Annotated in this window: 51 protein-coding genes (1 of these 51 only partly in view); 25 read left to right on the top strand and 26 right to left on the bottom strand. The window is 67.5% G+C overall.

All coding sequences use genetic code 11. From position 1 onward, the window contains the following. Positions 1 to 101: 101 nt before the first annotated feature. Together ACVOJ1_RS15390 and ACVOJ1_RS15385 are read left to right on the top strand one after the other, a co-directional pair. Entirely contained in the window at positions 102 to 875 is a 774-nt protein-coding gene (locus tag ACVOJ1_RS15390; protein WP_053515423.1) for an NAD kinase, read from the top strand. A 46-nt stretch (positions 876 to 921) separates the two neighbouring features. Continuing rightward, complete coding sequence (locus ACVOJ1_RS15385) at positions 922 to 1,866, top strand: 5'-nucleotidase (protein WP_053515425.1); 945 nt, start codon at positions 922 to 924, stop codon at positions 1,864 to 1,866. A 34-nt stretch (positions 1,867 to 1,900) separates the two neighbouring features. On the opposite strand, the gene ACVOJ1_RS15380 is transcribed toward ACVOJ1_RS15385, so the two are convergent. The 12 genes from ACVOJ1_RS15380 to asnS all read right to left on the bottom strand — a co-directional run bounded on the left by ACVOJ1_RS15380 (position 1,901) and on the right by asnS (position 12,457). After that, positions 1,901 to 2,452: a DUF2939 domain-containing protein gene (locus ACVOJ1_RS15380; protein ID WP_346480610.1), complete on the bottom strand. Its 552-nt coding sequence runs from the start codon at positions 2,450 to 2,452 to the stop codon at positions 1,901 to 1,903. Positions 2,453 to 2,493: 41 nt separating this feature from the next. After that, positions 2,494 to 3,474, bottom strand: coding sequence for an aldo/keto reductase (locus ACVOJ1_RS15375; protein ID WP_053515428.1), 981 nt, complete (start codon positions 3,472 to 3,474; stop codon positions 2,494 to 2,496). Further along, positions 3,474 to 4,160 (bottom strand): DUF2461 domain-containing protein, encoded by a 687-nt coding sequence (locus ACVOJ1_RS15370; protein WP_053515430.1) that lies wholly within the window; start codon positions 4,158 to 4,160, stop codon positions 3,474 to 3,476. Before ACVOJ1_RS15370 ends, ACVOJ1_RS15375 begins: the two co-directional genes overlap by 1 nt. Then, positions 4,157 to 5,596, bottom strand: coding sequence for an exodeoxyribonuclease I (gene sbcB, locus ACVOJ1_RS15365; RefSeq protein WP_065176050.1), 1,440 nt, complete (start codon positions 5,594 to 5,596; stop codon positions 4,157 to 4,159). Before sbcB ends, ACVOJ1_RS15370 begins: the two co-directional genes overlap by 4 nt. Next, entirely contained in the window at positions 5,596 to 6,963 is a 1,368-nt protein-coding gene (locus ACVOJ1_RS15360; RefSeq protein ID WP_065176049.1) for an FAD-dependent oxidoreductase, read from the bottom strand. Before ACVOJ1_RS15360 ends, sbcB begins: the two co-directional genes overlap by 1 nt. A gap of 31 nt (positions 6,964 to 6,994) precedes the next feature. Further along, entirely contained in the window at positions 6,995 to 8,269 is a 1,275-nt protein-coding gene (kynU, locus tag ACVOJ1_RS15355) for a kynureninase (RefSeq protein WP_053515435.1), read from the bottom strand. A 216-nt stretch (positions 8,270 to 8,485) separates the two neighbouring features. Next, positions 8,486 to 9,007 carry a 3-hydroxyanthranilate 3,4-dioxygenase gene (locus ACVOJ1_RS15350; protein ID WP_053515437.1) on the bottom strand — a complete coding sequence of 174 codons (522 nt, stop codon included), beginning with the start codon at positions 9,005 to 9,007 and terminating at the stop codon, positions 8,486 to 8,488. 19 nt (positions 9,008 to 9,026) lie between these two features. Beyond that, a complete protein-coding gene (can, locus tag ACVOJ1_RS15345; protein ID WP_053515439.1) occupies positions 9,027 to 9,689 on the bottom strand; it encodes a carbonate dehydratase in 663 nt (220 codons plus the stop codon). Between the two features lie 70 nt (positions 9,690 to 9,759). Then, positions 9,760 to 10,398 (bottom strand): FMN-binding negative transcriptional regulator, encoded by a 639-nt coding sequence (locus ACVOJ1_RS15340; RefSeq protein ID WP_053515441.1) that lies wholly within the window; start codon positions 10,396 to 10,398, stop codon positions 9,760 to 9,762. Between the two features lie 10 nt (positions 10,399 to 10,408). Next, complete coding sequence (locus tag ACVOJ1_RS15335) at positions 10,409 to 10,723, bottom strand: hypothetical protein (RefSeq protein ID WP_053515443.1); 315 nt, start codon at positions 10,721 to 10,723, stop codon at positions 10,409 to 10,411. Between the two features lie 7 nt (positions 10,724 to 10,730). After that, on the bottom strand, positions 10,731 to 11,030 hold the full coding sequence (locus ACVOJ1_RS15330; RefSeq protein WP_053515445.1) for a hypothetical protein: 300 nt from the start codon (positions 11,028 to 11,030) through the stop codon (positions 10,731 to 10,733). 32 nt (positions 11,031 to 11,062) lie between these two features. Further along, entirely contained in the window at positions 11,063 to 12,457 is a 1,395-nt protein-coding gene (asnS, locus tag ACVOJ1_RS15325) for an asparagine--tRNA ligase (RefSeq protein WP_346480609.1), read from the bottom strand. A 127-nt stretch (positions 12,458 to 12,584) separates the two neighbouring features. Between asnS and ACVOJ1_RS15320 the strand changes: the two genes are divergently transcribed. From ACVOJ1_RS15320 to zipA, 6 genes are all read left to right on the top strand, one after another. Continuing rightward, a complete protein-coding gene (locus tag ACVOJ1_RS15320; protein ID WP_053515449.1) occupies positions 12,585 to 12,923 on the top strand; it encodes a HesB/IscA family protein in 339 nt (112 codons plus the stop codon). A 205-nt stretch (positions 12,924 to 13,128) separates the two neighbouring features. Continuing rightward, complete coding sequence (gene rpsF / locus ACVOJ1_RS15315; protein ID WP_053515451.1) at positions 13,129 to 13,566, top strand: 30S ribosomal protein S6; 438 nt, start codon at positions 13,129 to 13,131, stop codon at positions 13,564 to 13,566. Between the two features lie 11 nt (positions 13,567 to 13,577). Further along, positions 13,578 to 13,808, top strand: coding sequence for a 30S ribosomal protein S18 (rpsR, locus tag ACVOJ1_RS15310; RefSeq protein ID WP_002804494.1), 231 nt, complete (start codon positions 13,578 to 13,580; stop codon positions 13,806 to 13,808). A gap of 104 nt (positions 13,809 to 13,912) precedes the next feature. Next, on the top strand, positions 13,913 to 14,362 hold the full coding sequence (rplI, locus tag ACVOJ1_RS15305; protein WP_053515452.1) for a 50S ribosomal protein L9: 450 nt from the start codon (positions 13,913 to 13,915) through the stop codon (positions 14,360 to 14,362). Positions 14,363 to 14,597: 235 nt separating this feature from the next. Then, complete coding sequence (gene smc / locus ACVOJ1_RS15300; RefSeq protein ID WP_346480608.1) at positions 14,598 to 18,101, top strand: chromosome segregation protein SMC; 3,504 nt, start codon at positions 14,598 to 14,600, stop codon at positions 18,099 to 18,101. 46 nt (positions 18,102 to 18,147) lie between these two features. After that, positions 18,148 to 18,888 (top strand): cell division protein ZipA, encoded by a 741-nt coding sequence (gene zipA, locus ACVOJ1_RS15295; RefSeq protein ID WP_053515456.1) that lies wholly within the window; start codon positions 18,148 to 18,150, stop codon positions 18,886 to 18,888. Between the two features lie 76 nt (positions 18,889 to 18,964). On the opposite strand, the gene ACVOJ1_RS15290 is transcribed toward zipA, so the two are convergent. Beyond that, the gene (locus tag ACVOJ1_RS15290) at positions 18,965 to 20,095 is read right to left on the bottom strand and encodes a pyridoxal phosphate-dependent aminotransferase (protein WP_346480607.1); all 1,131 of its coding nucleotides are present in this window, start codon (positions 20,093 to 20,095) and stop codon (positions 18,965 to 18,967) included. Between the two features lie 158 nt (positions 20,096 to 20,253). Here ACVOJ1_RS15290 and ligA point away from each other — a divergent pair, with 158 nt between their 5' ends. The 8 genes from ligA to ACVOJ1_RS15250 all read left to right on the top strand — a co-directional run bounded on the left by ligA (position 20,254) and on the right by ACVOJ1_RS15250 (position 32,399). Continuing rightward, positions 20,254 to 22,725, top strand: coding sequence for an NAD-dependent DNA ligase LigA (ligA, locus tag ACVOJ1_RS15285; protein WP_346480611.1), 2,472 nt, complete (start codon positions 20,254 to 20,256; stop codon positions 22,723 to 22,725). 52 nt (positions 22,726 to 22,777) lie between these two features. Beyond that, a complete protein-coding gene (locus ACVOJ1_RS15280; RefSeq protein WP_053515463.1) occupies positions 22,778 to 23,263 on the top strand; it encodes a GNAT family N-acetyltransferase in 486 nt (161 codons plus the stop codon). Then, positions 23,260 to 24,216: an EF-P lysine aminoacylase EpmA gene (gene epmA / locus ACVOJ1_RS15275; protein WP_065176043.1), complete on the top strand. Its 957-nt coding sequence runs from the start codon at positions 23,260 to 23,262 to the stop codon at positions 24,214 to 24,216. Before ACVOJ1_RS15280 ends, epmA begins: the two co-directional genes overlap by 4 nt. A 139-nt stretch (positions 24,217 to 24,355) precedes the next feature. Continuing rightward, positions 24,356 to 25,084, top strand: a complete 729-nt coding sequence (locus ACVOJ1_RS15270) for a DUF3011 domain-containing protein (protein ID WP_080375199.1) — start codon at positions 24,356 to 24,358, stop codon at positions 25,082 to 25,084. A gap of 47 nt (positions 25,085 to 25,131) precedes the next feature. Beyond that, positions 25,132 to 26,196 (top strand): S-methyl-5-thioribose-1-phosphate isomerase, encoded by a 1,065-nt coding sequence (gene mtnA / locus ACVOJ1_RS15265; RefSeq protein ID WP_065176042.1) that lies wholly within the window; start codon positions 25,132 to 25,134, stop codon positions 26,194 to 26,196. 247 nt (positions 26,197 to 26,443) lie between these two features. Then, positions 26,444 to 29,158, top strand: a complete 2,715-nt coding sequence (gene gyrA, locus ACVOJ1_RS15260) for a DNA gyrase subunit A (protein ID WP_065182897.1) — start codon at positions 26,444 to 26,446, stop codon at positions 29,156 to 29,158. 132 nt (positions 29,159 to 29,290) lie between these two features. Next, complete coding sequence (locus ACVOJ1_RS15255; protein ID WP_346480606.1) at positions 29,291 to 31,816, top strand: membrane-bound PQQ-dependent dehydrogenase, glucose/quinate/shikimate family; 2,526 nt, start codon at positions 29,291 to 29,293, stop codon at positions 31,814 to 31,816. Positions 31,817 to 31,928: 112 nt separating this feature from the next. Then, positions 31,929 to 32,399, top strand: coding sequence for an REP-associated tyrosine transposase (locus ACVOJ1_RS15250; RefSeq protein ID WP_346480605.1), 471 nt, complete (start codon positions 31,929 to 31,931; stop codon positions 32,397 to 32,399). A 15-nt stretch (positions 32,400 to 32,414) separates the two neighbouring features. Here the strand turns inward: ACVOJ1_RS15250 and ACVOJ1_RS15245 are convergent, their stop codons facing one another. Next, complete coding sequence (locus ACVOJ1_RS15245) at positions 32,415 to 32,807, bottom strand: DUF3037 domain-containing protein (protein ID WP_065176040.1); 393 nt, start codon at positions 32,805 to 32,807, stop codon at positions 32,415 to 32,417. After that, positions 32,785 to 33,561 carry a HipA family kinase gene (locus ACVOJ1_RS15240; RefSeq protein WP_053515477.1) on the bottom strand — a complete coding sequence of 259 codons (777 nt, stop codon included), beginning with the start codon at positions 33,559 to 33,561 and terminating at the stop codon, positions 32,785 to 32,787. The genes ACVOJ1_RS15245 and ACVOJ1_RS15240 overlap by 23 nt, the downstream gene beginning before the upstream one ends. A 221-nt stretch (positions 33,562 to 33,782) precedes the next feature. Between ACVOJ1_RS15240 and ACVOJ1_RS15235 the strand changes: the two genes are divergently transcribed. The 3 genes from ACVOJ1_RS15235 to ACVOJ1_RS15225 all read left to right on the top strand — a co-directional run bounded on the left by ACVOJ1_RS15235 (position 33,783) and on the right by ACVOJ1_RS15225 (position 37,558). Continuing rightward, positions 33,783 to 34,112 (top strand): hypothetical protein, encoded by a 330-nt coding sequence (locus tag ACVOJ1_RS15235; RefSeq protein ID WP_065176039.1) that lies wholly within the window; start codon positions 33,783 to 33,785, stop codon positions 34,110 to 34,112. Positions 34,113 to 34,237: 125 nt separating this feature from the next. Next, complete coding sequence (locus tag ACVOJ1_RS15230; RefSeq protein WP_111186139.1) at positions 34,238 to 36,700, top strand: S9 family peptidase; 2,463 nt, start codon at positions 34,238 to 34,240, stop codon at positions 36,698 to 36,700. A gap of 102 nt (positions 36,701 to 36,802) precedes the next feature. After that, positions 36,803 to 37,558 (top strand): hypothetical protein, encoded by a 756-nt coding sequence (locus ACVOJ1_RS15225; RefSeq protein ID WP_346480604.1) that lies wholly within the window; start codon positions 36,803 to 36,805, stop codon positions 37,556 to 37,558. A gap of 123 nt (positions 37,559 to 37,681) precedes the next feature. On the opposite strand, the gene ACVOJ1_RS15220 is transcribed toward ACVOJ1_RS15225, so the two are convergent. Beyond that, a complete protein-coding gene (locus ACVOJ1_RS15220; RefSeq protein ID WP_346480603.1) occupies positions 37,682 to 38,665 on the bottom strand; it encodes a hypothetical protein in 984 nt (327 codons plus the stop codon). Between the two features lie 138 nt (positions 38,666 to 38,803). Between ACVOJ1_RS15220 and ACVOJ1_RS15215 the strand changes: the two genes are divergently transcribed. Together ACVOJ1_RS15215 and ACVOJ1_RS15210 are read left to right on the top strand one after the other, a co-directional pair. After that, positions 38,804 to 39,766: a DUF2268 domain-containing putative Zn-dependent protease gene (locus tag ACVOJ1_RS15215; protein ID WP_322523144.1), complete on the top strand. Its 963-nt coding sequence runs from the start codon at positions 38,804 to 38,806 to the stop codon at positions 39,764 to 39,766. Positions 39,767 to 39,796: 30 nt separating this feature from the next. Next, entirely contained in the window at positions 39,797 to 40,588 is a 792-nt protein-coding gene (locus ACVOJ1_RS15210; RefSeq protein ID WP_346480602.1) for an SGNH/GDSL hydrolase family protein, read from the top strand. 45 nt (positions 40,589 to 40,633) lie between these two features. On the opposite strand, the gene ACVOJ1_RS15205 is transcribed toward ACVOJ1_RS15210, so the two are convergent. Then, a complete protein-coding gene (locus ACVOJ1_RS15205) occupies positions 40,634 to 41,179 on the bottom strand; it encodes a thioesterase family protein (protein WP_197571571.1) in 546 nt (181 codons plus the stop codon). Positions 41,180 to 41,247: 68 nt separating this feature from the next. Between ACVOJ1_RS15205 and ACVOJ1_RS15200 the strand changes: the two genes are divergently transcribed. Beyond that, positions 41,248 to 41,829 (top strand): TetR/AcrR family transcriptional regulator, encoded by a 582-nt coding sequence (locus ACVOJ1_RS15200; protein ID WP_128987783.1) that lies wholly within the window; start codon positions 41,248 to 41,250, stop codon positions 41,827 to 41,829. 44 nt (positions 41,830 to 41,873) lie between these two features. Then, on the top strand, positions 41,874 to 42,254 hold the full coding sequence (locus ACVOJ1_RS15195) for a VOC family protein (protein WP_065182888.1): 381 nt from the start codon (positions 41,874 to 41,876) through the stop codon (positions 42,252 to 42,254). 154 nt (positions 42,255 to 42,408) lie between these two features. On the opposite strand, the gene ACVOJ1_RS15190 is transcribed toward ACVOJ1_RS15195, so the two are convergent. The 6 genes from ACVOJ1_RS15190 to hutI form a co-directional block, all read right to left on the bottom strand. Continuing rightward, positions 42,409 to 44,517 (bottom strand): TonB-dependent receptor family protein, encoded by a 2,109-nt coding sequence (locus tag ACVOJ1_RS15190; protein ID WP_346480601.1) that lies wholly within the window; start codon positions 44,515 to 44,517, stop codon positions 42,409 to 42,411. Positions 44,518 to 44,666: 149 nt separating this feature from the next. Continuing rightward, positions 44,667 to 46,100, bottom strand: a complete 1,434-nt coding sequence (locus ACVOJ1_RS15185) for a serine hydrolase domain-containing protein (RefSeq protein ID WP_346480600.1) — start codon at positions 46,098 to 46,100, stop codon at positions 44,667 to 44,669. Positions 46,101 to 46,239: 139 nt separating this feature from the next. Then, positions 46,240 to 47,907, bottom strand: a complete 1,668-nt coding sequence (gene hutU / locus ACVOJ1_RS15180; protein WP_111186130.1) for a urocanate hydratase — start codon at positions 47,905 to 47,907, stop codon at positions 46,240 to 46,242. Next, complete coding sequence (hutG, locus tag ACVOJ1_RS15175; protein WP_346480599.1) at positions 47,904 to 48,758, bottom strand: N-formylglutamate deformylase; 855 nt, start codon at positions 48,756 to 48,758, stop codon at positions 47,904 to 47,906. Before hutG ends, hutU begins: the two co-directional genes overlap by 4 nt. Further along, complete coding sequence (hutH, locus tag ACVOJ1_RS15170; protein WP_053515500.1) at positions 48,755 to 50,296, bottom strand: histidine ammonia-lyase; 1,542 nt, start codon at positions 50,294 to 50,296, stop codon at positions 48,755 to 48,757. Before hutH ends, hutG begins: the two co-directional genes overlap by 4 nt. Next, positions 50,293 to 51,516, bottom strand: coding sequence for an imidazolonepropionase (hutI, locus tag ACVOJ1_RS15165; protein WP_053515535.1), 1,224 nt, complete (start codon positions 51,514 to 51,516; stop codon positions 50,293 to 50,295). Before hutI ends, hutH begins: the two co-directional genes overlap by 4 nt. 67 nt (positions 51,517 to 51,583) lie before the next feature. Here hutI and ACVOJ1_RS15160 point away from each other — a divergent pair, with 67 nt between their 5' ends. Further along, entirely contained in the window at positions 51,584 to 52,954 is a 1,371-nt protein-coding gene (locus ACVOJ1_RS15160) for a formimidoylglutamate deiminase (RefSeq protein ID WP_065176026.1), read from the top strand. 27 nt (positions 52,955 to 52,981) lie between these two features. After that, complete coding sequence (gene hutC, locus ACVOJ1_RS15155; protein WP_053515504.1) at positions 52,982 to 53,710, top strand: histidine utilization repressor; 729 nt, start codon at positions 52,982 to 52,984, stop codon at positions 53,708 to 53,710. Between the two features lie 24 nt (positions 53,711 to 53,734). Here the strand turns inward: hutC and ACVOJ1_RS15150 are convergent, their stop codons facing one another. The 3 genes from ACVOJ1_RS15150 to ACVOJ1_RS15140 form a co-directional block, all read right to left on the bottom strand. Next, complete coding sequence (locus tag ACVOJ1_RS15150; RefSeq protein WP_053515506.1) at positions 53,735 to 54,739, bottom strand: restriction endonuclease; 1,005 nt, start codon at positions 54,737 to 54,739, stop codon at positions 53,735 to 53,737. Positions 54,740 to 54,976: 237 nt separating this feature from the next. Continuing rightward, positions 54,977 to 55,468, bottom strand: coding sequence for a phasin family protein (locus tag ACVOJ1_RS15145; protein WP_053515508.1), 492 nt, complete (start codon positions 55,466 to 55,468; stop codon positions 54,977 to 54,979). A gap of 80 nt (positions 55,469 to 55,548) precedes the next feature. Further along, on the bottom strand, positions 55,549 to 55,594 hold the final stretch of the coding sequence (locus ACVOJ1_RS15140; protein ID WP_053515509.1) for a polyhydroxyalkanoic acid system family protein. The gene runs 230 nt beyond the window's last position; only the last 46 of its 276 coding nucleotides appear in the window; its start codon lies beyond the right edge, outside the window; its stop codon occupies positions 55,549 to 55,551.

Raw genomic sequence — 55,594 nt, 5'->3', positions numbered from 1 at the left:
GCGCTACCGGGGGCGCGGAACTGGGTAGCGCCGGGCCATGCCCGGCGAGCGTAGCGGCGCTCGGTTATGCTCTCCCTCACGCCTTCCCCCCGGATCCACCGATGAGCGACACCCCCCGCATCGCTTTCCTGGCAAGCACCACCGAAGCTGCGCAGATGGCCCGCGCGGCCATGGTCGCGCGCTTTGGCGACCATGCCCCCGAGCAGGCCGACGTGCTCTGCCCGCTGGGCGGTGATGGCTTCATGCTGCAGACGCTGCATCGTCATGGCCACCTGGGAAAACCGGTGTTCGGCATGAAGCTGGGCACCGTAGGTTTCCTGATGAACCAGTACCGGGGCGACGACGACGTCAATGCACGCATCGCCCGCGCGGAACCGGCCAACCTGCGTCCGCTGGAGATGGTGGCGCTGACCGAATCGGGCACCAGCACCGGTTCGCTGGCGTACAACGACGTGTCCCTGCTGCGGCAGACCCGCCAGGCTGCGCACATCGGCATCGACCTCAATGGACAGGAGCGGGTGGCCGAACTGATCGGCGACGGCGTGCTGGTTGCCACGCCCGCAGGCAGCACCGCCTACAACTATTCGGCCCACGGACCCGTGCTGCCCTTGGGCTCGCACACCATCGCGCTGACGCCATTGGCACCGTATCGCCCGCGACGCTGGCGTGGTGCCATTCTCAAGGCGGATACGGAGGTGCGCTTCCGCGTGCTGGACCCCTACAAGCGACCGGTCAGCGTGACCGCCGATTCGCACGAGACGCGCGACGTGGTCGAGGTGACCATCCGCGAGTCGCGCGACCGCCGGGTGACATTGCTGTTCGACCCGGAACACAATCTGGAAGACCGGATCCTGAGCGAACAGTTCGTTTTTTGAGGACAATAGGTTGCCGGTCGCGTCGACCGCCAGAAGGACCCCACCGATGGGTGACAACTCCCCCCGTTTGCTGACCGTCGCGGTGACCTCGCGTGCCCTGTTCGATCTCGAGGAAAGCCACGCGCTGTTCGAGACCGATGGCGTGGCGGCCTATGCGGAGTACCAGCGCCAGCACGAGGACGACATCCTCGGTCCCGGCGTGGCCTTCCCGGTGGTGCGCAAACTGTTGGCGCTGAACCAGGGCGCCAGCCCGGAGAACCCGCGCGTCGAGGTGATCCTGCTGTCGCGCAATTCGGCCGATACCGGCCTGCGCATCTTCAATTCGATCCAGCACTACGGCCTGGGCATCATCCGTGCCACCTTCACCGCCGGTGAGCCGACCTGGCCCTACGTGAAACCGTTCGGCACCGATCTGTTCCTGTCGGCCAATCCGGAGTCGGTCCGCAGTGCGCTGCGCCACGGAATCGCCGCTGCGACGATCCTGCCCAAGCCACCCGGCGAGACCGCTGCGGCCGCCGCGGACCAGATCGACACCGGCCGACCGTCCGGCCAGCTGCGCATTGCCTTTGACGGTGATGCGGTGATCTTCGGTGATGAAAGCGAGCGCATCTCGCGTGAACAGGGGGTCGAGGCATTCGGCCGCCACGAGCGCGAACGTGCGCGCGAACCGCTCAGCGGTGGCCCGTTCCGCGGCTTCCTGTCCGCGCTGCACACGCTGCAGGAGGTGTTCCCGGCCGGTGACAGTGCGCCGATCCGCACGGCGCTGGTCACCGCCCGTTCTGCGCCCGCGCACGAGCGGGTGATCCGCACGCTGCGCGAATGGGGCGTGCGCCTGGACGAGGCGCTGTTCCTGGGCGGCCGCCACAAGGGGCCGTTCCTGCAGGCCTTCGGTGCCGACATCTTCTTCGATGATTCGCAGCACAACATCGACAGTGCCCGCGAACACGTTGCCGCGGGCCATGTGCCGCACGGTGTCGCCAACGAGGGATGACGCGGTAGCGCCGGGCCACGCCCGGCGTTCTGCATCATGGGATGCCGGCCATTCCCAACTGCAGGTCAACCACTTTCCAGCGCAGCCCCTGCGGTTCCAGCACGACCTTCAACGGTGGTTGGCCCGGGCCGCGATCAACGTCGACGACGAAGCGGTCGAACGCTTCGAAACGGTGGCGGGCGTTCTTCAAAGGCCGTGCCGGTTCGGTCGCCGCGAAGGCATCTCCGCCCTGCAGCTCGTTGCGCCCACGCTTCCACAGCACATGGCCCTGCAGCATCGCACCGATGCCGGTCGGGGTCATCAGGGTGTCCACCGCTGCGCCCCCAAGCTGGTCGCCCAGGCCGTAGAGCAGGGCGCCGAACGGACTGCTGGCCACATCGGGGCCGGCCTGGCGCACGAGGTAATCATTGAGTTGCGCACGCAGGCTGACGCGCACGCGCGGAAAGTCGACGTAGCGTTCCAGTGCGGCGGTATCGCGCTGTTCGATGGCCTTGGACAGACCGTGTATGGCCAGGTAGGGGCCGCCGAACCACACGCCGGCCAGGGCAATCACCAACAGGACCACGATCGCAGTGAGCTTCTTCATGCCGCCAGACTGCCGCAAGTGCGGCCGGGCGGGGTGAAGACTCAATGACTGGGCGAACCGCTGCCGTCGCCATAGGCCGCGACCAGGCGTTGCCGGTCGGCGGGGCGCAGTGCTTCGGGTCGCGTGGCTAGCACCTCCTCCAGACTGCCGACGCGGGTAGTGCCCAGGATGCCGGCGGCCACGCCGGGGTGGCCCAGAACGTAGGCAAACGCAGTCTGGGCCGGACGCTGGCTGTCGATCGCCGCAATGGCCCGGCGCATCGCACGTGCGCTGCGCATCAGACGGCGGCTGCTGGGCTTGAGCCACGCGCGCGCCAGGTACCAGGCATCGGCCAATCTCGGCCGGCGAGGCTGGCTGGGCAGCAGGTGGCCCTGTGCGAGCACGGTGCCTGCCAGTACGCCGATTCCGGCCGCATGCAGCTGGTCGATCAGCGGCGCACGATCCTGCTGCAGCGCGTTGTAGTCCAGCAGGACCACGTCGAATGCCTGTGGATGCGCAAGCATCCAGTGCAGCGTCGAGGCTGAGTGGGTGTTGATGCCGGTGGCGCGGATCAGGCCACGTTCGCGCAGGCGCTGCAGCGCATCGAGCAGATCGTCGTTGATGTCGTGCGCGGTGGCGCCATGCAGCTGGTAGATGTCCAGGTAATCCAGGCCAAGGTTGCGCAGCGAGGCTTCGCAGCTGGCGGTGATGGCCGCAGGCGAGAAATCGCGCTGTTCTGCGCCACTGATGCCGGCCTGTCCGGTCAGTGTGCCGCCCTTGCTGGAGATGACCAGTGACTCACGCGGGTAGCGGGCCAGCAGCGGCCGCAGGATGCGGCCCAGGCGCGGTTCGGCATGGAAGCCGGAGTAGTTGTGGCCGGTGTCGAACAGGTTCACGCCCTGGGCCAGCGCGTGCTCGACGATCGCTGCGGCGGCATGCTCGGCAAAGCGGCGATGGCCCCAGAAGCCCGAGCAGCCCAGCCCGACCGGCGATACGGACAGGCCGGTGCGGCCGAGCGGGCGGCGTTGCCGGGCCAGTGGCATCAGAACTCCAGATCCAGTGCTGCGCACAGATAGTCGACGAAGGGGCCGAGCGCGGCCAGGTCCTTGCCGAGCGTGGACAGCAGGCGCGGCCCGGTCATCGTCTCATCGTCCAGCGAGCGCCACATCACCCAGTTGCGATGCTTGAGATCGTCGATGAACTCGAAATCGGCGGGGAAGCCACGCGGCGGCCTGACCAGCTTCTCGCTCTGCTCGAAATCGAAACGCCGGCGCAGGGCGGGTGCATGCGCTGCGGCCTTCCAGCTGCCGGGGTTGTCCAGGATGAAATGGCGCACGCGGCGCTGGGTGTCCGGTTCGGGGTGCCACAGGCCGGCACCGACGAAGCTCTCGCCCGGCTGCAGATGCACGTAGAACGACGGAGCGGCCACTTCGCGGCGGCGTTCATGGAACAGGCGTGCGCCCTGCCAGGTCTTGTACGGCGATTTGTCGTTTGAAAAGCGCGCATCGCGATGGATGCGGAACAGCGAACCACCGACGCCACGGGTATCGGCACGGAAATGCGCGCTGACCTCGGCCAGCGCGGGCTGCAGGTCGCCCAGCAGGCGCAGGAACGGCTGCCGTACATGGTCTTCGTACTGCTGGCGATGGTCGTTGAACCAGGCCTTTTCATTGTGCCGCGCAAGGCTGCGCAGGAACCTGAAACTGGCGTCGCTGAAATAGGTGCTCACAAGCTCTCCTGCAGATGCTGGCCCCAGTCGCGCAGCGATTGCAGCAGGGCCAGGCGGCGATCGTCGTCCGGCGCCTCGGCGGCCAGTGCATCGAGCTGCTGCTGGTACTGGGGCAGGTTGAGTTCGCCCAGGCGGCCGTCACCGAGCAGGCGTTGGCGGCGGTAGTCCTGCCAGCGCTGGCGCTCGGCCGGTGCCAGGGTGTCGGGATGGTTGCGGGCGCGATAGCGGAACAGCAGTTCGGGCAGGCGCGGATCGCGGAAGCGGCCTTCCAGCGCAGCCAGCTCTGCGGGCGGCGTGGTCCGCGCCAGGGCCAGCAGTGGCTTGTCGCCATTGCCGAGGAAGCCGTCGTACAGCGAAGCATCGACGTCGGCCACGACGGCGTCCCGTGGTTGGTTGTACACCTGCCGTGCCTTCTCGGCCAGTTGCGGCGCGAATGCACGCAGCCGCTCGACCTTGGCTTCGATGGCGGCGACATCCAGGCCCAGGCGGGCGTGATCGTCGGGCCGCAGGTGGTTCCAGGCGACCAGCGCCGGGACCTTGTTCAGATGTACTTCCTTCAGCGGCACCCGGGCGACGCCTTCGGGCAGTTCGCTGGCGCGCAGGTAGAGCCGCTCGGCGATCGTTTCGGCTGGCAGCTGCAGCAGGTCGTCGATGTCACCTTCCAGATCGAACACGATCACCCGGTTGTTGATCGTCGGGTGCACCGCCAGCGGTAGCACCGGAGCCGCGCACAGCCGGCTGGCCGGGTATCGCATGGAAATGTGCAGCACCGGCTTCAGCGCGCCCACGTCCAGCAGGCTGCCGACGAAACGCTTGTCGCGCAGTTTCAATGCGTACTCCCACAACCGCGGCTGCGACTGCTTGAACAGGCGGGCCATGCCGATCGTGGCGCGCACGTCCGACAGCGCCTCGTGCGCATCGCCATCGCGCACATTGTTGGCTTCGGCCAGGTGCTCGAGCTTGAACGACGTGGCGCCGTCCTCCCGCAGCGGCCAGTGAATGCCTTCGGGACGCAGGGCGCGCATCAGCCGCAGCATGTCCAGCAGGTCCCAGCGCGAGTTGCCGTTGCGCCACTCGCGCTCGTAGGGGTCATGGAAGTTGCGGAACAGACCGTAGCGGATGAATTCGTCGTCGAAGCGCAGGGTGTTGTAGCCCAGGGCACAGGTACCCGGGCGCGACAGCTGTTCGTTGATGCGGTCGAACGCTTCGGCTTCGCTGATGCCTTCAGCCAGTGCCCGCTGCGGCGTGATGCCGGTGACCAGGGTGGCCATCGGCGAGGGCAGCAGATCGTCGGCGGGGCGCACGAAGAAACTCACCGGCGTGTCGATCTCGTTCAGATCGGCATCGGTGCGGATCGCCGCGAACTGCGAGATGCGCGTTCGCCGTGGGTCCTGGCCGAAGGTTTCCAGGTCGTAGAACAGGAAGCTGTCAGCCATCAGTGTGCGCCCTCCAGAACCGGCAGCCGGGCATGGATCTGTGCCTCCAGAGCTGCCCAGTCGATGTTCTCCAGCGACGTATGGCCGATCGTGGCGGCCACCAGCATGTCGCGCTGGATGTCGGTCCGGCGCAGTGCCTCGGCGTAGGGCGTGTGCAGGAACGTGACCATGGTGTAGTGCGGTACGAAGCGGGTCGGCCAGCGATGCTGAAGCGCCTGCTCCAGCTCGCGCTGCAGCAGGAAGGCCGGGTCGGCGACGCGATCACGCATCTCCAGGTAGTTCTCCAGGGCCATCTGCTGGATCGCATGCGCGTTCGGCTTGCGTTCTTTCTCGAAGGCGGCGAACGCGCTCTGCAGGTCGTCGGCTTCCATCAGGTGGCGGGCCAGTGCCACGCAGTCCTCGAACGCGCAGTTCATGCCCTGCCCGTGGAAGGGCACCATCGCATGCGCGGCATCGCCGATCAGCACGGCCTGGCCCTGCTGGTGCCAGCGCTCCAGCGTCAGCGTGCCGAGCAGGCCGGGCGGATGCTGCTCCCAGTCCGTGCGCAGGTCGGGGATCAGCGGCAACGCATCGGCGAACTCGCGCGCGAACAGGGCTTCGGCCTGGGCGCCGGTATTGACGGTGGCGAAGCTGGGCTCGCCCTGGTTGGGCAGGAACAGGGTGACCGTGAACGTGCCTTCGTGATTGGGCAGGGCGATGCACATGAAGTGGCCCCGTGGCCAGATGTGCAATGCGTTGCGTTCGATGCGGAAGCCGCCATCACGGTCCGGTGGAATCTCCAGTTCCTTGTAGGAGTGATCGAGGAAGGCGATGTCCTCGCCCAGCGGCGCTCGCCGGTTCATCGCCGCGCGCAGCGCCGAGCCGGCGCCGTCAGCGCCGATCAGGCTGTCGAAGTGGATATCGTGCGGGCTGTCGTCGCGATCGTCGATGAAGCGCGCATGGCCGGCATCGAAATCGACGGTATGCAGCCGGCGGTGGAAATGTACGGTGGCACCTGCCTGCTCGGCCAGTGTCAGCAGCGTGGTGTTCAGGTCCCTGCGATGGATCGACCAGATCACTTCGCTGTCGTCGCGGCCATAGCGCTGCAGCTGCGCGGCGCCTTCGCGCGGATGCACCATGCGTCCACGCATCATCACCGCGCGGGCCATCACCTCGTCCTCCACGCCGGCCTGCCGCAGCGCGTTGCGCCCGCGCTCGGCCAGCGCCAGGTTGATCGAGCGGCCGCTTTCGTAGTCGGCCACGCGTGGGTCGCCACGGCGTTCGTACAGGGTGATCCGCCAGCCCTGCCGCGACAGCAGGATGGCGAGCAGGGATCCGGCCAGGCCGGCACCAATGATGCTCAACGAGCGGGAGGCATGTGCGATCAACGAACTGTCCAGCAGGAGGGGAGGTGCCGGCTCAGAGGCCGGCCCAGGCTTCCACTTCCTCGACGAAATGGTGGACGTCCAGGTAGCGGTTGTAGAGCGGGGTGGGGGAGATGCGGATCACGTCCGGCTCGCGCCAGTCACCGAGCACGCCGACCGAGCGCAGGTGCTCGAACAGGGCGCGGCCACGCTCGCGGCCGGCGATCACCCGCAGCGAGAGCTGGCAGCCGCGCCGGTCCGGCTCGGCCGGGGTGACGATGTCGAGCACGTTGGCCAGGCGCGCGCGCACCAGGGCTTCGAGCATGCCGGTCAGTGCCAGCGACTTGCTGCGCAGGGCGTCCATGCCGGCCCGTTCGAACAGGTCCAGTGAAGCGCGCAGCGGCGCCAGGCCGAGGATCGGCGGATTGCTCAGCTGCCAGCCTTCCGCGCCGGTGGCGGGCGTGAACTGCGGGGACATCTGGAAGCGGGTGGCTTCGTCATGGCCCCACCAGCCGGCGAAGCGTGGCAGGGTGCTGTCACGGTGGTGACGCTCGTGCACGAACGCCCCGGCGACGGCCCCCGGGCCGCTGTTGAGGTACTTGTAATGGCACCACACGGCAAAGTCCGGCGCCACATCGTGCAGGCGCAGGGGCAGGTTGCCGACCGAATGCGCCAGGTCGAAGCCGATGCGCGCGCCCTGCAGGCGTGCGGCGCGGGTGATCGCATCGAGGTCGAAGGCCTGGCCGGTGCGGTACTGCACGCCTGGCCACAGCACCAGAGCCAGGCGAGGGCCATGCGTGGCGATCGCGCGTTCGATCGCGGTCATCGAGATCGTGCCGCTGGCTTCGTCCGGCTGCACCTCCACCAGGCAGTCGGCCGGGTCGAAGCCATGGAAACGGATCTGCGCTTCCACCGCGTGACGGTCCGTCGGGAAGGCGCCGGCTTCCATCAGGATCACCGGTCGTTCCCGGGTTGGCCGGTAGAAGCTGACCATCATCAGGTGCAGGTTCACGCTCAGCGTGTTCATCGCCACCACTTCGCTGGGCAGCGCACCGACCACCCGCGCCAGCTGCGTGCTGACCAGGCGGTGGTAGGACAGCCATTGGGTGGGGCCGGTGAAGTGGCCTTCCACTGCCAGTTCAGCCCATTGCTTCATCACTTCCTGCACCGCCGCCTGTGCGCCGCGCGGCTGCAGTCCCAGCGAGTTGCCCACGAAGTAGGTCTGCTCGCCGCCGCCGTGGCGCGGAATCAGGAATTCACTGCGCAGCGGCCGCAACGGATCCGCGGCGTCGAGAGCGATGGCATGGGTGCGGTTCAGCAGGTCGGACATGGTCGGGCAACAGGCTGCAACGGGGCTGCCAGTGTAGCGCCTGGGGCCTGCGTGATGCCGCGCAGTACGCTCGCCGGGCATGGCCCGGCGCTACCCGGAGATCACGCGCATCGGCCATGCCGGGCCATGCCCGGCGGGGGCATCAGCAATCGCAACACCGGTAGCGCCGGGCCATGCCCGGCGGATGCATCAGCAATCGCCATGCCCGGCGATCGATCAGTCCGCCGCCGGTGCCGGCAACGGGTCGATGTGGCCGCATTTGCCGCAGGTACGCAGTTCCAGGCTGGCGTGGTAACGCGCGAAGACCTTGGGCAGGTCGGTTTCGATGTTCTGCAGCGCGAAGAACTCCTCATGCAGCTTGTGGTTGCAGCGCTCGCAATGCCAGATCACACCGTCCATCTCGTGCGGCAGCCGCCTGCGCTCCACGACCAGCCCGACGCCGCCCGGTGGCCGGCGCGGCGAGTGCGGCACCTTCGCCGGCAGCAGGAAGATCTCGCCGGCACGGATCGGGATGTCGCGGACCGCGCCATTCTCCTGGACCTTCAGCACCATCTCGCCTTCGAGCTGGTAGAACCACTCGGGCCCTTCGTCGTAGTGATAATCGGTCCGCGAGTTCGGCCCGCCGACCACCATGACGATGAAGTCGCCGTTGTCGATCATCTTGTTGCCCACCGGCGGTTTCAGCAGGTGACGATGTTCTTCGATCCAGGCGTGCAGGTTGATCGGTGAGGCGAGCATGGTCGGGCTCCGTGGGGGATCAGTCGCGCTTGCCCTTGCGGGGGACATAGGAAAGCGCTTTCTCGTAAGCCGGCTGCAGATCTTCCGGCGAGCCGACATCGATGCCCATTTCGCGCACGCGGCCATCCTTCAAGCTGTAGACCCAGCCATGCACCATCAGCTTCTGGCCGCGTGCCCAGGCGTCCTGCACGATGGTCGAGCGGCACAGGTTGGCGACCTGCTCGATGACATTCAGCTCGCACAGGCGGGCATGACGCAGCTCGTCGGTCTCCAGCGCATCGATGATCGCCGCGTGCTTCTGCATCACGTCGCCGACGTGGCGCAGCCAGTTGTCCGCCAGGCCGACGCGGGTGTTGTGCAGGCAGGCATGCACGCCGCCGCAACCGTAGTGGCCCACGATGAGGATGTGCTTCACCTTCAGCTGGTCCACCGCGTACTGCACCACGCTCAGGCAGTTCAGGTCGGTGTGGGCGACCACGTTGGCGACGTTGCGATGCACGAACACTTCGCCCGGTGCCATGCCGATGATCTGGTTGGCCGGCACGCGCGAATCGGAGCAGCCGATCCACAGGTATTCCGGGTGCTGCTGCTTGGCCAGCTGATGGAAGAACTCGGGATCTTCCTTCTCGATGCGGTCGGCCCAGTCGCGGTTGTTCTGCAGCAGCTTGTGGATGTCTTTCATGTTCGGGTCCCTGACCTCGGTGGGGGCAAGTCGCGGCTGTCCGGCCGCGTCGTCGCGGGAGTCGGTGCGTTCAGCCGCTGCTGGCGGCCTCATCGCGGAACCAGCGCATCCACTGCGCCAGTTCGGTGGAAGGTGGGGCGTGCAGGCGATCCAACGCGTCGATCACCGCCTGCTGGTTGGCATCGGGATGGTTCTGGCTGAGCTTCAGTTTCAGCTGTACCTGTTCGACGTGGAAGTGGAACCCGACGATGGCGCGCAGCTCCGGGCCGTGCTCGGGACGATCAGCCTCGAACCGCCACTGCTGGCCGACGCTGGCTTCAAAGCGGTCGCTGATGTCGCCGACCAGCTGGGCCAGCGCATCGGTGCCGTCGAACGGCTGCAGCTGTCCGCGCAGCTCGGCAGCGGCATAGTTCCAGGTCGGAACGCGTGCCGCCGGTTCCTTGTCCGGATACCAGCTGGCCGAGACGTAGCCATGGGGGCCATCGACCAGCACCTTGGCGGTGCCTTCGCGACGCGACTGCGGGTTGGCCCGCGCCCAGTGGCCGCGCAGTTCGATGCGCTGGCCATCACGCCGGTACAGCACCGGCACGCGGGTCAGCTCGGGCAGGCCGTCGTCACCGGTGGTGAGCACGGTGACGAACGGATCGCGCGCCAGCAGGCGGTCCAGCCAGATCAGATCGGTCTCGGCGAAGGCGCGCGGAGTGAACATCGGCCTGGGCTCAGGCGCGCCCGCCCAGCGATTGCACCATGCGCCCACGCAGGCCCTCGTCGCTGTCGGCGTGCGGTGGCTGCACCTCATGCAGGCTGAAGCCGCGCACCAGCGCATCTTCTTCGTCCAGGCCGTCGAATTCGACGAAATCGGCGTCGAACAGCTGCGCGCGGGCAGTGTCCTCGCTGTCGTAGCTGAGGGTGTTGCCATCACTGTCGAGCACTTCGGCCGTGCCGGCCGGGCGCACGCGCAGGCGGGCCCAGATCAGGGTGTTGCCGAGGCTGGCCAGCCACCAGCTGTCGTGCGGGGCGGAGAGATCGTTCATGTAGGCGTTACCAGAGCGAAGCCAGCCAGAGCAGGGCGGCCATGCCCAGTCCGGCCAGCAGGGTCAGCAGCGAAACCCAGGCCGGCGTGGCCAAACCGGACAGCGAGCGATCCGGCTGCTGCCGGTAGTCGCGGCGCAGCAGCCAGGCCAGGGCATCGGGCTTGAGGAAGGCGCCGCTGCCGAAGCGCTGTGCCAGCGCCGGATGGCGGTCACGCACGTGCACCAGGGTCAGCGGCCAGAAGATCACGAAGGCACTGAACCCGGCCACTGCGACGCCGACAAAGCAGAGGGCGAAGAACAGGGTCATGCGGGCAGTACCTCCGTGGTCGGTGGTGGGGCTTAGAAGTCCGCGCTGCCGGGAGCGCGCGGGTAAGGAATCGCATCGCGGATGTTGGACAGGCCGCAGACGTACACCACCAGGCGCTCGAAGCCCAGACCGAAGCCGGCGTGCGGCACCGAGCCGTAGCGACGGAAATCGCGGTACCAGCTGTAATGCTCACGGTCCAGGCCGAACTGGGCCATGCGCGCGTCCAGCACGTCCAGGCGCTCTTCGCGCTGGCTGCCACCGATGATCTCGCCGATGCCCGGCGCCAGCACGTCCATCGCGGCGACGGTCCTGCCGTCGTCGTTCAGGCGCATGTAGAACGCCTTGATGTGCTCGGGGTAGTTGGTCACCACCACCGGGCGGCCGACGTGTTCCTCGGTCAGCCAGCGCTCGTGTTCGGTCTGCAGGTCCAGGCCCCATTCGACCGGGAAGTCGAACTTCCGGCCAGACTTCTGCAGCAGGCTGACCGCATCGGTGTAGTCGATGCGCTCGAACGGCGCGTTGATGAAGTCTTCCAGTTTGGTGATCGCGTTCTTGTCCACGCGCTCGGCGATGAAGGCCAGATCATCGCTGCGCTCGTTCAGCACCGCGCGGAACAGGTACTTGAGGAACTCCTCGGCCAGGCGCGCATCTTCGGCCAGGTCGGCGAAGGCGATCTCCGGCTCGATCATCCAGAACTCCGCCAGATGGCGGGTGGTGTGGCTGTTCTCGGCGCGGAAGGTCGGGCCGAAGGTATACACCTTGCTAAGGGCCAGGCAGTAGGCCTCGACGTTCAGCTGGCCGGACACGGTCAGGAACGTCTCCTTGCCGAAGAAGTCGCGGCTGAAATCGATCGCGCCCTTCTCATCGCGCGGCAGGTTCACCATGTCCAGCGTGGACACGCGGAACATCTGGCCGGCGCCTTCGGCGTCGGAGGTGGTGATGATCGGGGTGCTGATCCAGTTGAAACCGTTCTCGTAGAAGAAGCGGTGCACGGCCTGGGCCAGGCAGTTGCGGATGCGGGTGACCGCGCCGAACAGGTTGGTGCGCGGGCGCAGGTGCGCCACTTCACGCAGGAACTCCGGCGTCATCGGCTTGGGCTGGATCGGGTAGGTGAGCGGGTCTTCGACCCAGCCGACCACTTCGACCGCACTGGCCTGGATCTCGAACGACTGGCCCTTGCCCTGCGATTTCACCAGGATGCCGGTGGCCACCAGCGAGCAGCCGGTGGTGAGACGCTTGATCTCGTCGAAGTTGACCAGGGTGTCGTTGGCTACGACCTGGATCGGGGCGAAGCAGGAGCCGTCGGTCACATTCACGAAGGCCAGATTCGCTGAACCGCGCACCGTGCGCACCCATCCGCGTACCGTGACTTCGCCGCCTTCCGGGATCTTCCCGGCAAGCGCATGTTCAACGCTGACCACCGTCATGACTTGAATCCTCTGCTGATCGACTCGATCTGTGAACACGGGAGTTTACCGGTTGCAGCGTTCTGCTTGCGAGGCATTTCTGCGGCCCAACCTCCCTATAATGTCCCTGTTCCTCTGGAGTAGTCCCATGGCTGTCAGCCTGACCCCCATTGCCTTCGAGCGCGTGCAGCGCTTCGTCGCCCAGACCCCGGGCGCGCTGGGCCTGCGCTTCGGCGTGACCAAGACCGGCTGCTCCGGCTGGGGCCACGTGACCGACCTGGCCCGTGACGAGCGCGAGGGCGATACGGTGTTCGACCAGGACGGCGTGAAGATCTACGTCGATGCACAGAGCCTGGCCCTGGTCGACGGCACCGTGATCGACTTCGGCAAGCACGGCCTGAGCGAGACCTTCACGTTCAGCAACCCGAACGCGACCGCCGAGTGCGGCTGCGGCGAGAGCTTCACCACCGACGCCGACAAGGCCTGAGGGCCGCTTCCCCGGGGTCGTGCCGGCCGGTCCTCGGGCAGGTCCCGGTGCTGCCGGGTTCAGGTTCGGCCACGGTTGCCCGGTTGCCCCATCTGCGCCATAATGCGCGGCTTCCTGCCTTCCTGGCGGGAACCCTTGCCCCACCGCGGTCTCAACGGCGGGGGGCTGTCCGGCCGCAAGGCCACATCCGAAAGGTAGAAAAAACATGAGTCGTCATTACGAAATCGTGTTCATGGTCCACCCGGACCAGAGCGAGCAGGTCCCGGCCATGATCGAGCGCTACAAGTCGCTGGTCGAGAACGGCAACGGCACCATCCACCGTCTGGAAGACTGGGGCCGCCGCCAGCTGGCATACCCGATCCAGAACCTGGTGAAGGCGCACTACGTGCTGCTGAACATCGAAGCCGACCAGGCCGTGCTGAACGAGCTGACCGAAAGCTTCCGCTTCAACGACGCCGTGCTGCGCAACCTGGTCATCAAGCGTGACGAGGCTGACACCGAGCAGTCGCTGATCATGAAGAGCAAGGACGAGAAGGGTGACAAGCCGGAGCGCGGTGAGCGCCGTCGTCGTGACGACGAAGAAGGCGAGTCCACCACCACCGCTGACAACGAAGCCGGCGAAGACGCCGCTTCCGCCGCCTAAGGAGCCTTCCCATGTCCAAGTTCTTCCGTCGCCGCAAGTTCTGCAAGTTCACGGCTGAAGGTGTCAAGGAGATCGACTACAAGGATCTCAACACCCTGCGCCAGTACCTGACCGAGAACGGCAAGATCGTGCCGAGCCGCGTCACCGGTACCAAGTCGAAGTACCAGCGTCAGCTGGCGACCGCCGTCAAGCGCGCTCGCTTCCTGGCCCTGATTCCGTACACCGACAACCACGACGTCTGATGCCCGGCGGGGTGGCCGCGTGCCGCCCCGTTGTGCCAGCTATTCGGACAGCCTTTGTTGCGGGGCATCGCCTCGCTAACGAATAACTTATCTGGAGTAAAACCATGCAGCTGATCCTCCTGCAGAAGGTCACCAACCTCGGCAACCTGGGTGACCTGGTCACCGTCAAGCCGGGCTACGGCCGCAACTTCCTCGTGCCGCAGGGCAAGGCCGTGCCGGCCACCGAGAGCAACAAGGCAGAGTTCGAAGCCAAGCGCGCCGAGTACGAAGCCAAGGCCCAGTCCATCCACGCCGAGGCTGAAGCCCGCAAGGCGAAGCTGGAAGGCGCGAGCGTCACCATCGCCGCCAATGCTTCGACCGAAGGCAAGCTGTACGGCTCGGTCGGCCCGCGCGACATCGCCGAGGCCTTCACCGCCGCCGGCCTGCCGCTGGAAAAGAGCGAAGTCATCCTGGGCGAAGGCGCGTTCCGCAACATCGGCGAGTACGACGTGCTGATCCACCTGCACGCCGACGTCGAGACCACCGTCAAGGTCGTCGTCGAAGCCGAAGCCTGATCCCACGCCGCAAGGCCTGGCATCACCGCAGAACGGGCGCCCGCGAGGGTGCCCGTTTTGTTTTGTCGGCCCGCCCGGCAGGCGCGCGGGCCCCGATGTTCCACGCCCATTCGTAGAACACGGCCACATCGGTATACTCAGGGCGTCACACCCGTTCCACGGTCGGCGATCCCAGCAGGATCAATGACTTGGAGGGTAAACGCAGGCCGCTTGCCGGCCCCAGTCCGGAACCCCTATGCGTCTTTCCACGATCAAGCTGTCCGGCTTCAAGTCTTTCGTCGATCCGACCACCCTGCATCTGCCGACCAACATGACCGGCGTGGTGGGGCCCAATGGCTGCGGCAAGTCGAACATCATCGACGCCGTGCGCTGGGTCATGGGCGAAAGTTCGGCCAGCCGCCTGCGCGGCGACTCGCTGACCGACGTGATCTTCTCCGGTTCCAACGCCCGCAAGCCCGTCTCGCAGGCCACGGTCGAGCTGATCTTCGACAACTCCGACCACACCATCTCCGGCGAGTACGCCTCGTTCAACGAGATCTCGGTCAAGCGCACGGTCAGCCGCGACGGCACCAGCAACTACTACCTCAACGGCACCAAGTGCCGCCGCCGCGACATCACCGATCTTTTCCTGGGGACCGGCTTGGGCCCGCGCAGCTACTCGATCATCGAACAGGGCATGATCAGCCAGATCATCGAGGCGCGTCCCGAGGATCTGCGCGTCTACCTGGAAGAGGCGGCCGGAATCTCCAAGTACAAGGAGCGGCGCAAGGAAACCGAAACCCGCATCCGCCACACCCGCGAGAACCTTGATCGCCTGGGCGACCTGCGTGAGGAGATCAGCAAGCAGCTCGAGCACCTCAAGCGCCAGGCCCGGCAGGCGGAGCAGTACCAGGCGTTGCAGGAAGAGCGCCGGGTCAAGGATGCCGAGTGGAAGGCGCTGGAGTTCCGAGGCCTCGATGGGCGCCTGTCGAAGCTTCGCGAGGGCCTGTCGCAGGAAGAAACCCGGCTTCAGCAGCTGATCGCGGACCAGCGCGACGCCGAGGCCCGCATCGAGACCTCGCGCATGCGCCGCGAGGAAGCGGCCGACGCACTCAATACCGCGCAGGCCGCGGTCTACCAGGTCGGTAGTACCTTGGCCCGACTGGAGCAGCAGATCCAGCACCAGCGCGAGCTGTCGCAGCGCCTGCACAAGGCCCGCGACGAGACGCGGCAGGCATTGGCCGAGCTGGGCCAGCACATCAGTGGCGATGAGGCCAAGCTGATGGTGCTGCGCGAGGCGGTGGACGCCGCGACCCCGCAGCTGGAGGCGCTGCAGGAAGAGAACGAGATCAAGCAGGAAAGCCTGCGCGAGGCCGAAGCCCGCCTGGCCGACTGGCAGCACCGCTGGGAACAGCACACCTCACAGAGTTCTGAGGCCTCGCGCGCCGGCGATGTCGAGCGCACCCGCGTGGACTACCTGGACCGGCAGATCCTCGACGCCGACCGGCGTCGCGAGGCGCTGGCCGCCGAGCGTGCCGGGCTGGACGTGGACGCGCTGGAAGAAGCCTTCGAGCAGCTGCACCTGCAGCACGACACGCAGAAGACCGCACTGGACGAGCTGAGCGAACAGGTCGAGCAGCGCAAGCAGGGCGTGGCCACCGTGCAGGAACAGCAGCGCAACGGTCAGAACGAACTGGCCGAACTGCGCAAGCAGGTCAATGGCCTGCGCGGTCGCCTGGCATCGCTGGAAACCCTGCAGCAGGCCGCACTCGGCCAGGAGCAGGGCGCCGCGGTTGCCTGGTTGAAGGCGCGCGGGCTGGATTCGGCCGCGCGCGTGGGCGAGCGCCTGGATGTCGATGCCGGTTGGGAAAATGCGGTGGAAAGCGCCCTCGGCCAGCTGATCGAAGGCGTGCTGGTGGACGACCCGGCAGGCCTGGTCGATGCGCTGGGCGAACTGGGCGAAGGCCGCATCGCACTGGTGTCTGACGATGCCAGCGATCTGGACGTCGCCGCGACATCGCTGGCCGCGCGCGTGCGCGGACCGACGGCGATCCGACGCCTGCTGGCGCATTTGCATGGCGCGCGGGATCTGGACGAGGCCCGTGCCCTGCAGGCCCGGCTGCCCGCCGGTGATTCGATCATCACCCAGAGCGGTGAGCGTCTCGGCCAGGGCTGGGTGTGCGTGTCGCGCTCCGGTGCGGCCAAGCAGGGTGCGCTGCTGCGCGAGCGCGAGATCAATGAGCTGCGCGAGCAGATCGAACAGCTGCAGAACCGTGAGGTCGAGCTGGAAGATCAGCTGTCCGGCTTCCGCGAGCAGCTGCTGGCCGCCGAACAGCAACGCGAAGATGCGCAACGGGCGCTGTACCTCGCGCATCGTGCGGTATCCGAGCTGGCGGGTCAGCTTCAGGGCCAGCAGGGAAAGGTGGAGGCCGCACGCACGCGCATCGATCGCATCGAAGGCGAGCTGAGCCAACTGCTGGAGACCCTCGAGGTCAACCGCGAGCAGGCGCGCGAGGCACGTTCGCGGCTGGAGAGTGCCGTCAGCAGCATGGGCGATCTGGAATCGACCCGGCAGGCCCTGGAAAGCGAACGCCGGCAGCTGGCCGAAGCACGCGACCTCGCCCGCGAAGCCGCACGGGCGGTGCGCGAACGCTCGCATTCGCTGGCACTGACCCTGGAATCGCAGCGCGCACAGGTGGCATCGCTGAGCCAGGCGCTGGAGCGCATGAGCACCCAGCGCGGGCAGCTGGATTCGCGCCTGGGCGAACTGCATTCGCAGCTGGACGAGGGTGATTCGCCGGTCGAATCGCTGCAGGCCGAGCACCAGAATGCGCTGGAAGAGCGCGTGCGTGCCGACCGTGTCCTGGCCGAAGCGCGTACCCTGCTTGATGGCATCGACGCCGAGCTGCGCAATTTCGAACAGACCCGCCACCAGCGTGATGAGCAGGCGCTGGCGCAGCGCGAGCGTATTTCCCAGCGGAAGCTGGACCAGCAGGCCCTGGTGCTCAGTGCTGACACCCTGCAGGCTGCGGTGGAGAAGGCCGGCTTCGTGATGGCCGACCTGCTCAACGCATTGCCCGAGGACGCCCGCCTGGGGGACTGGGAGCAGGCCGTGCACCAGATCGACGGTCGCATGCGCCGGCTGGAGCCGGTCAACCTGGCGGCGATCCACGAGTATGGCGAGGCATCGCAGCGGTCGGAGTATCTCGATTCGCAGCATGTGGACCTGACCACGGCGCTGGAGACCCTGGAAGACGCCATCCGCAAGATCGACCGCGAAACCCGCGGCCGATTCAAGGATACGTTCGACCGGGTCAACGCCGGTGTGCAGGCCCTCTATCCGCGCCTGTTCGGCGGTGGCCATGCCTATCTGGAACTGACCGGTGAAGATCTGCTCGACACCGGCGTGACCATCATGGCGCGTCCGCCGGGCAAGCGCGTATCCAGCATCTCGCTGCTGTCCGGCGGCGAGAAGGCGATGACCGCGGTGGCGCTGGTGTTCGCGATCTTCCAGCTCAATCCGGCGCCGTTCTGCCTGCTGGACGAAGTGGACGCACCGCTGGACGAGGCCAACGTGGGCCGCCTGGCCAACATGGTCAAGGAAATGAGCGAGAAGGTGCAGTTCCTGTTCGTCAGCCACAACAAGGCGACGATGGAAGCTGCGCAGCAGCTGTCGGGCGTGACCATGCGCGAGCCGGGCGTCAGCCGCCTGGTCAGCGTGGACCTGGAAGAGGCCGCGCGATTGGCGGGCGCGGCCTGACGTGCCATCCTAGTTACCTGAATGAACTAGCCGGAGAACCTATCGAATGTCCGACACGGCACTGTTGCGCATCGGCATCCTGGCCGCCGGCCTGCTGTTGATCGCCGCGATCTTCCTGTTTGGCCGTCCGAAGAAGAAGCCCCAGGGCCGCCGCGTGGAAGGCACCGAACCGACCAGCAGCGAGCGCCGCGAACCGGTCCTGGGCGAGGACGGCGTACCGTTGGCCGATACCCGCCTCGATCCGGCACTGGGCGAAGAGGGTCAACAGGCCGAGCTGGGCCTGGCCGACACCGAAGCCGGCGCGGCCAGCGACCTGGGCAAGCGCGCCACCCAGGATTTCGACAAGATCGTCTCGCTGTTCGTGGCCGCGCGGGCCGGCGAGCAGCTGCGGGGCGAGGACATCGTCGTGGCGGCCGAGAAAACCGGTCTGGTGTTCGGCCACATGAACGTGTTCCATCGTCTGGTGGAGGGCCATCCGGAACGGGGGCCGATCTTCTCGATGGCCAGCATCATGAAGCCGGGCAGTTTCGACATGGCCAACATCCGTGCCATGGAGACACCGGCCATCGCCTTCTTCCTGACCCTGCCGGCGCCGCTGACCGCGCTCGATGCCTGGGAGAAGATGCTGCCGACCGTGCAGCGCATGGCCGAGCTGCTGGATGGCGTGGTGCTGGACGACAGCCGCAACGCGCTCGGCCGCCAGCGCATCGCCCACATCCGTGACGAGCTGCGTGCCTATGACCGCCAGCACCAGGCGCCGCCCCTGACCAAGACCCCGCGCTGGTAAGCGCGGTCATCCCGGGTATGCCGACCCACGGTCGGCACCCACCACCACAGCAGATCCATCGCCTGCGTGGATGAAGTCAGGAAGGCACCCCGGCGACCTGGGCGAACGCGGCGCGGAACGCTGCCATCTCCTCCTCGGTGCCAACGGTCACACGGACGCGCTGCGGCCAGATCGGCCAGCTGCGACCGATCACCACACCCTGTGCGGCCATCGCCCTGGCAAAGGCGGCACCGTCGCGCTGGACGTCCACCACGAAACAGTTCGCTTCCGACGGCAGGCAGCTGAAGCCACGCTTGCCCAGCCAGGCGATGGTCGCCTGCCGGATCTTCGCGTTCTGCAGACGGCGCTGCGGAACCAGCTGCGGATCGTGCAGGCTGGCCAGAGCGGCCGCCAGCGCCGGCACCGGCAACAGGTTGTCGCCGAGGCTGCCCAGCTCGCGCAGGCGATCGGGATGGGCCGCTGCCGCGCCCAGGCGCAGTCCGGCCATGCCATACAGCTTGGAGAAGGTGCGCAGCACGATCAGGTCATCGCGCTCGGCCACCTGCGCGATCAGGCTCGGCTGGTCGCTGTACTGCAGGTACGCTTCGTCCACCAGCACCCGGGTTCCGGCGGGCTTGCTGGCCAGCAGCCAGGCGAGCTCGGCGGGCGGGCTGATCGAACCCGTGGGGTTGTTGGGGTTGCACACATACATCAGCCCGGTCGGGCGCGCGTGCGCGGCAGCCACCATCGCGCGCACATCGTGCGCGCCGTCGCTGCGCAGAGGCACTCGGCTGACCTGTGCGCCCCGCGCGGCGGCCACGTCGCCAATCGCCTCGAAGGTCGGATCAGCCACGACCAGGCCCTGCTGCGGGCCGGTCCAGATTGCGGCGGCACGGTTCAGGGGCTCGCTGGAGCCCGGGTACAGGCGCAGGTGATCGGCACTGACGCCGCTGAGTTCGACGAATGCATCACGGACCTGCGCCGCCAGCTCGAAGCGGTAGCGGCCGCAGCGCGCGATGCTGTCGCGAGCGGCCGATTGCGCAGCGGCGGAAGGCCCATACGGGCATTCATTGAAGTTCAGCAGCACCGGCCCATCGGCGCGCGGCGACGCGGGAGCCGCAGCCGGGGCGGTTTGCGCGTATCCCAGGCCCGGCAGGCCACTGCCGGCGACGGCGAGGCCGGCACCGGCCAGCTGCAGGAAGCGACGACGGGAGGCAGGCAGGGTCATGGGCAGGTTTCCGGAGGGCGGCCGACGCACGCTAGCGCTGCCGGTGGAGGGCGGCAAGCCCGTCTTTCGCGGAGCGGGGCCCGGCGCTGCCGGGGCGGGGACGTTACAGGGCATGATGGCCCGGCGCGGTAGAATCCCCAGCCGCCCCAGAATCACCGATCACGATGAGCCCCAGCCCCGCCGAACGCGTCGATGAACTCCGCCGGCAGATCGCCCAGGCCAACCGCGCCTATCACGAGCTGGATGCGCCGGAGATCCCCGACGTCGATTACGACCGGCTGGTGCGCGAGCTGGAAGCACTGGAACGCGCGCACCCCGAACTGGCCCGCACGGACAGCCCGACCCAGCAGGTCGGCGCGCGTCCCTCCGGGCGTTTCGCTGAAGTCCGCCACGCGGTGCCGATGCTGTCGTTGTCCAATGCCTTCAGCGATGAGGAGGTGACCGACTTCGTGCGCCGCATCGACGAACGCCTGCGACGCGGTGCCGCGCGCTTTTCGGCGGAGCCGAAGATGGACGGGCTGGCGATCAGCCTGCGCTACGAGGATGGACATTTCGTTCTGGGTGCGACCCGCGGCGATGGCACGACCGGCGAAGACGTGACGGCCAACCTGCGCGAGATCGGCGACATCCCCCGGCGTCTGCACGGCAAGGGCTGGCCGGACGTGCTGGAAGTGCGCGGTGAGGTCTACATGGCCCGTGCCGACTTTGAAGCCTACAACGATCGCGCGCGGCTGCATGGCGGCAAGGTACTGGCCAACCCGCGCAATGCGGCGGCCGGGTCGCTGCGCCAGCTCGACCCGAAGATCAGCGCACAGCGCAAGCTCAGCTTCTTCGCCTACGGCACCGGAGAAGTGCAGGGCGGCGAACTGCCCGATACCCATTCGGGCACGCTCGCGCAGCTGGGTGCCTGGGGCTTCCCGGTCAGCGATCTGTGCAGGGTGGTGGAAGGCGCCGATGGATTGCTGGCCTACTACCGCGATATCGGCGCACGCCGCGATGGCCTGCCCTTCGACATCGATGGCGTGGTCTACAAGCTGGACGACCGCGCTGGCCAGCAGGCGATGGGTTTCGTCTCGCGCGCACCGCGCTGGGCCATCGCGCACAAGTTCCCGGCGCAGGAACAGAGCACCACGCTGGAAGCGATCGAGATCCAGATCGGCCGCACCGGCGCTGCCACTCCGGTCGCGCGCCTGGCGCCGGTCGCCGTGGCCGGCGTGATCGTCTCCAACGCAACCCTGCACAATGCGGACCAGATCGAGCGCCTGGACGTGCGGGTGGGTGACAGCGTGATCGTGCGCCGTGCCGGCGACGTGATTCCCGAAGTGGTCAGCGTCATCCTCGACCGCCGGCCGCCGGGCACCACGCCGTGGCAGATGCCCACGCGCTGCCCGGTCTGTGGCTCGGAGATCGTGCGCGAAGAGGGCGCGGCCGCGTGGCGCTGCTCCGGTGAGTTGTCGTGCCCGGCGCAGCGCAAGGAGGCCATCGCCCATTTCGCTTCACGTCGCGCGATGGATATCGATGGCCTGGGTGACAAGTACATCGAAACCCTGGTGGATGCCGGCATCGTCAAGGGCGTGGCGGACCTGTACCGGCTCACCCGCGACCAGCTGCTGCACCTGAAGCTGGTGCTCGACGCGGAAGATCCGTCCGCGCTGGCCGCCAGCCTGGCGCCGCACCTGCCGGCCGAAGGCAGCGGCACGGTGCTCAATGCCGTGCTCAGGCTCGATGGCAACGATGTGGCCTGGCGCGCGAAGGCACTGGCGCAGCCGGCCAGCTTCGAGTGGAACACGAAGAAGATCGCGACCCGCTGGGCCGACAACCTGATCGCCGCGATCGACACCAGTCGTGCCACCACGCTGGAACGGCTGTTGTTCGCGCTGGGCATCGAACATGTCGGCGAAAGCACGGCCAAGGCGTTGGCGCAGTGGTTCGGTGATCTGGCCTTGATCCGACGTCTGCCCTGGCCACTGTTCAAGCGCGTGCCGGACATCGGTGGCGAAGTGGCACGTTCGCTCGGTCACTTCTTCGAGCAGCAGGGTAACCAGCAGGCCATCGACGATCTGCTGCAGGTCGGCCAGGTGCGCATCAGCGACGTGCATCCGCCCAGTGCGAAGCTGCGTGAGGGGCTGGACCTGGCTCAGCTGCTGGTGGAATCGGAGATCCCCGGCATCACCCGCCTGCGCGCGGAAAAGCTGGTGGCGGTGCTGCCCAGCGCGCAGGCCGTGCTCGATGCCGAGCATGGCCAGTTCGTCAATGCCGGATTGCCCGAGGACACCGCGCGCGGCCTTGCCCAGTGGCTGGAAGCGGACAGCCATGGCGTGATGCTGCTGGCTGCCGAGGAGGCGATGCAGCAGATCCTGGCCAAGGCGCCCGCGCTGACCGAAATCGTCGCCGGTCCGCTCGACGGGCAGACCGTGGTCCTGACCGGCACCTTGGCCCAGCTCACCCGCGATGTGGCCAAGGAGCGACTGGAGGCGCTGGGAGCCAAGGTGTCCGGCAGCGTGTCGAAGAAAACCCACTTCGTGGTGGCGGGTACCGAAGCCGGCTCCAAGCTGGACAAGGCGCAGGCCCTGGGAGTGCCGGTGTGGGACGAAGCGCGTCTGCTGGCCTTCCTCGCCGACCACGAATGATCACCCTGCCGGGCGTGACATGCGCCCGGCCCGAAACAGCAAAGGATTCCCGATGCAGACTGCCCCGCTGGACTTCCGCCTGGCCACCCGCGCCGACGAGGAACTGCTGATCTCGCTGATGCGCGCGTTCTACGCCGAGGACAGGATCGAGTTCGACGACGTGCGCGTGCGCCGCGGTGTCGATGCACTGCTGGCCGATCCGCGCAACGGCGAAGTACTGCTGTGGCTGGACGAAGCCGGTCAGGTGGTCGGCTATGCGGTGATCGCGATGGGCTTCAGCCTGGAGCAGGGCGGGCATTTCATGCTGCTTGACGAGCTCTATCTGGGGCCGCGGGCGCGCGGCCGTGGCCGGGGCAAGCAGGCGCTGGCCATCTGCGAACAGCGTGCGCGCGGACGCGGGGTCAGCCGCCTGCGCCTGGAGGTGAACCACCACAACGAACTGGCGCGTCGGCTGTACCTGGCCAGTGGCTACATCGATGACACCCGCGACCTGCTGACCCTGCCGCTGGATCACCCGCGCCCGGAGGGCATCCTGTGAGCGACGCCCTGCGGCGCAAACTGCAGCAGCGTGCCGCGCTGAACGCGCTGGTGCGCCGCTTCTTCGCAGAGCGTGACGTGCTGGAGGTGGAGACACCGATCCTGTCGGTGGCCGGTAATACCGAGCCCAACATCGACAGCTTCCATACCGACTTCAGCGGCCATGTCGACGCCGGTGGCCGCCGTCGCTGGCTGCGTACCTCGCCGGAGTACCCGCTCAAGCGGCTGCTGGCCGCCGGAGTGGGCGACTGCTACGAACTGGGGCGGGTGTTCCGCAACGGCGAGGCCGGCGGGCGCCATAACCCGGAGTTCACCCTGCTGGAGTGGTACCGGGTTGGCTGGGACCATCACCGGCTGGTGCAGGAAACCGCGGAGCTGGTCCGCCTGGCGCTGGGCCTGGTTGGACGCAGCGCCAGCCTGCGTGTGCTGAGCTACCGCGAGCTGTTCCAGCAGCAGGTGGGCGTGGATCCGTTCCAGACCGATGAGGCCGGGCTGCGCGCTGCGCTGGGTGACGTGCATATCGACCCGGTCGGGCTGACCCGCGACGACTGGCTGGATCTGCTGATGACCCATCGCATCCAACCGCATTTCGATGACGCGGTCATGACCGTTGTCCACGACTGGCCGGCGAGCCAGGCAGCACTGGCCCGCATCCGCCCTGGTACGCCGCCGCTGGCCGAGCGGTTCGAGCTGTACCTGGGGGCCGTGGAGCTGGCCAATGGCTATCACGAACTGAACGATGCCGACGAACAACGGGCGCGTTTCCAGCACGACCTGCAGCGCCGTCATGCGCGCGGGCAGGTGCAGCCGGCGCTGGACGAGGCACTGCTGGCGGCGTTGCCTGCCATGCCCGCGTGTGCGGGTGTCGCGGTCGGCATCGATCGCCTGTTGATGGCGATGAACCGCACGCCCCGCATCGCCGACGTGCTGGCCTTCGATTTCGCCGACGCCTGAGCGCACGCGGCTTTCTGAACCAGACAGACTGAACGGATTGCCGCGTCCGCGCGCTTGATTCAGCAAGCACGATGATGCTCTCATCACTCCCGATGCCAGACACTGGCACGGCAGTTCGTCCAGTCCTATGGGGAAGGCTTTGGTCAAGTGGTTTGCGGTTGTGGCGGCACCGGTCTACTCCATTGCGATGTGGGGAGTGCTGACGCCGTTGCCGGCATCGGCGCAGCAGGCCGGCTATGACGGCGAAGTCGTCACCTGCGAGTCACGCGACATGGCCTGGGTGCACTGCGATATCGATGTCAGCAACGGCGTCGATCTGGTTCGCCAGTTGTCCAGCAACAGCTGTATCCGTGGCAGCGAATGGGGCACCGACCGCAGCGGCGTGTGGGTCACGCTCGGCTGCCGTGCCGAGTTCCGGGCGCGCCCGGCGCAGGGAGTGGCTGCGGCTGAGCCAGGCAGCAAGCGCAAGGTGCGCCGCGTGGTCCGCTGTGAATCCAATGGCCGTCCGCAGAGTTGTCCGGTGCGTCTGGACGGCGCACCGGTGCGCCTGCTGCGGCAGCTGTCGGTGCTGCCATGCCGGGAAGGGCAGGGCTGGGGTTACAAGCGCAACGAGGTGTGGACCAGCCGAGGCTGCCAGGGTGATTTCGAGGTGGCCGATGAGGATGGCCGTTTCGTCGACGTGCCGCGCCGGTTGACCTGCGAATCAAAATCGAAGAAGCGCCGTTTCTGCGGCGCCAGCATCTCCGTCGGTGCCGCGGTGCGACAGCAGCTGTCCAGCACAGAGTGCGTGGAGGGCAGCACCTGGGGCTGGAGCCGCAACGGCATCTGGGTGGACGGCGGTTGCCGCGCCGAATTCTCGGTGAATTGAATCCGGCCGGGTGCCTGCGCGAGGGGGCGTGGCCCTACAATGGGCCCATGAACACTGCCACCGACCTCGATTACGCCCGCTACGACCACATCCGCCCGATCCTGTGGACCGGCGATGCCCTGCAACTGCTGGACCAGCGCAAGCTGCCGTTCGTGGTCGAGCATGTGGTATGCCGGGACAGCGATGAAGTCGCCGCGGCCATCCACGCCCTGACCGTACGTGGCGCCCCGGCCATCGGCATCGCGGCTGCCTGGGGCGTGGTGCTGGCGGCGCGTGAGGTGCAGGCTGCCGATGGCCCGCTCGCCCTGCAGCAGCTTGAGCCGGCGCTGCAGCGGCTGAACGCCTCACGCCCGACCGCCGTCAACCTGGCCTGGGCACTGGCGCGGATGCGTCGTTGCCTGGGCAGCGCCGGTGCGGACTGGAAGACGCTGCTTGAAGCGGAAGCGCGGGCCATCGCCGAGGAAGACCTGGCCGCCAACCGCCACATGGGGGCGCTCGGCGCCGGCCTGATCGATGCCGGCAGCGGCGTGCTGACCCACTGCAATACCGGCTCGCTGGCCACCGCCGGCTTCGGCACCGCGCTGGGCGTGATCCGCGCCGGCATGGCCCAGCACCGGATCGCCCGCGTATTCGCCGGCGAGACCCGGCCGTGGCTGCAGGGCGCGCGCCTGACCGTCTGGGAACTGCAGCAGGATGGCATCGACGCCACCCTGATCGCCGATTCGGCCGCCTCGCACCTGATGAAGACCGGGGCCGTGCAGTGGGTGATCGTCGGCGCCGACCGCATCTGCGCCAATGGCGATACCGCCAACAAGATCGGCACCTACCAGCTGGCCATCGCCGCGCGCCACCATGGCGTGAAATTCATGGTCGTGGCGCCGTCCTCGACGGTCGACATGGAGACCGTCGACGGCAGCCAGATCGAGATCGAACAGCGCGATCCGGGCGAGCTGTACGGCGTGGGCGGGACGCGCACGGTGGCCGAAGGCATCGCCGCCTGGAACCCGGTGTTCGACGTCACCCCGGGCGAGCTGATCGACGCCATCGTGACCGAGCGCGGCGTGATCCTGAACCCGACCGTGGAGAACATGCGCGCCGCCTTCGGCGGTTGAGACGCACAGGCGGTCTGCGCCGCGGGAGCCGGGCGCATCTTCCGGGTTCGCCGCGGCCGGCCCCGGGCGTGGCCCGATGGGCCCCGTCCTGCCCCTAAGTTCCTGATTTGTGCCGGTAAAACCCCTGTAAACACAGGCGGGGAATGGTCCGATGTGGTAGTATCCACAGGTTGAATCGAGGTTCCGGCATGGTCACCCCCGCAGGTGTCCGCGCCGGACTGGACCGCTACCAGACAACGGAACCCGAATGGCAGAAACCGCCAAGGAAATCATCCAGGTCAACCTGGAAGACGAGATGCGCAAGAGCTACCTCGATTACGCCATGAGCGTGATCGTGGGCCGCGCGCTCCCGGATGCGCGCGATGGCCTCAAGCCGGTGCATCGCCGCGTGCTGTACGCGATGAACGAGCTCAACGCGCACAGCAACAAGCCCTACTTCAAGTCGGCGCGTATCGTCGGTGACGTCATCGGTAAGTACCATCCGCATGGCGATCAGTCGGTGTACGACACGCTGGTGCGCCTGGCCCAGCCGTTCTCGCTGCGTTACATGCTGGTCGACGGCCAGGGTAACTTCGGTTCGATCGACGGTGACTCCGCCGCGGCGATGCGATACACCGAAGCGCGCATGTCGCGCCTCGCGCATGAGCTGATGGCCGACATCGACAAGGAAACCGTCGATTTCCAGCCCAACTACGACGAGAAGGAACTGGAGCCGACGGTCATGCCGACCCGGTTCCCGAACCTGCTGGTCAACGGTTCGGCCGGTATCGCGGTGGGCATGGCGACCAACATCCCGCCGCACAACCTGAGCGAATCGATCAATGCCTGCATCGCGCTGATCGACAACCCGGAAATCGACGTCGACGGCCTGATGGAGTACATCCCGGGCCCGGATTTCCCGACTGCGGGCATCATCAACGGCACCGCCGGCATCGTCGCCGGCTACCGTACCGGCCGTGGCCGCGTGCGCATCCGCGCCAAGGCGGATATCGAAGTGGCCGACAACGGCCGCGAATCGATCATCGTCACTGAAATTCCTTACCAGGTGAACAAGGCGCGTCTGATCGAGAAGATCGCCGAGCTGGTCAAGGAAAAGAAGATCGAAGGCATCAGCGAGCTGCGCGATGAGTCCGACAAGGACGGCATGCGCATCTACATCGAGATCAAGCGCGGTGAATCTGCCGAGGTTGTGCTGAACAACCTGTACCAGCAGACGCAGATGGAATCGGTGTTCGGCATCAACATGGTGGCGCTGGTCGACGGCCGCCCGCAGTTGATGAACCTCAAGCAGATGCTGGAGGCATTCGTCCGCCACCGTCGCGAGGTGGTCACCCGCCGCACCGTGTTCGAGCTGCGCAAGGCGCGTGCCCGTGCCCACGTGCTGGAAGGCCTGACCGTCGCGCTGGCCAACATCGACGAGATGATCGAGCTGATCAAGACCTCGCCCAATCCCAACGAGGCGCGCGAACGCATGCTCGCCCGCCTGTGGGAGCCGGGCCTGGTCGGGGCCATGCTGGGTGCTGCCGGTGCCGAGGCCTCGCGCCCGGAGGACCTGCCCAAGGGCGTGGGCCTGATCGAGGGCGGCTACCAGCTGACCGAGATCCAGGCCACCCAGATCCTGGAAATGCGCCTGCACCGCCTGACCGGGCTGGAGCAGGATCGCCTGACCGACGAGTACAAGCAGCTGCTGGAAGTGATCGCCGGTCTGATCCACATCCTGGAAGATCCCGATCGCCTGCTGCAGGTGATCCGCGAGGAGCTGGTCAGCGTCAAGGCCGAGTTCGGCGACGAGCGTCGCACCGAGATCCGCCACAGCGAAGAAGACCTGGACATCCTCGACCTGATCGCCCCGGAAGACGTGGTGGTCACCCTGTCGCACGCCGGCTACGTCAAGCGCCAGCCGGTCAGCGCCTACCGCGCCCAGCGTCGTGGCGGCCGTGGCCGCAGCGCGGCGGCGACCAAGGAAGAGGATTTCATCGAACAGCTGTGGCTGGTCAACACGCACGACACCCTGTTGACCTTCACCAGTTCGGGCAAGGTGTTCTGGCTGCCGGTGTACCAGCTGCCCGAAGCCGGCTCCAACGCACGCGGCCGGCCGATCATCAACTGGATTCCGCTGGAACCGGGTGAGCGCGTACAGGCCGTGTTGCCGGTGCGCGAATACGCCGATGGCCAGTTCGTGTTCTTCGCCACGAAGAACGGCACGGTCAAGAAGACCCCGCTGGGCGAATTCGCCTTCCGTCTGGCCCGCGGCAAGATCGCGATCAACCTTGACGAGGGCGATGCGCTGGTTGGCGTCGGCCTGACCGATGGCGAGCGTGACATCCTGCTGTTCGCCTCCAACGGCAAGACCGTGCGTTTCGGCGAGGACAAGGTCCGCTCGATGGGCCGTACCGCCACCGGCGTGCGCGGCATCAGGATGCCGCCCGGCGAGGAAGTAGTCAGCCTGATCGTGGCCGAGAGTGCCGGTGGTGCCGAGGACGAGAACGAGGACGACAACGGTATCGAGGAAGCGGTCGCCAATGGCGATGCGGTGATCGACGGTGCCGACGACGCCAACCTGCAGTACATCCTCACCGCCACCGAGAATGGTTACGGCAAGCGCACCCCGCTGCCGGACTATCCGCGCAAGGGGCGTGGTACCCAGGGCGTGATCGGCATCCAGACCACCGAGCGCAACGGCAAGCTGGTCGCCGCGGTGCTGATGGGCTCCAGCGATGAAGTGCTGCTGATCTCCGATGGCGGCACGCTGGTGCGCACGCGCGGTTCGGAAATCAGCCGCGTGGGCCGCAACACCCAGGGCGTCACCCTGATCCGCCTGTCCAAGGACGAGAAGCTGCAGGCGGTGGAGCGCATGGATGCCTCGATCGACGAGGACGAGGACGAGGTGGCCGCGGTCGCCCCGGCCACGGCCGAAGGCGCCCCGGCTGCCACCGGCAGCGAGGATGCCGCGCAGGAGTGATCCGGTCGCGCTGACGAGGTACCCGACGACGCCGGCCCCGTGCCGGCGTCGTCGTATGCGGGAGCATGGAATACGCACGCGCTTCACGGCGGCGGTGGGATAAGGGCAGCATGCTGCTCCCGGAGATCGACGATGTCCGCCACGCCGCAGTCCGCGCCGGCGCCCGTGCGCCGCCACCCCCTGGTCACGGTCCTGTCGCTGCTGCTGGTCATCCTGGGCCTGGTGATCGGCGGGCTGGGTGCATGGCTGTTCCAGCTGGGGGGCTCGGCCTATTACCTCATCGCCGGCTGTGGCCTGCTGGCCAGCGGCATTCTGCTGTGGCTCAACCGTCGCAGCGGTGCGCTGCTGTACGCGCTGGTGTTCGTCGGCACGCTGCTGTGGACGGGGTGGGAATCGGGCAGCGATTACTGGCGCTGGGTGCCACGGCTGGGGCTGGTCACCGCGCTGGGCATCGTTCTGGCGCTGCTGACGCCGACGTTGCGCGCGCCGCTGTCCAAACGGCTGTCGTGCAGCATCGCCGCCGTGTTGCTGCTGGTGTTCGTCGGCGCGTTTGCCCTGGCGTTCAGTCCGCACGGCAGCGTGGACGGCCATGCGCCGTTCCCGGAAGCAGCCTTCAGCGCAGGCCTGGAGCCGACCCGCGACACCACCGGCCTGCAGCCGGCCGACCAGCCCGCCGAGGGTGACTGGCCCGCCTGGGGCCGCAGCAACGCCGCCACCCGCTTCTCGCCGCTGCAGCAGATCACGCCCGCCAACGTGGCTACCCTGCAACTGGCTTGGCAGTTCCGCACCGGCGACCTGCCGAAGAGGCGCTGGGGGGCCGAGACCACGCCGTTGAAGATCGGCGAGCGGCTGTACTTGTGCACGGCACGCAACCGCCTGATCGCCCTCGAGGCCAGCACCGGCAAGGCGCTGTGGCAGTTCGATCCAAAGGTGAAGGACGCCTCCATTCCGTACACCGCCGCCTGCCGTGGGGTGTCCTACTACGAGCAGCCCGCCGTGCCGGTGTTCGCCGATGCGGCATTGGCGGATGTGGCTGCCGATCTCGCCTTGCCCCTGCCACCTCCCAGCGTTCGACCGGGCGCGGCGGCGGGCGCGCGGCCTGCCTGCTGGGCGCGCGTCATCGAAGGCACGCTGGACGGACGCATCATCGCAGTGGATGCCGACAGCGGTCGGCCGTGCGTCAATTTCGGCAACAACGGCCAGATCGACATCACCCTCGACATGGGCGAGGTGCCGCCGGGCTATGTCTCGATCACCTCGCCGCCGGCCATCGTGCGCGGCGTGATCGTCACCGGTCACCAGGTGCTGGACGGGCAGCGCCGTGACGCGCCTTCCGGCGTGATCCAGGCCTATGACGCGATCACCGGCAAGCTGCGCTGGGCGTGGGACATGGAGCGGCCCGAGCGCACCGGTCCGCCACCCCGCGAGCAGGTCTATACCCGGGGTACGCCGAACATGTGGACCACCGCCACCGGCGATGAACAACTGGGCCTGGTCTACCTGCCGTTGGGCAATGCCGCCGGCGACTACTGGAGCGGCTCGCGCAGCGAGCAACAGAACCGCTATGCCACCTCGCTGGTGGCACTCGACGTGGCCACCGGCAAGCCGGTCTGGCATTTCCAGGCCGTACGCAAGGATGTCTGGGACTACGACCTCGGTTCGCAGGCCAGCCTGATCGATTTTCCGACCGCGGCAGGCAAGGTGCCCGCGATCCTGCTGCCGACCAAGCAGGGTGACCTGTACATCCTCGACCGGCGCAACGGCCGGCTGCTGACACCTGCCGAAGAGCGCAGGGTTCCGCAGGGCGGCGTGGAACCGGAGCAGCGCTCACCGACGCAGCTGTTCTCGCTCTATCACACCCTGCGGCGCGAGCAGCCGCTGACCGAGCGTGACATGTGGGGCATCACGCCGATCGATCAGCTGGTCTGCCGCATCCAGTTCCGCAGGGCGCACTACCAGGGCTTCTACACGCCGCCCACCAGTGATCGCCATTCCATCGAGTATCCCGGTTACAACGGTGGCTCGGACTGGGGTGGCGTGGCCATCGATACCCGCCGGGGCGTGATCGTGGCCAACTACAACGACATGCCCAACTACAATCGGCTGGTACCGCGTGCCGAGGCCGACCGGCGGGGATGGCTGCCGCGTGAGCAGATCCGCGCCGACCGCGGCGCTGGCGAAGGGGCAGGCGACCCGCAGATGGGTACGCCGTATGCCATCGACGTCAATGCAGGATGGCGGCTGCCATTGACCGGCCTGTCGTGCAAACAGCCGCCGTATGGCGGCATCCGCGCGATCGATCTGCGCACGGGCACGCTGCTGTGGGACCGGCCGTTCGGAAGCGCGCGCGGCAACGGCCCGTTCGGCATCCGCTCCGGCCTGCCGATCGAGATCGGAACGCCCAACAATGGCGGTGCGGTGATCACTGCCAGCGGTCTGGTGTTCATCGCCGCCGCGACCGACGATCTGCTGCGCGCGATCGATCTGAAGACGGGCCGGGAACTGTGGCATGCCAGGCTGCCTGCCGGGGGCCAGGCCACCCCGATGATCTACGAGCAGGGGGGACGCCAGTACGTGGTGATCGTCGCGGCAGGCCATCACTTCATGGAGACCCGTCCCGGCGATTACGTGATGGCGTTTGCCCTGCCCGAACATTGAGCATCGTTCGCGGCGGGGCCTGTCCGCCGATTCCCGGAAGCGGCCATTTCCCACCCGATGACGTGGTGTCCACCGATGCAGTAGCGGTGTGCCGGCGGGCACGCTGTTGCGCATGCCCAGCCTGTCGAACCCTGTCAGCCGCGAGCCCATCATGGGCAATGTCCATCTGCTCACGTTGACCTGCTGCAATCGGCAGCGCCTGTTCGAGAACGCGGCGCATGCGGATGTCGCGATGCAGCTGTTGGGTGCGATGGACCGCGAGGGGCTGACCACCTCGCTGGCCTGGCTTGTCATGCCCGACCACGTGCGATGGCTGGCGCAGCCGCGTGGCCATCCACCCGGATACTGCGTACAGCGCTTCAAGGCGCGCAGCAGCTTCCTGATCAACCGCCATCGCGGCCGCAACGGAGCGGTCTGGCAGGCCGGCTATTTCGATCAGGTGATCGACAATGATGCTTCGTTGCCTGTGCGGGCCCGGCAGGTGCTGGCTTACCCGGTCAGTGCGGGGCTGGCCAGGCAGGTGGGCGAGTATCCCCATGGCTGGTGTCGCTGGCCGCTGCAGGACGCCGCGATTGCGCGGTAGTGGCGGGCTGCCGTGTTACTGCGGCACCCGTACCATCCTCGTCATCAAGTGTTCGACCACACCCGCCGGGTTGGCTGTGCGGCCCACATGCGTGCTGGACATCTGCACGATCGAGCTGCGTTTGGCGGTGAGGAAATGGAAGCGTGCGCGTGCCGGAAGCTGCGCGATGGGGCCGGCGGTGGCATCGCCGCGGCAGATGGCCACGATGGCATCCAGCCACGGTTGCAGCGCCTGCTGGTCCAGCGCCGGTGCGAACGCCTGCAGGCGTGCCGGGTCGATCTCGATGGCCGCTTCCAGATGACGCGCACCGGGACAGGACACGATCACCCCGACGTTGATGAATTCCTCGCGCTCCACCCGCGGTACAACGCGGATGACCGCATAGTCATACGTGTGCAGCGTGGGCACGGATGGCCTCCTGCACGAACACCGCACGCACCTTCAGGCGATGCTTGAGATAGTCGATGTAGCCCTGGCGGTAGGCCTGAGGGCTGTCGAACGCTGGCTCGTTGACCAGCCAGCTGTCTGGCACGAGGCCGACGATCCGCTCGATCTCGGCATCGGTCAGGCGAGCCGCCAGCTCGGCATCCACCTCGGCGATGCGGCTGGCGAACGACAGCAGCACGTGGTCGCGGATCAGCACGAACGGCCTTTCGCACGCATCGCCGGCGTTGGCCCAGTCGTGGTGGAAATACATCGCTGCACCGTGGTCGATCAGGTACAGCTGGCGGTGCCACACCATCAGGTTCGGGTTGCGCGTGGTGCGATCGACATTGCTGGTGAATGCATCGAACCAGACGATGCGCGACGCCAGGTCGGCGTCCACCGGCATGGCCGCCGGGTCGTAGTTGATCGCGCCGGGCAGGTAATCCAGGCCCAGGTTAAGGCCCTCGCTGGCGCGGATCAGTTCCTGGATCTCCGGATCCGGTTCGGTACGCGCGAACTCGCTGTCCAGTTCGACGAACAGCAGTTCGGGAATCGGCAGGCCCAGGGTACGGGCCATTTCACCTGCGATCAGTTCGGCGATCAGGGCCTTGGGCCCCTGGCCCGCACCCCGGAACTTGAGTACGGCCATGCCGTCGTCGTCGGTCTCGACCACGGCCGGCAGGGAGCCGCCCTCCCGCAGGGGCGTAATGTAACGAAGAGCATTCACGGTGCGCATGCGCGCATTCTAGCGTGGCACACGGTGCTGCATCGCATGCGCCGCAGAGCACACGCCGCGCATGCCGACGCAACGCAGGCAATGCTGAATGCACGCTGCGCAATGTGCCGCGCTTCACACGATCCTCCGGACGGCGCGGGCAACATGCTGTCCATGGCGTTCGCGGAAACGCCGCGCGGATCCTGCTCCACGATGTCTCCACCAGATGCGGAGGTACAGGGATGAGCGACCAACTGAATGCGGCACTGCCGCCTCTGGATGATGCCAAGGCCGAAGAAATGATCGGCAAGGTAGTGCTGGTGGGCGTCACCCGTTACGGCGGTGACGGGCAGGTTCAAGGGCTGGAGCAGTATGCCGGCACGGTGCTGCGCATCAGCGCGTTCGAAGGCGTGGTGCTTGCCGACGAGAACGATGGCCACGAGCGCTACCTGCCGCCCATGCTCGACCAGTACCTGCCAGCCCAGCCGGGCGAGTACTGCATGCGCTCCAACGGGATGATCGTGGTGGACCCGGACTATCTGGCCACCTGGGACCTGCACGCCCGGCAGTAGTGACCCGGCCTGCGCTTTGCCTTATCCGGTGACTAGCCCATCCGGCCCATTGAACGCGGGCCGGGCGGTGCTAGATTCGGCGCATGCCCGCTTCGCGGGCAGCCCGACACTACCAGGGGATAAGGATGCTCATCCGTCGTACCTCTCTGGCGGCTGCCATTGCCGTCGTTGCCGTCACGCTGTTGTCTGCAGGCCCGGCATGGGCCGACTATGCCAAGCCGCCGGAGCATCTGCTGAAGGTGCTGAAGGCACCGCCGCCGCCAATGCCGAACGTCGACCCCAGTGGCCAGCGTCTGTTGCTGACCACCGCGCAGACCTATCCGTCGATCAGCCGGGTGGCGCAGCCCTACCTGAAACTGGCCGGCGTGCGCCTGGAGCCGAAGAACCGCAGCCGCCATGACACGCCCGGAGGCTATGGCATACCGGCCTGCGTGGCCGACTTCACCCTGGTCGAGATCGGCAGCGGCAAGCAGACCCGGGTCAACCTGCCGCAGGGCTGTGCCGGTGGCGCGCTGTGGTCGGCCGACGGCAGCCACTTCGCGTTCCAGAACGCGGTCGAGACCAGCGTGCAGCTGTGGGTGGGCGATGCCGCCACCGGTCAGGTCAAGCAGGTACCGAACGTCCAGCTGAACCCGATTTTCGGCAGCACCGTGCAGTGGCTGGGTGGCAGCCAGACACTGCTGGTGAAACTGGTACCGGCCAACCAGGGGCCGGCGCCGTCCGATGGCGGCGTGCCGACCGGACCCGATGCACAGGAGTCGCTCGGCAGCAGTGGCGAGAGCAGCACCTATGAGGCACGCGACACGCTGACCAGCGTGCATGATGAAGCGTTGTTCGCCTACTACGGGGCCTCGCAGCTGGCGGTGGTGGATACCGCGGCGGGCACCGTGCGAACGGTCGGCCAGCCGGCTATCTACAACGATGTCAGTGCGGCGCCAGACGGCGTGCATGTGCTGACCGAGTCGATCAAGCCACCGTTCTCGCATGCGGTTACCTACCAGCGCTTCGCCAACGACGTCGCGGTACTGGATGTCAGCAGTGGGCGCACGACCACCATCGCCCGCCTGCCGTTGGCAGACCGCGTGCCGGTGCACGGCGTGCCGGAGGGGCCGCGCGGTTTCGACTGGCGCTCCACCGATCCGGCGACGCTGGTGTATGCCGAAGCACTGGACAAGGGCGACTGGAAAGTGAGTGTGCCGCACCGTGACCGCGTGCTCATGCTCAAGGCGCCGTTCACCGGCAAGCCGGTGGAGATCGCGCGTACCGCGCAGCGCTTCGAAGGCATTGCCTGGACGGCGGACCCGGCCGTGTCGTTCCAGTTCGAGAATGACGAGAACCGGCACTGGGTGCAGACCCGCATCGTCGATGTGGACAAGCCCCGGCAGGAGGGCCGCCTGTTGTGGGACATGTCCAGCGACGAGCTGTACGGCGATCCGGGCAACCTGGTGTTCAAGCGCCTGCCCAATGGCGCACCGGTGGTGCGGCAGGAAGGGACGTACGTGTTCCTGCGTGGGCAGGGCGCTTCGCCGCAGGGGGATCGCCCGTTCCTGGACCGTCTGGACCTGGCCACACTGAAGAGTGAGCGCCTGTTCCGCAGCGATGCCGATGCCTACGAGCAGTTCCTGGGCTTCAGCAATACGCCCGGCCGCTACCTGACGTGGCACCAGTCGGTGATGGACCCGCCGAACGCCTTCCTGCGCCAGCAGGGCGATGCTGTGGCGGACGCCAAGCAGGGCGAGGCGCAGTACACCTCCACCGCGACGGCCCTGACGAAGCTGGTCGATCCCACGCCTGAAGTGCGGCAGATCAAGAAGCAGCTGGTGACCTACAAGCGCGCCGACGGCGTGGATCTGTCGTTCACCCTGTACACGCCGCCCGGCTACCGGGAAGGCCAGCGCGTGCCGGCCATCCTCTACGCCTATCCGGCAGACTTCGCCAATGCCGCGCAGGCCGGGCAGGTCTCCGGTTCGCAGCAGACGTTCACCCGCCTGCAGCCGTACCGCCTGATGCTGCTGGCCGGCTACGCGATCATCGACAATGCCTCGTTCCCGATTGTCGGTGATCCCAGGAACGCCTACGACACCTACCTGGAGCAGTTGGAAGCCGATGCCAAGGCGGCCGTGGACAAGGCCGTCGACATGGGCGTGGTGGATCGCAACCGGATCGGCGTGACCGGCCACAGCCACGGCGGCCTGATGACCGCGAACCTGATCGCGCATACCACCCTGTTCAAGGCGGGCGTGGCGACCAGCGGCTCCTACAACAAGACCTTCACTCCGTTCGGATTCCAGAACGAGCGGCGTTCGGTCTGGCAGGCACAGGATGTCTACCTGAAGGCATCGCCGTTCTTCTACGCCGACAAGATCAAGCTGCCGCTGCTGCTGGTGCATGGCGAGGACGATGCCAATCCGGGTACCGAGCCGTTCCAGTCGCGCAAGCTGTACCAGGCGATCCGTGGCAACGGCGGCACCACCCGCCTGGTGATGCTGCCGAACGAGCCGCACTGGTATACGGCGCTGGAGTCGAACGAGCAGCTGGTGGCGGAGATGCTCAACTGGTTCGACACCTACGTGAAGAACGCCAAGTGAGGAATGGAAAGGCCGCCCTCGGGCGGCCTTCCTGCATCCTGTGGAGCCGAGCCATGGTCGGCTGCTGTGGTACAGAGCCGGGGAAGTCACATGAAGGCATGGATGTTGGCGCTCGCTCCGCTGTTGGTTTCTCCTGTGGCCATGGCGGTCCAGCGGCCGATGAGCGTGCACGTCACGTACGACTGGTCTGGCTGGGGTTCCGTATCTGAGCGCTGGGTCATCCGGCGCGATGCCTACGGCGTGACCACCCGTGTACAGGTGGTTGACGCGCCCGACGTGCAACCGCGGGTGCCGGAGCTGCTGCCGTTCGGCGCGATGTCAGCGTTCGAGGCTGCGCTGCAGGCAGCGCCGTTGACCCGCGACGCCACGGTGGATCTGATCGCTTCGCGGCTGGACCGGTCCACCATGCTGACGCTGGATCCACAGCTGCGCAGCACGCCGCCGGCCAGATGCTCGTTCGCCCAGCAGCAGGCCTGGGCACGCCGGGCGGTGGCCGGGCAAGGTCTGCAGGAGCGCGTTGCAGCGCATTTCCGCGGCCTCTGGACTGACGACCATCCCAGCATGACCGTGGTCGTAAGCCGTCCGGGCCGCCCGGAAACCGTGCTGGTGTCCACATCCCAGTACGCGATGATGCTGCCATGGAAGCGCGTGTCATCGACGAACTTCGACCAGTACGTTCTGGCAGGCGCGCAGGAGCAGTGGCGTCCGGCGTTGAGCGATGCACTGATGGCGCTGCTGCCTGCGGGGGAACCCAGCCGCGAACGTTTCAGGATCAGCTGGTTGCAGAACAGATTACGAGACGACATTGCCCAGGAGGCGCTGCGTTGCGGGGCGCTGCGCAAGGAAACCGCAGATTGATCATCCACGGATGCTCTGCGATCAACGGTGCAGACTCGACAGCGACAGGTCGATCGCGGTGCGGCCGGACAGGCGCCCCAGCAGGGAAGTTGTCCGTGGAGAGCGCTGCCTGGGCATCCGCGCTCACGCCAGTGGCAGGCGGTCCTGCGCGTGCGAAAGGCGATCATGCAGGTCGCGCACATGCTCGGCCCTGGCATGTACCCGGGTGGTGTCGCCGAAGCTGCGCAGATAGGCGCAGGCAGCGAAGCCGTCACTCTTGCTTTCATACTCCGCGATCCAGGCCAGTCGGTCCGGATTGTCGGCCTGCTCGGCCGACCACGCGGCGGCGGGCGGGCGGATGCGGTACTTCAGGCCGACACGCCATGGTTTGGGTGTCAGCCGGGCCCGGAAGCAGTGCTGCAGCCGGCACATGCGCGCGTACAGCGTGTCGGTGCCCAGTGCGTTGAAGAACGCCTGCAGCGCCTCGTCGCCGGGGGAGAACGTGGCATGCATGGCCAGTATCCGCAGCCCGGCCGGCGTCCGGTACGCGCGCAGATGCCAGTCCGGGTGCTGCCTGCTGAAGTCCGCAACCCGCTGCAGGGCCACGCCCTCGGCGCCACCGGCAGCGGCCAGGCGACGCCTGCGTTGCATCAGCATCGCGGTATTCACCAGAGCCACGGCTGCCACGCCCAGTACCAGCCCCACCAGCCAGTGCCAGAGCAGGGTGCCGATGAGGGCGACGGCGGGCAGCAGGGCTGCCGTGATGACGACGGGCATCACACATCCTGCCGGTGGTTGCGGGTGGTCAATGTCGGCGAACAGGACGTCCGGAGTGTTCAGGCACAGCGCACCGTAGCTGTTGCGGGTGATCACCACGCCGCCATCGCGCTGCACGATCTGCTCGCGGATCGGCACGCCTTCCACGCCGTAGTTGCTGCGGACCTCGCGGCGCGGCAGTGCCTGCCCGGCGAGGATGGCATTGAGCGCTTCGTTGGCCCGGCGCTCGGCGTGGCCCTGAGCGTCGGCAGGGCTTGTGTCGGACCATCCGAAGCGACGCACGACCACCGGCCGGCCGCGGAAACGGGCCTGCAGGCGGGCTTCGGCCCAGTACGCGGGAACGATCATCATCGTGCGGTGCGCCATCATCCATGGCAGATGCCGAGGTGAGTCTGGCACAGGGGCGTAACGGCCGCACCCGCCTGCTGCGGCGAAGGGGACGCAGTGATAGATTGCCTGCCTGGCATTGTCTCCACCAAGGACGGATCGATGTTCGTTTCCCTGCGTGGCCTGCTTGCCCTGGCGCTGGCCGGGACGGCCGGCGTGGCCCATGGTGCAGCGCCCGGGCCCGAGATCCTGATTTCCGACGCCAGCCGCTTCTATGCACTTTACGACACAACCGATGGCCAGCCCAGCGTCGCCCAGTTGGCGCAGTACCTGGCCGAAGGGACGCCCAGCCTGGGCGAGTTCGCGAGCCGGCGACGGGTCACCGCCGAGCGCATCGCCGACGCCATGCGTCGCGACCCTGCGATGTACGCCAACGGCCGGACCTGTCTGGTTGAACTGCCTGCGGTACGCCAGCGGCTGGTGCAGGTGTTCGCCAATCTGCAGGCGATCTATCCGCAGGCGAGGTTTCCACCGGTCGCGATCATGGTCGGGCGCGGCCGCCCGGTCGGGCTGACCCATCCGGGAGGCGTGCTGATCGGGCTGGAAGCCCTTTGCGCGGCTGACTTCATGAACCCCAATGTGCAGGACCGCTTCGTGCATGTGATCGCGCACGAGTACGTGCACATCCAGCAGACCGGTGCGATCGATTTCGAGCAGGGTGATCCGCGTGCGACGGTGCTGCGCCTGTCACTGGCCGAAGGCGTGGCCGAGTTCATCACCGAACTGGTTTCCGGCAACGTCGGCAACGGACGCCACGCGGCATGGACGCGGGGCAGGGAAGTGCACATCGAAAGTGCATTCGCGCTGGACCTGGACAGTACCGATCTGTCGCCCTGGCTGTACAACTACACGCCCGGTTCCGACGCGCCCTACGATCTGGGCTACTGGGTGGGCTACCGCATCGCCAAGGCGTACTACCTGCAGGCCAGGGACAAGCGCGAAGCGGTACGCGCCCTGATCGAACAGGACGATCCGAAGGCGATCCTGGCGGCCAGTGGCTGGACGCCGGGCATGTGGATGCCGGCGAAGGTGACTGGCGTGGCCGCGCGCGCTGCGGCACGCTGAGTGCGGAACAGAACGCTACGGGAGATCGGCATGCGCATTCCTGCTTTGACGGCCGGCGCCATCGCGCTGGCATTGGCGATGACCGGCGGCGTGAGCGCGGCCGAGGCACCCGCCATCAACCCGCTGCTGACACGGCCAGTGGAGCAGCTGCGGCCGGACGAAGTCCGTTTCATGCAGCAGCGTCTGGCGGATTGGCCACAGCTGCAGCGCTATCGTGACGCCAACGCAGCCCTGCCTGCTGCCCGGCCCGGACAGCCACGCGTGGTGTTCTACGGCGACTCGATCACCGAGGGCTGGGGGGCTGAGGGCAGCGCCGCCTTCTTCCCCGGCAAGGGGTATCTCAATCGTGGCATCGGTGGCCAGACCACGGCGCAGATGCTGGTTCGCTTCCCGCAGGATGTGCTTGCGCTGCATCCCCAGGTGGTGGTGATCCTGGCCGGCACCAACGATATCGCCGGCAATACCGGCCAGGCCACGCAGGCGATGATCGAAGACAACGTGCAGGCGATGGTGGCGCTGGCGAAAGCGCAGGGCATCAGCGTGGTGCTGGCCTCGGTGCTGCCGGTCAGCGAGTACCCCTGGATGCCTGGTATCGAGCCCGCCGCGAAGGTGCGCGCATTGAACCGTGCACTGAAACGCCATGCCGACGAACAACAGCTGGTCTACCTGGATTACCACACGCCGTTGGCCAACGCGCAGGGCGGTCTGGATGCCGACCTGGCCGGCGACGGCGTGCATCCCACCACGAAAGGCTACGCGGTGATGGCACCGCTGGCTGAGGCTGCGATCGATCAGGCGCTGGCGAGGCGCGCCGCTCGGTGATGGTCGGCCGGAACATGCCGCAGGTCGGGACGTGATGGCGGGAACTCAGTCGTCGTCGCGCTTCAGCGCGGCGTCGGCAGCCAGCAGTGCTTCGGCGGCGGCGCTGAGTGCGGGGGAGGGCGGCAAGGACGAACCGATGGCGTCCATCATCTGCTGCATGCCCACGAATGCGCGCGCGCGGCGATCATAGATGCCGGTGACCAGCAGGGCGCGCGTGGCGATCTTCTGGCCGTCGCCGACCAGCACGCGCTGCTCCATGATCACGCGCGTGCCGACCCAGCCGGCCAGGCGTGTTTCCAGGGTGAAGCGCTGGAATGGCCGGAGCTCGCGGCGGAACTGGATGGTGCCGGCGCCGACGATCGGCGCCCATTTCTCGCGCAGCGCCACCTTGCCCAGGCCCATGCGCAGGATCAGGTCCAACCGGCCCAGATCGAAGATGTTCCAGTAGCGGCCGTTGGTCATGTGCAGGTTGCTGTCCAGATCGTTGGGCAGCACCCGGAACTGCAGCCGCGACACGCCGAAAGGCGCCTCCAGCCTGGGCCGGAACAGACTGCACAGCAGCAGATGGAGCAGGCGGAACCAGAGATTCATGATTATTACGGGTGTTATAGAATCGACGGTACGCTAGTCTATGGCGACTGTCTTAGCAAGGCGCAGCCATGAGTCCGCGAACGTCCGACGCTCCCCAGCGCGTGATCGATGCCGCCGCGCAGATGCTGGCTCGGGTCGGGCTGAATGCAACCAGCATCCGTGAAGTGACCAAGCTGGCCGACGCGCCGCTGGGGTCCACCTACCATCACTTTCCAGGCGGCAAGCAGGAGCTGCTGGCGCGCGCCACGCTTATGGCCGGCGACAAGGTGGAAGCGCTGCTGGTGGCGCTGCTGAAGGGCGGCGCAGTGCAGGGCCTGCAGCAGTTCCTGGCGATGTGGCGCGAGCGCCTGCTGCGCTCCGGGTTCCGCGCGGGTTGCCCGGTGCTGGCCGCTGCCGTTGAGGAGCCGATGGACGCAGTGCCGAGCCAGCCCCGCGCGGCAGCTGCCGAGGTGTTCGTGCGCTGGCACGATCATCTCGCCACGGCGCTCGTCGCCGAAGGACATGCGCCAGCCGCTGCGGGTGAGCTGGCCAGCCTGGTGATTGCCAGCGTGGAAGGCGCGGTGGCGATGTGCCGCGCGCTGCAGGATATCGCTCCGTTTGACCAGGTCGCCGCGCAGCTGCTCAGGGCTGTCGCGCCACCTGCGCGCTAGAATCAACGCGAACGCGCTGCTGCGTGCCCGGCAAGGACGTCCACATGTTGCACCACCTCTCCCTCGGCGTCCGTGACCTCGATGCCGCAGGCCGCTTTTACGATGCCGCACTCGCCACGCTTGGGTTTCGCCGGGTCTTCGAGGACGAGACCGCGATCGGTTATGGGGTGGTCGATGATGAGGATGCGCTGTGCCTGAAGCTGCGTGATGACGCCGCAGCGCCGGGTCCCGGTTTCCACGTAGCGTTTGCCGCGGACTCGGCAGCGGCCGTGGATGCCTTCCACGCAGCCGCCGTGGCCAACGGGGGCGCTGACAACGGTGCGCCCGGGCCGCGCCCCGATTACGGTGACTTCTACTACGCGGCGTTCGTGGTCGACCCCGATGGCCATCGCATCGAAGCGGTGACCAAGGCGCGGCCGGAGTGACGCAGCCAGGTGTTTCGGCGCCCGCACGCTGACAAGCACAAGCGCACGCAGCAGCTCACGCCAGCGATGGTTCGCGCGGTGGGACGCTGCCGGGTACGTCGTCGAAGTGGCTGAAACGACGACGCCGGATCACACCCGGCGCCGCCCGGGGCGATCAATCGAAACGCCAGCGCACGCCTGCATAGATGCCCCGGCCTTCGCCAGGCGTGGAGCGGGCGACATCCTTGCCGGCGTCGTCGTAGCCCGGCGTGACCGTGGCCGCGTAGTGGCGGTTGCCGAGGTTGCGCATCTCCGCCCACGCCTGCCAGCGGCCACCGGGTGCGTCGTAGCCGATGCGGCTGCCGAAGATCACGTGGCTGTCGGCCCAGTAGCTGTTGGCGTAGTCCACCGCGATGCGCGAGGCGTATTCGGTGTTCAGCGCGGCGTACAGGCCGGAGGCATGATCGAAGCGCAGCTCGGCCTGGTAGCTGTGGCGCGGCAGGCCCGGCAGGCGGTTGCGGTCGAACCGGGCGTCATGGCGGTAACGGAAATCACTGAAGGTGTACGCTTGGCGCAACGACAGGCGCCCCGGCGCGGCCTGCCACAGCGTGCTGTCCAAACCGGCTTCGATGCCGCGGTGCACGGTGGGGCTGGCGTTGTTTTCTGCGATGAACAGGTTCGGCACCGGTTGCAACTCCACGCTCAGCAGCTCGTGGTTCACGTGCGCGTAGTAGCCGGTCAGCTCCCAGCGGCCCAGCACGGCATCGCCCCGTGCACCCAGTTCCAGCGTGGTGGCGGTCTGGTTCTGCATCGGCACCGGCGCGCGCTGGCGGCCGCTGGACGGTCCGTTGCCCGGCCCGAAGTATTGGTTCGAGCCCCAGATCATCGACCAAGGATGCGGCGCTTCCACCGAGCGGCTGAGGTTGCCGAACCACTGGGTCTGCGCGCTGTGCTGCCAGGTGAAGCCCAGTCGCGGTGCGTAGTCCCAGTCGTGGTCGCGCAGGCGGCCGCCACTGCTCGGCCAGGTCACCTGCACATCGCGGCGGGTGTTGATCAACGCCAGCCCGGTCTGCATGCGCAGGCGGTCATTGAAGGCGAGGGTATTGCTGACGTGCAGTGTGCTGTCGGTGCCGTGGTGGCGGAAGTCACGCGTGCGCGTACCGGCGGCATAGCCGTTGCTGGCAAAGCGCAGCGACTCGCGCACATCGGCGTCCAGATCGTGGGTGACGCGCAGACCGATCGTGGTTCGGCTGTCCAGGCCGAACAGCCGGTGGCGGTGGTGGTAGTCCAGCGTGGCGTTGAGGTTGGCGTAGTCCAGCTGCTGGCGGTACAGGCTCTCGTTCAAGTCCATCGGATACGTGTGATAGACCAGCCCGGCCTGCAGCGAAGAATCCTCGTCGATCTGCAGCGTGGTGACACTACCGACCCAGGTACTGCCCGGCTGCGGGCGGCGCGCATCGATGGCCAGGTTGGCTGCGTTCGCGGCTCGCGGATCGTTGCGGATCTGATCGCGGGTCAAGCGACCGGGCGTTTCGTGATTGGTTTCGCGGTAGCGAACGAAGAAACGCGTCTGCAGGTCGGGCGTGATCTGCCAGCCGATGTTGGCCATCGCGCCCTTGCCGTCGCCGCGCGCATGGCGCTGATAACCATCGAACTCGGTATCGGTGTAGGCCAGGAAGTAATCGAGATCGCCGTTGACACCGCCCCAGCTGATGCCGCGTTTCTGGTAGCCACGGCTGCCCGCTTCGTAGTGCAGCTGCATGCCGGCCGAATCACGGCCGCTGCGGCTTACATAGTCGATGGCACCGCCCAGCGCCAGCGCGCCGCGCTCGAAGCCGTTGGCGCCGCGCAGCACCTCTACCCGCGACAGCCACAGCGGTTCCAGCAGTTCGTAGGGCGTGCCGCCGGGGCCGGTCAACGGCAGGCCGTCGATCGATACGGCGATGCCCGAGGCATGTGCGCCCGGGCCGCGATTGATGCCCGAGCCACGGATCGAGACCTTGGTGCCTTCGTTGCCGGGCGATTGCGCACTGATGCCCGGCTGGAAGGCGAGTACATCGGCACTGCTGGCCAGTCGGCTGTCGGCCTTGGCCACGTCGATGACGTTGCTGGCGCCGGGTACGCGCTTCAGCGCCTCGCGGGCCTGGGCGCTGGCATCGGCCGCAGTGACCTGCACGGCATCAAGGGTAGTGGCCTGCGCGGCGGCCTGGGCGGTTGGGGCCAGGCCAAACGAGACGGCCAGGAACAGCAGCGACGGGGTAGGGCAGTACGGCGCGAGCGACATGCGGAAATGCTGTAAACCACGAAAGTGGCGCGCAAGTTAACAGTTCGCTGGGCCCACGTCACCCATCACCGGCGTATGGGGCTGGTGCACCTGTAGAGCCGAGCCGATGCTCGGCTGCTTTTTTTACGGAGCCGAGCATCGGCTCGGCTCTACAAAGACGGTTTCGCCAGCGCCTTCGACTTCGCATACAGCCGCTCTGCGACATCCTTCTCACCCAATGCCGCATGACACTCGGCCAGGCTGTCCCACACATTGGCCGAATCCGGATACAGCTCGGTGTTGAGGGCGAATACCTTCAACGCGCTGCGCGCACCGAGGTTCGCGAAGATGGCGTAGCCATCGGTGTTGATCGCGCGTTCCAGTTCGTTGGCCGCGATGCCGCTGCTGTCGCGCAACCATGTGCGCAGGGCCGGTGCAGCGCCTGCATCATCTTCCAGCGCATAGGCAATCAAGCGTTCGGAAAACACCGCATGCGGAAATTCCTTCGGTGCGGCCACCGCCATCGTGCTTTCCACCAGCGTGCTCGACCACACGTTGCGCGCGCTGCCGTTGGTCAGATACACGAACACCCAGTAGCCGCTGGCCAGCGTGCCCTTGTAGGCCAATCGCGCACGTACACGGGTACCACCATCGTGCCCGACCTGGGTATAGCCGTCGCTGCGGGTGGTATCCCAGCCGGTGGAGAAGAAATTGCTGCGGCCATCGGTCAGCCTCTGCGGCTGCCAGAGCTTTTCCAGTGTTGCCGTACGCAGCAGCTTGCCGGTGGCCAGCGCCTGCAGGAAACGGTTCATGTCGCCCACGCTGGTCTGCAGATCGGCATGACCCCAGCCGTAGTCCGGCCACGGGTCTTCGTTGGCCGGTTGCAGCTGCCCATCCTTGCCGACGTACGGCACGGCCGCGTGCTGGGCTTGCACGCTGGCGACACCCCACGAGGTGCTGGCCATCTTCAACGGCTGCAGGATGCGTTCGCGGGCGATCGCCGGGTAGGGCCTGCCGTAATGCGTTTGCAGCAATGCGGTCAGCACCAGATAGTTGGCCTGCGTGTACTGCACGCGGCTTCCGGTGGCGAACTGCATCGGTGCCGCGCCGGCCACCTTCAGTGCAGCGGCAAGATCTGGCGCCACACCCGTGTAGCCCTTGCTCAGCCAGCGGTTGTCCACCCGCTCGTAGTACTCGCCGATACCGGAGCTGTGGTTGAGGAAATCACGCACACGGATCGCCTGCCATGCTGCGGGCAAGTCCGGCACGTAGCGGCTGGCGGGTGCATCCAGATCCACCTTGCCCTCATCGACCAGCTGCATCACCAGCGTGCTGGTCAGCAGCTTGGCCATCGACTGCGCGGCGAAGATGGTATCGACGGTGGCCGGTGAATGGGTAGCGGGATCACGTTCACCGCTGGCGCCCTGGTACAGCACCTGGCCGTTGTGTGCGACCAGTACCGCCTGGCCGGCGATGCCATAGCGTTCGCGGTTGGCCTGCAACTGCGCATCCATCCGGGTCGGAAGATCGTTGCGAACATCCCCCGCCAGAGCAGGCAGGGCAACGGTCAAGGCACAGAAGAGCGCGGCAAGGGCGCGGTACATCGCGATGATCCGTCAGTGGCGATGGCGCATCTTGGTCAGCGGCGGGGGCGGGGTCAAGCGCATGGCGCCGGGCCATGCCCGGCATTGCAGGTACCGCGCCGGTAGCGCCGGGCCATGCCCGGCGACACCCGGGTCACGATCAGCCCAGAATGCCCGGCAGGTCCAGCCCCTTTTCCTTCGCGCACTCCAGGGCAATCTCATAGCCGGCATCGGCGTGGCGCATCACGCCGGTGGCCGGGTCGTTCCACAGCACACGACCGATGCGCTTGGCGGCCGCCTCGGTGCCATCGCAGACGATGACCATGCCGGCGTGCTGCGAGAAGCCCATGCCCACGCCGCCGCCGTGGTGCAGCGATACCCAGGTCGCACCGCTGGCGGTGTTGAGCAGCGCGTTCAGCAGCGGCCAGTCGGAGACTGCGTCGGAACCGTCGGCCATGGCTTCGGTTTCTCGGTTCGGCGAAGCGACGCTGCCGCTGTCCAGGTGGTCGCGGCCGATCACCACCGGCGCCTTCAGCTCACCGTTGGCGACCATTTCGTTGAAGGCCAGCCCCAGCCGATCGCGGTCACCCAGGCCCACCCAGCAGATGCGCGCCGGCAGACCCTGGAACTTGATCTTCTCGGCGGCCATGTCCAGCCAGCGGTGCAGGTGCGGGTTGTCCGGAATCAGTTCCTTCACCTTGGCGTCGGTCTTGGCGATGTCTTCCGGATCGCCACTCAGCGCGGCCCAGCGGAACGGGCCGATGCCGCGGCAGAACAGCGGACGGATGTAGGCCGGGACGAAGCCGGGGAAATCGAAGGCATTGGCCACGCCTTCTTCCAGCGCCATCTGCCGCAGGTTATTGCCGTAATCGACGGTCGGCACGCCCAGTGCGTGGAAGCCGAGCATGGCGCGGATATGGTTGGCCATCGAGGCGCGCGCGGCCTTTTCCACTTCCTTCGGTGCGGAAACCCGCTTCTCGTCCCATTGTTCGACGGTCCAGCCCTGCGGCAGGTAGCCGTTCACCGGGTCGTGCGCGGAGGTCTGGTCGGTCAGCAGGTCCGGCTTCACGCCTCGCTTGAGCAGTTCGGCCAGCACATCGGCAACGTTGCCGAGCAGGCCCACCGATTTCGGCGTGCCCGCCTTGCAGGCTTCATCGATCAGGCGCAGTGCTTCGTCCAGGTTGTCGGTCCAGGTGTCCAGGTAGCCGGTGCGCAGGCGCATGTCGATGCTGCTCCTGCGGCACTCCACCGCCAGGCAGGAGGCACCCGCCATCACTGCCGCCAGCGGCTGCGCGCCGCCCATGCCGCCCAGGCCGCCGGTGAACAACCACTTGCCGGTGAGATCGCCGCCGAAGTGCTGGCGGCCCATTTCCACGAACGTCTCGTAGGTGCCCTGCACGATGCCCTGGGCGCCGATGTAGATCCAGCTGCCGGCGGTCATCTGGCCGTACATGGCCAGGCCCTTCTTATCCAGCTCGTTGAAGTGGTCCCAGTTGGCCCAGCGCGGCACCAGGTTGGAGTTGGCGATCAGCACGCGCGGCGCATCGGCATGCGTGCGGAACACGCCCACCGGCTTGCCCGACTGCACCAGCAGGGTCTGGTCATCGTCCAGGCGCTTGAGCGTTTCGACGATGGCATCGAAGCTCTCCCAGTCGCGCGCGGCGCGGCCGATGCCGCCGTACACCACCAGTTCCTGCGGCCGTTCGGCCACGTCCGGATGCAGGTTGTTCATCAGCATGCGCAGCGGTGCTTCGGTCAGCCAGCTCTTGGCGTTGAGCGTGGTGCCGGTCGGTGCGGCAAGGGTGCGGGACGGGTCGTTGCGGGTCATGCGGCGCTCCGGTTCGTAGCAAATTCAAGGCAGGCATTGAGCACCTGCGCCAGGGTGTGGCGCAGCGGTGCGGCGTGGTCGGGGTCGAGCGGGGTGGGCCAGCTGTGCTCGTCCACCTGGTCCGGCAGGGGTTCGTGCATGTAGCCGCGACAGGCCAGCTCCATCTGCAGGCTGTGCACGCCGCCGGCCACGTTGCTGTAGTGGCGGGTGATCCAGCCGCCCTTGAAGCGGCCGTTGCGCACCTGGCTCATGCCGCTGATCTTCAGCAGGTTTTCCACCACGTCGCTCAGTGCGTTGTCGCAGGAGGTATCCGGTGCGCCGGACGGACCGGCGGTGCCGAGATTGAACTGCGGCAGTTCACCGTCGAACAGGTGTGGAATGTGCGAGCGGATCGAGTGCGCGTCATACACCACCACCGTGCCGTGACGTGCGCGCAGCCGCGCGATCTGCGCGGCCAGCGCGTCGTGGTAAGGCGCGAAATAGGTGTCCCGACGGCGCGCGATCTCCGCTTCGTCCGGCTCGCGCCCGGCCTGGTACAGCGGCTGGTTGTCGAAGGTGGTCAGCGGGCACAGGCCGGTGGTGTTCTGGCCCGGGTACAGCGATACCCCGCTGGGATCGCGGTTGAGATCGATCACCGAACGCGAGATCGCCGACCGCACGGTGGTCGCGCCCATGCCGCGTGCGAAGTCGTACAGTTCGTGCACCCACCAGTCGGCATCGCGACGCGCCAGCCACGGCGAGTGATAGTCGCCGATCAGATCGTGCGGCAGCTCGCTGCCGGTATGCGGGAAGCTGACGATCAGCGGGGCATCGCCCTCGTGCACCGTCAGCCAGTCGGGCTGGGCATTCATGCCTGCGGCTCCACGGTCGGCAGGACAGCCTCCAGGCCCCGTGCCAGCGCGCCGCTGCGCACGAGCGAGGTGGCAACCACCATGTCCGGGTGGAAGTAGCGGTCGTCCTGCAGGGTCGGCACCTGCGCGCGCAGGGTGGCGCGTACGTTCTCCAGTGCAGCGCTGGAGCGCAGCGGCGCATGGAAGTCACAGCCCTGTGCGGCGGCCAGCAGCTCGATGCCGATCACATTGGCCGCGTTCTCGGCCATCTGCATCAGCCGGCGCGCACCGTGCGCGGCCATGGACACGTGGTCTTCCTGGTTGGCCGAGGTCGGGATCGAATCCACACTGGCCGGATAGGCCCGCTGCTTGTTCTCGGACACCAGCGCGGCGGCGGTCACCTGCGGAATCATGAAGCCGGAATTCAGGCCGGGGCGCGGGGTCAGGAAAGCCGGCAGGCCGGACAGTGCCGGATCCACCAGCATGGCCAGGCGGCGTTCGCTGATCGAACCGATCTCGCACACCGCCATCGCCAGCATGTCGGCCGCGAAGGCCACCGGCTCGGCGTGGAAGTTGCCGCCGGACAGCGCCTCGCCGGTGTCGGTGAACACCAGCGGATTGTCGGACACGCCGTTGGCTTCGATTTCCAGCGTGGTGGCGGCCTGGCGCAGGATGTCCAGTGCCGCACCCATCACCTGCGGCTGGCAGCGCAGGCAATACGGATCCTGCACCCGCACGTCGTTGTCGCGATGCGATTCACGGATGCCCGAGTCCTGCATCAGCGTGCGCAGCGTGGCGGCCGTGGCGATCTGTCCGCGCTGGCCACGAATGGCATGGATGCGCGGATCGAACGGTGTATCCGATCCCTTCGCCGCTTCCACCGACAGTGCGCCGGTGACCAGCGCGGCCTGGAACACGGTCTCGATCTCGAACAGGCCGGCCAGCGCATAGGCGGTGGAGAACTGGGTGCCATTGAGCAGGGCCAGGCCTTCCTTTGCGCCCAGTTCAACCGGCTGCAGGCCGGCCCGCGCCAGTGCGTCCCGGGCCGGCAGCCGCTCATCGCCGATGAAGGCTTCGCCCACGCCCAGCATCACGCTGGCCAGGTGCGAAAGCGGTGCGAGGTCACCCGATGCGCCGACCGAGCCCTGCGCCGGCACCACCGGCAACACGCCCTTGACCAGCATCGCCTCCAGCAGCAGCAGCGTCTCCTCGCGCACACCGGAAGCCCCCTGGGCCAGGCTGACCAGCTTCAGCGCCATCATCAGCCGCACCACGCTGGCGGGCATCGGCTCACCCACGCCTGCGGCGTGCGACAGCACGATGTTCCGCTGCAGCGTGGCCAGGTCTTCGCGCTCGATGCGCACGCTGGCCAGCTTGCCGAAGCCGGTATTGATGCCGTACACCGGCGCACCCTTGGCGACGATGGCCGCCACGGCGGCGGCACTGGCGCGTACCACCGGCAGCGCCGCCGGATCCAGCGCAAGCGGCGCACCGCGATAGACCTGTCGCCACTGGGCGAGGGTGACATGGCCGGGGCGAAGAACCAGGGTGTTGCTCATGTGTTGCTCCAGGAGGCAGGCAGGTCGGGCTGACCGCGCACCACGCGCGCGTGCAGCGGGTTGAATCCAATGCGGTAGACCAGGTCGGCCGGCGCGTCGATGTCCCAGATCGCCAGGTCGCAGTCCATGCCCACGGCCAGGCGCCCGATGCGGTCGCCATGGCCCAGCGCACGCGCTGCTTCGCGGGTGAAGCCGGCGATGCACTCGTCCACCGTCAGGCGGAACAGGGTCGCGCCCATGTTCATCGCCAGCAGCGGGCTGGTCAGCGGCGAGGTGCCCGGGTTGCTGTCGGTGGCCAGTGCCAGCGGCACACCCGCTGCACGCAGCGCGGCAATCGGCGGCGGGGTGGTATCGCGGGTGAAATAGAACGCGCCCGGCAGCAGCACGGCAACGGTGCCGGCCGCCGCCATCGCGGCGATGCCGGCGTCATCCAGATGTTCGATGTGATCGGCCGACAGCGCGCCGAAGCCGGCGGCAAGCTCTGCCCCGTGCTGGTTGCTCAACTGCTCGGCATGGATCTTCACCGCCAGTCCGTTCGCGCGTGCGGCGTCGAACACCTGCCGCGCCTGCGCAGGGGAGAAGGCGATGTTCTCGCAGAACACGTCCACGGCTTCGGCCAGGCCCTCGGCCGCGATGGCCGGAATCATCACGTCGCAGACCTCGTCGATGTACTCCTGCGCCTGGCGGCCCGGGGGAACCGCATGGGCACCCAGGAAGGTCGGCACCACATTCACCCGGCATTCCTCGCCCAGCGCGCGTGCGACCTGCAGCTGCTTGCGCTCGTCGTCCAGGGTCAGGCCGTAGCCGGACTTGATCTCGATCGTGGTCACGCCCTCGGCGCGCATCGCCAGCAGGCGAGGACGGCTCTCGGCGGCAAGCTGGGCTGGCGTCGCGGCGCGGGTGGCGCGCACGGTGGAGACAATGCCGCCGCCCGCGCGGGCGATGTCGGCATAGCTCACACCCTGCAGGCGCTGCTCGAATTCGTTGGCGCGGTTGCCGGCGTAGACCAGGTGGGTGTGGCAGTCGATCAGGCCGGGCGAGACCCAGCGGCCTTCGCCGTCGATGCGGGTGGTCGGCTGCAGATGGGCATCGCTGCCGGCTGGGCCGACGTGGACGATGCGGCCGCCCGCGCAGGCCAGCACGCCGTCACGGAGGACACCCAGGCCCTCACCGTCGAGGGTGATCAGATGGACGTTGGACCAGAGGATATCGACATGCATGGCATCCACACTGCGGCTGTGCTTATATGTCTATACAATATAGGTGTCCATTTCGGGTTGTCCAGCCATGTCCGATTCGCGTTCCCCGTCCTGTTTCCATGCCGCCCACGCGCTGCTCGCCGATGGCTGGGCCCGCGATGTCCGCCTGCAGGTGCAGGCGGGGCGCATCGCCGCGATCGACGTGGGGCAGCCCGCGCAGGATGGGGATGCCCGGGTCGGCATCCTGGTGCCGGGCCTGCCGAACCTGCACAGCCATGCGTTCCAGCGCGGCATGGCCGGCCTGACCGAGATCGGGGGCGGCGACGGCGACAGTTTCTGGAGCTGGCGCGAACTGATGTACCGCTTCCTTGCCCGCCTGCGCCCGGACGCAGTGCAGGCCATCGCTGCCCAGGCATACATGGAGATGCTGGAAAGCGGCTTCACCCGTGTCGGCGAGTTCCATTACCTGCACCACGATGCGGAGGGGCGGCCCTACGCCGACCGGGCCGAGATGAGTGCACGTATTGCCGCAGCCGCGGCACAGACCGGCATCGGCCTGACCCTGCTGCCGGTGTTCTATGCCCACGCCGATTTCGGTGGTGCGGCACCGAACCCGGCCCAGCGTCGGCTGATTCACGACGTGGACGGTTTTGCGCGGCTGCTGGAGGGTGCCCGTGCTGCGCTGGCCGCGTTGCCCGATGCGGTGCTGGGCATCGCCCCGCACAGTCTGCGGGCCGTCACCGGCGATGAACTGGCAGCACTGCTGCCGTTGAACGAGGGCCCGGTGCACATCCACATCGCCGAGCAGGTGCGCGAAGTCGACGCCTGCCTGGCGTGGAGTGGACAGCGTCCCGTGCAGTGGCTGTACGCGCACGCCGAGGTGGACGCGCGCTGGTGCCTGGTGCACGCCACCCACATATCCGATGACGAGCGCGCCTCCATCGTCGCCAGCCGGGCCGTCGCCGGCCTGTGCCCGATCACCGAAGCCAATCTGGGCGATGGCCTGTTCCCGATGCAGGCGTTCGCACGCGAAGGCGGGCGCTTCGGCGTGGGGTCCGATTCCAACGTGCTGATCGATGCGGCCGAGGAACTGCGCCTGCTCGAATACGGCCAACGCCTGGCGCTGCGCGGGCGCAACGTGCTGGCTGCCGATGCCAGCCGCAGCAGCGGCAGATTCCTGTTCGAGGGCGCGCTGCACGGCGGCGCACAGGCGTTGGGCGTGGCCGCAGGTCTGCAGGTCGGGGCCAGTGCCGACCTGCTCGAACTGGACGCCGCACACCCCGCGCTGCAGGCGCGACGGGATGACGCATGGCTTGACAGCTGGGTGTTCGCCGCACGTAATGGCGCGCTGCGATCGGTCTGGCGCCATGGCCGCCAATGCGTGGCCGAAGGCCGCCACCTCCAGCGTGAGGCGATCACCACCGCCTTCGCTACCGCCCTGCGCGGCGTGCTGGGCTGATCGCTTCCCGCCATCGAGACCTGTCACGTGAAGGCCAGCAAGTCCGCCACGCTCAACCAGCGCATCCGCAGCGACCTGGAAAGCCGCATTCTCAGCGGAGAGTGGGCGCCGGGTTTCCGCATCCCCTATGAGCACGAACTGATGGAGCAGTACGGCTGCTCGCGGATGACCGTCAACAAGGTGCTGACCGCGCTGGCCGAGAGCGGCATGATCGAGCGTCGCCGCCGGGCCGGTTCGTTCGTCGCCCGGCAGCCACCGCATCTGGAACAGGTGGCGCTGGAGATTCCGGACATCGCGATGGAGGTCGGCTCGCGTGGCCACCAGTACGGGTACCGGCTGCTGCAGCGCGAGCTGCGCCTGGCCGACGCCGGCAATGCCGGTGAAGTGGAGCTGGCCGGCAGTGAAATGCTGCTGGCGATGCGCTGCCTGCATCTTGCCGACGGCCGCCCGCTGGCGCTGGAGCACCGGTTGATCAGCCCGGTGGGTGTACCGGAGGTGCTGGAGGTGGACTTCAGCACCACCGCGCCGGGCAGCTGGCTGCTGCAGAACGTGTCCTGGACCCGGGCGCAGCACCGCATCAGCGCGTGGGGTGCGGACACGGCGTCTGCCCGCCTGCTGGACGTGAAGCCGGGCACCGCCTGCCTGGTGATCGAACGCCTGACCTGGCGGGGCGAACAGCCCATCACCCGCGTGCGCCAGGTGTTCCTCGGCGACGCCTGGGATCTGGTGGCCCGCTTCGCGCCCGGCGCGCGCTAGCGCGCACGCTTCCGCGCGTTCAGATCAATACGTCGCGCACTGCCGCCAGCGCACCGGCTCATCCACGCCGGGGCGGGCATTGAGCTGCACGCGCACCGTGCGCAGCGCGGGGTAGCGCAGGACCTGTGTGCAGACGCGCGGCCACACATCGTCAAGTTCGCCGGTGCGGTTGATCGCCAGGGTCTGCCGGGTCAGCCAGACGCCGCTGGCAATGCCGGGCTGGCCAGCCAGCGCCCGGGCCAGATCCGCCTGGTAGCGGTCAAGGGTCGCCATATCCGGGTTGGGGTCGCTGTGGCCATCGTCTGCCGGCGTGGAAACGGCAGCAGCAGGCGCTGCCGCTGCCGGTGCGGGCGCCTGGGAGACAGCGGCAGGCGCCGCGGCGGCGATGTCGGCGGAGGCAGGGGCGGTCACCGCCTGCGGCGCCGGTGACGCCAGGTGCAGGCCCTGCAGGCCGAGGCCGACCAGCAGGCCGACGGTTACCGAGGCCAACGCGGCAATGGCGATGCGACGCAGGGCCTCGTGGCGTGCAGTGGCGCGCACGCGCGCATCGATGTCGGCCGGCAGATAGGGCTGCAGCAATGGCCACAGGCGCGGGCCGTCCAGCACCTCCACGGCCTGCAGCTCGGCGGCACTACGGCCATCGCGCTGGATCCGGCCTTCGGTGATCAGCACGCCGCCCTTGGCCCCGGCCAGCCGCGCTGCCGCGCCCAGTTCGTTCACCGCAGCGGTACCGATGCGATAGGCCAGGCCATGCTTGCAGGACACCCGCCAGGTATTGGGGCCATCGCTGAGCAGGAAATCGCTGCTGGGCTCGCGGGCATCCTCGGCAGGAACCTCCAGTTCGCGCAGGCCGCGCTGCTCGCGCAGCATCCGCTTGACCAGCGCGGAGAACTCCCGCCAGTGCATGCCGGCCAAGGCCTGCAGGCCCAGTTGCATCTCCTTCTGCCGCCGCTTGATCCACCACAGGTGAACGACGGCCAGGGAACAGATAAGCAGGGCCGACAGCAGGGCCAGAATCCAGGGAAGCATGCAGGGAGAGCGCGGAAGGGGCGAAAACGGAAGCAGACAGTGTAAAGCGCGCACTGCCTGGCAGGGTCAGGACGTTCCCCACAGCAAGCGTGATGGAACGCTCAGATCGGCGTTCCGCAGGCACGAAAAACCCGCCAATCCTGAAGCCGTGAGGGGAGGGAACAAACGGCAGGCGAAGCGATTGGCGGGTTGCTCGCGATTGTCAGGCAAATTTTATTGCATTGCAACAATCCATCGTCAGGGCACGCTGCCCGGCGACTGGTGGCTGCCCGGGGCCGGCGCATCGCTGCCCGAGGCCGCCCGCGTCTCCAGCTTGGCCAGGCGCGCATGCAGGGCGTCCAAGCGTGCCTCCAGCGCGGTGAGCTCGTCGGCGGTGGGCACATGCAGGCGCTTGAGCACGCCCTGCACCTGGTCGTCGAAGGCCTTTTCGACCTTGTTCCAGGTGCCCGAGGCCTTCTCGCGCGCCTCATCCAGCGAGGACTCGACGTTGTCGCGCCATCCCGGGCCCTGCTCGCTGGCGCGCTCACGGCGGCGGGCCTCCCAGGCCTCGCCTTCCTTCACCAGCCCATCGAAGAAACGGCTGCCTTCGGCCTGTGCCCGGCCCAGCGCACCCAGTCCGGCCAGCCAGACCTGCTGGGCCGAATCGCTCAGCTTGCGTGAGAAGCGTCCGGCCTGTTCACCAAAGGTGGCGTCGTCGTCGCGGCGGTCGTCGTTTTCGTAGCGGTTCATCGCACTTCCCGTGGGAGTTGGACCTGCCCCGAGAGTAGCGCGCGCCGCCGTTGCAGGGCCGTGACGGCCGCTGTCGTGGTTCAGCCCAGCTTTTCCTTCAGCACGCGCTGGATTTCGCTTTCGACC

The sequence above is a fragment of the Stenotrophomonas sp. STEN225 genome, assembly GCF_056756445.1.
Note: the sequence above shows the minus strand (reverse complement) of the source record. Positions and strands in the feature narration are given on the sequence as shown.

What these genes read in the sequence shown, in the direction of transcription:
- ACVOJ1_RS15250 (WP_346480605.1), top strand. Translation starts at nt 31,929, where the DNA reads ATGCCCAGCCTGTCGAACCCTGTCAGCCGCGAGCCCATCATGGGCAAT.
- hutG (WP_346480599.1), bottom strand. Translation starts at nt 48,758, where the DNA reads ATGAATGCCCAGCCCGACTGGCTGACGGTGCACGAGGGCGATGCCCCG.
- ACVOJ1_RS15350 (WP_053515437.1), bottom strand. Translation starts at nt 9,007, where the DNA reads ATGCTCGCCTCACCGATCAACCTGCACGCCTGGATCGAAGAACATCGT.
- hutH (WP_053515500.1), bottom strand. Translation starts at nt 50,296, where the DNA reads ATGAGCAACACCCTGGTTCTTCGCCCCGGCCATGTCACCCTCGCCCAG.
- ACVOJ1_RS15380 (WP_346480610.1), bottom strand. Translation starts at nt 2,452, where the DNA reads ATGAAGAAGCTCACTGCGATCGTGGTCCTGTTGGTGATTGCCCTGGCC.
- rpsF (WP_053515451.1), top strand. Translation starts at nt 13,129, where the DNA reads ATGAGTCGTCATTACGAAATCGTGTTCATGGTCCACCCGGACCAGAGC.
- ACVOJ1_RS15205 (WP_197571571.1), bottom strand. Translation starts at nt 41,179, where the DNA reads ATGAATCTCTGGTTCCGCCTGCTCCATCTGCTGCTGTGCAGTCTGTTC.
- ACVOJ1_RS15375 (WP_053515428.1), bottom strand. Translation starts at nt 3,474, where the DNA reads ATGCCACTGGCCCGGCAACGCCGCCCGCTCGGCCGCACCGGCCTGTCC.
- ACVOJ1_RS15340 (WP_053515441.1), bottom strand. Translation starts at nt 10,398, where the DNA reads ATGTTCACTCCGCGCGCCTTCGCCGAGACCGATCTGATCTGGCTGGAC.
- ACVOJ1_RS15190 (WP_346480601.1), bottom strand. Translation starts at nt 44,517, where the DNA reads ATGTCGCTCGCGCCGTACTGCCCTACCCCGTCGCTGCTGTTCCTGGCC.
- ACVOJ1_RS15195 (WP_065182888.1), top strand. Translation starts at nt 41,874, where the DNA reads ATGTTGCACCACCTCTCCCTCGGCGTCCGTGACCTCGATGCCGCAGGC.
- zipA (WP_053515456.1), top strand. Translation starts at nt 18,148, where the DNA reads ATGTCCGACACGGCACTGTTGCGCATCGGCATCCTGGCCGCCGGCCTG.
- ACVOJ1_RS15385 (WP_053515425.1), top strand. Translation starts at nt 922, where the DNA reads ATGGGTGACAACTCCCCCCGTTTGCTGACCGTCGCGGTGACCTCGCGT.
- can (WP_053515439.1), bottom strand. Translation starts at nt 9,689, where the DNA reads ATGAAAGACATCCACAAGCTGCTGCAGAACAACCGCGACTGGGCCGAC.
- ACVOJ1_RS15240 (WP_053515477.1), bottom strand. Translation starts at nt 33,561, where the DNA reads ATGCGCACCGTGAATGCTCTTCGTTACATTACGCCCCTGCGGGAGGGC.
- ACVOJ1_RS15255 (WP_346480606.1), top strand. Translation starts at nt 29,291, where the DNA reads ATGTCCGCCACGCCGCAGTCCGCGCCGGCGCCCGTGCGCCGCCACCCC.
- ACVOJ1_RS15150 (WP_053515506.1), bottom strand. Translation starts at nt 54,739, where the DNA reads ATGCTTCCCTGGATTCTGGCCCTGCTGTCGGCCCTGCTTATCTGTTCC.
- ACVOJ1_RS15200 (WP_128987783.1), top strand. Translation starts at nt 41,248, where the DNA reads ATGAGTCCGCGAACGTCCGACGCTCCCCAGCGCGTGATCGATGCCGCC.
- ACVOJ1_RS15390 (WP_053515423.1), top strand. Translation starts at nt 102, where the DNA reads ATGAGCGACACCCCCCGCATCGCTTTCCTGGCAAGCACCACCGAAGCT.
- ACVOJ1_RS15215 (WP_322523144.1), top strand. Translation starts at nt 38,804, where the DNA reads ATGTTCGTTTCCCTGCGTGGCCTGCTTGCCCTGGCGCTGGCCGGGACG.
- ACVOJ1_RS15330 (WP_053515445.1), bottom strand. Translation starts at nt 11,030, where the DNA reads ATGACCCTGTTCTTCGCCCTCTGCTTTGTCGGCGTCGCAGTGGCCGGG.
- ACVOJ1_RS15225 (WP_346480604.1), top strand. Translation starts at nt 36,803, where the DNA reads ATGTTGGCGCTCGCTCCGCTGTTGGTTTCTCCTGTGGCCATGGCGGTC.
- rpsR (WP_002804494.1), top strand. Translation starts at nt 13,578, where the DNA reads ATGTCCAAGTTCTTCCGTCGCCGCAAGTTCTGCAAGTTCACGGCTGAA.
- ACVOJ1_RS15320 (WP_053515449.1), top strand. Translation starts at nt 12,585, where the DNA reads ATGGCTGTCAGCCTGACCCCCATTGCCTTCGAGCGCGTGCAGCGCTTC.
- smc (WP_346480608.1), top strand. Translation starts at nt 14,598, where the DNA reads ATGCGTCTTTCCACGATCAAGCTGTCCGGCTTCAAGTCTTTCGTCGAT.
- kynU (WP_053515435.1), bottom strand. Translation starts at nt 8,269, where the DNA reads ATGTCCGACCTGCTGAACCGCACCCATGCCATCGCTCTCGACGCCGCG.
- ACVOJ1_RS15160 (WP_065176026.1), top strand. Translation starts at nt 51,584, where the DNA reads ATGTCCGATTCGCGTTCCCCGTCCTGTTTCCATGCCGCCCACGCGCTG.
- ACVOJ1_RS15210 (WP_346480602.1), top strand. Translation starts at nt 39,797, where the DNA reads ATGCGCATTCCTGCTTTGACGGCCGGCGCCATCGCGCTGGCATTGGCG.
- rplI (WP_053515452.1), top strand. Translation starts at nt 13,913, where the DNA reads ATGCAGCTGATCCTCCTGCAGAAGGTCACCAACCTCGGCAACCTGGGT.
- sbcB (WP_065176050.1), bottom strand. Translation starts at nt 5,596, where the DNA reads ATGGCTGACAGCTTCCTGTTCTACGACCTGGAAACCTTCGGCCAGGAC.
- ACVOJ1_RS15335 (WP_053515443.1), bottom strand. Translation starts at nt 10,723, where the DNA reads ATGAACGATCTCTCCGCCCCGCACGACAGCTGGTGGCTGGCCAGCCTC.
- hutI (WP_053515535.1), bottom strand. Translation starts at nt 51,516, where the DNA reads ATGCATGTCGATATCCTCTGGTCCAACGTCCATCTGATCACCCTCGAC.
- mtnA (WP_065176042.1), top strand. Translation starts at nt 25,132, where the DNA reads ATGAACACTGCCACCGACCTCGATTACGCCCGCTACGACCACATCCGC.
- ACVOJ1_RS15220 (WP_346480603.1), bottom strand. Translation starts at nt 38,665, where the DNA reads ATGATGATCGTTCCCGCGTACTGGGCCGAAGCCCGCCTGCAGGCCCGT.
- ACVOJ1_RS15145 (WP_053515508.1), bottom strand. Translation starts at nt 55,468, where the DNA reads ATGAACCGCTACGAAAACGACGACCGCCGCGACGACGACGCCACCTTT.
- asnS (WP_346480609.1), bottom strand. Translation starts at nt 12,457, where the DNA reads ATGACGGTGGTCAGCGTTGAACATGCGCTTGCCGGGAAGATCCCGGAA.
- ACVOJ1_RS15235 (WP_065176039.1), top strand. Translation starts at nt 33,783, where the DNA reads ATGAGCGACCAACTGAATGCGGCACTGCCGCCTCTGGATGATGCCAAG.
- ACVOJ1_RS15280 (WP_053515463.1), top strand. Translation starts at nt 22,778, where the DNA reads ATGCAGACTGCCCCGCTGGACTTCCGCCTGGCCACCCGCGCCGACGAG.
- ACVOJ1_RS15230 (WP_111186139.1), top strand. Translation starts at nt 34,238, where the DNA reads ATGCTCATCCGTCGTACCTCTCTGGCGGCTGCCATTGCCGTCGTTGCC.
- hutU (WP_111186130.1), bottom strand. Translation starts at nt 47,907, where the DNA reads ATGACCCGCAACGACCCGTCCCGCACCCTTGCCGCACCGACCGGCACC.
- ACVOJ1_RS15290 (WP_346480607.1), bottom strand. Translation starts at nt 20,095, where the DNA reads ATGACCCTGCCTGCCTCCCGTCGTCGCTTCCTGCAGCTGGCCGGTGCC.
- ACVOJ1_RS15185 (WP_346480600.1), bottom strand. Translation starts at nt 46,100, where the DNA reads ATGTACCGCGCCCTTGCCGCGCTCTTCTGTGCCTTGACCGTTGCCCTG.
- gyrA (WP_065182897.1), top strand. Translation starts at nt 26,444, where the DNA reads ATGGCAGAAACCGCCAAGGAAATCATCCAGGTCAACCTGGAAGACGAG.